Raw genomic sequence first — 56,488 nt, forward strand, 5'->3', positions numbered from 1 at the left:
ATGACGCCGCCAGAGCCCACGCGGATGCGTTTCGTTTGCCCGAGGATCCAGGCAATCAGCAGTTCCGGCGAGGGGCTGGCGAGCTGTGGTGTGTTGTGGTGTTCGGCAATCCAGAAGCGGTGATAGCCCAGATTTTCCGCCTGTTGCGCCAGCGCTAACGTCCGCGCCAGCGCATCGGCAGCCGTTTCATTTTCAGCGATGGGGCTTTTATCCAGAATGCTGATTCGCCATGACATGTTGCGTTCTCGTTTGACTTAACATGTCGACATTATTAAAGGCGTATTTCACCACTGAGAAACAATTAATTTACATTTGGTTTGCCGGAAATCAGAAAAGCATAGCCCTGCTAACGGTGTGATTTTAGCGTTGAAATGAGCGCGTGACCGCCTGCCGGAGCGTGCGGGTGAACCCGCAATCGACCCACACGACCATATCCACATCACGCCACTTCACCGGGCGCGTGCGGTTGTAGTTACCGTCGAGCACCCAGCCAGGCGTGGCGTCCAGGGTATTCGCCAGCGTTGCAAGTAATTCCTCATCGGGCGTTCCCTGCCAGTCGGGCCGCCAGTAAAGCCTGTCCATCTCAATGTAGGGAAGCGCCAGTTCCGCCGCGATGCGTCGGGCAAGCGTACTTTTTCCGCTCCCGCTGGTACCAACAATATTGATTTTCACCGTTCCGCCTGGACATGCTGAAGAAAACGGATTGCATCATAGCGTTTTAGTTTTGTTAATGAAACGCCAGGGAAGCGCAGCAGCCTGACACCCTCCCCCTCTGCAATTATTAAGATATTCTGATGATTAAAGCAGCACTTCAATAATTGTTTTGACTAAAAAACCACCACGATTCAGCGCGTTGTAAACCTTGTCTGCTCTGACCACACGATTTCCTTCGACCTGCATCACTTTCGGCACGGTTATATTTTGCGTCGCTTATCAATTGCAGGTAGGATGCCTCGCCATGTTTCGCCTTATCCATACGCAGAATGACTGGGAAGGCGGCATGTGTTTGCGCAGAAGCAATCGTTTGTATTGCGCTCTGCCAGGCAGGACTATCACGATAATGGTTCAGACAGGCAAACAGGTAACTCAATGAAAACAAGCAATAAAAGCGCAGCCGATCATCACGCTGCGAAACGTCGCTGGTTGAACTCCCACGAAGAGGGCTACCACAAAGCGATGGGCAACCGTCAGGTTCAAATGATCGCCATCGGCGGCGCTATCGGAACGGGTCTGTTTTTAGGTGCTGGCGCGCGTCTGCAGATGGCGGGCCCGGCTCTCGCCCTGGTCTATCTGGTGTGCGGGATCTTCTCTTTCTTCATTCTTCGCGCGCTGGGTGAACTGGTACTGCATCGCCCTTCCAGCGGAAGCTTTGTCTCTTACGCCCGAGAATTCCTCGGTGAAAAAGCCGCCTACGTGGCAGGCTGGATGTACTTCGTCAACTGGGCGATGACCGGTATCGTCGATATCACCGCCGTTGCGCTGTATATGCACTACTGGGGCGCGTTCGGTGATGTGCCGCAGTGGGTCTTTGCCCTTGGCGCGCTGGCAATCGTCGGCACCATGAACATGATCGGCGTGAAGTGGTTCGCCGAGATGGAGTTCTGGTTTGCGCTGGTCAAAGTGCTCGCCATTGTGATTTTCCTGGTGGTCGGTACCGTCTTCCTCGGCAGCGGCAAGCCGCTCGATGGCAATGCTACCGGCTTCCACCTGATAACCGATAACGGCGGTTTCTTCCCGCACGGTCTGCTGCCTGCGCTGGTTCTGGTGCAGGGCGTGGTCTTTGCCTTTGCCTCTATTGAGCTGGTCGGTACCGCTGCGGGCGAATGTAAAGACCCACAAACGATGGTGCCAAAAGCCATTAACAGCGTGATCTGGCGTATCGGTCTGTTCTACGTCGGCTCCGTGGTGCTGCTGGTTCTGTTGCTGCCGTGGAACGCCTATCAGGCCGGCCAGAGCCCGTTCGTCACCTTCTTCTCGAAGCTCGGCGTGCCTTACGTGGGCAGCATCATGAACATCGTGGTGCTGACGGCGGCGCTCTCCAGCCTGAACTCCGGTCTTTACTCTACCGGGCGTATCCTGCGCTCCATGTCGATGGGCGGTTCAGCGCCGAAGTTCATGTCGAAGATGAGCAAGCAGCACGTGCCTTACGCGGGCATTCTGGCCACGCTGGTGGTGTATGTCTTCGGCGTATTCCTGAACTATCTGGTGCCGTCTCAGGTCTTTGAGATCGTTCTGAACGTGGCCGCACTCGGCATTATCGCTTCCTGGGCCTTTATCGTGGTCTGCCAGATGCGTCTGCGTAAAGCCATTAAAGAAGGCAAAGCCGCAGATATCAGCTTCAAGCTGCCGGGCGCGCCGGTGACCTCCTGGCTCACCCTGCTCTTCCTGTTCAGCGTGCTGGTGCTGATGGCGTTCGACTACCCGAACGGCACCTATACCATCGCCACCATCCCGCTGCTGGCCGTGCTGCTGATCGCTGGCTGGTTCGGCGTGCGTAAGCGCGTTCACGAAATTCACAGCACCGCGCCGGTTCATCCAGACGATGAAAAACACGACGCGCCGCTGGTGGAAGAGACCTCGCGTTAAGCATCACACAGGCATTAAAAAGGGAAGGCATATGCCTTCCCTTTTTTTATATTACAGCGCGATACGAATCACATCGTCAGGCTGGGTCGCTTCCTGCTGGCGGGTAGATTTCTGCTTCACCGTCACGTAAAGCGTTTTGCCATCCGCAGAGAGCGCCAGGCTGTTCGGGTAGACCGGCGTATCGAACGTTTTCGTCACTTTGTAGGTCTTCGCGTCAATCACGCTCACCTTGCCGGCCTCACGGTGCGTCACGTAGGCTTCATTGCGAACCGGGTTAAACAGAACGGCCAGGGATTCAGGCGCGGCGATTTTCTCGATCACGCTGCCGTCTTTCAGGCTCACCGCCAGCACTTCCGGCTGTTTTGAATCGGTCAGGAACGCGCGCTGACCGGCGGAGTCCAGGCTCAGGTTCAGATAGAAGTGCTCTTTTCCGTCGTCCTGCACTTTTTTGCGGCTCAGGATTTTGTTGGTGGCGGTATCAATGGTGACCAGCTCACCGTCTGCATTGGTGGTGTACAGGCGTTTCGCCTTTGCATCCAGCGCCAGACCGGTACTGTATGTGCCAGTGTTGGCAATGGTCTCTTTCAGCTTCAGCGTTGCGCCATCCACGACCCAAATCACGCTCTCTTTGCCGACACCGGTGATGTAAATCGTGTTGCTCGCGTCATCCGCCACCAGCTGGCGCGGCTGCAGCGGCTTGACGGTTTCACTGCGCTGGCGGCTATCAAGCACCAGTCGCCCTTTCACGTCGCCCGTTTTTGCATCAATGGCCGTCACTGCGCCGTTGATCGTATTACCCAGCCACAGGGTTTGCGTCGCGCCGTCGAGGGTGGCGCCAAACGGTTTGAGATCGCTATGAATGGCCTGCGTCACCTCCAGCGTAGCAGGATCGAGGCGATAGATAACGCCACCCTTGTCGAGTTTACGGCTTTGCGACGTCGCAACCCACAGGGCGTTCTCCTGCTGGCTGACCGCCATTTCATAGGCACCTTTACCCACCGCTTTACGCAGCATCTCTTCGGCGGCATGCGCATGGAAGGTTCCGGCAAACAGTAAAGCGGCAGACAGCAGAGACGTACTCAGGCGTGGCGAGCACAGATGGCGTAAAGACATAACAATTCCTTTTTTGAAAATTGGGGGTACTGCTGACATCGCTTCCGGCTGGCAACGTCATGGCATTGCCGTTTTGATAATGAGAATAGTAATCATTAATAAGTTAAAAGTGGAGTTTTTCTTTTCCCTGGTGCCTTTCATTAACGCAATGTGCGGTTATAGTTTTCAAAACATTTACAAAACCTTTAACATGTATGGACATGTTCCATTTGGTTCGTTTATACATCACAACCGGTTTTACTCATGAAAATCATATCTGCCCGTAAGGCATCTCTCCCGCTGCTGCTGGTTCCCGTTGTTTTTGCGCCTCTAAGCGCGATGAGCGCAGAGGAACAGACCATGATCGTCAGCGCCACGCCGCAAACCGTATCAGAGCTTGATACTCCGGCGGCGGTCAGCGTCGTGAATGGCGAGGATATGCGCCACGCCGCGCCGCGCATTAATCTCTCCGAATCGCTTGGCAGCGTTCCGGGACTACAGATTCAGAACCGTCAGAACTATGCTCAGGATCTCCAGCTTTCGATGCGCGGGTTTGGTGCCCGCTCAACGTTTGGCGTGCGCGGCATTCGCATGTACGTCGATGGTATTCCAGCCACCATGCCGGACGGACAGGGCCAGACCTCCAACATCGATCTCACCAGCATTGACAGCGTTGAGGTTCTGCGCGGTCCCTTCTCCGCCCTGTATGGCAACGCCTCTGGCGGCGTGATTAACATCAATACACAAACCGGGCAGCAGCCGCCGACCATCGAGGCAAGCAGCTATTACGGCAGTTACGGGACATGGCGCTACGGCATGAAAGCCACCGGCGCAATGGGCGATGGCACCCATGCCGGGGACGTGGATTACACCGTATCCACCACCCGCTTCACCACTAAAGGCTACCGCGACCACAGCGGCGCGCGGAAGAATCTCGCTAATGCCAAACTGGGCGTACGCATTGACGATGCCAGCAAGCTGACGCTGATTTTTAACAGCGTGGACATGAAAGCAAACGATCCGGGCGGGCTGAGCTATCAGGAGTGGCAGAATAACCCGCGTCAGTCCCCGCGCGGCGATCAGTACAACACGCGCAAGACCATCAAGCAGACTCAGGCTGGGCTGCGCTATGACCGCCAGCTTAGCGCTCAGGACGATCTCAGCGTGATGATGTACGCCGGCGAGCGTGAAATGACCCAGTACCAGTCGATTCCCTACCAGCCGCAGCTGAGGCCTTCTCACTCCGGCGGCGTGATCGATATGCAGCGTCATTATCAGGGGGTTGATACCCGCTGGACGCACCGCGGCGAGCTGCTGGTGCCGGTCACCTTCACCACCGGTCTGAACTATGAAAACATGAGTGAAGATCGTCGCGGGTACGAGAACTTTGTGATGAACAACGGCGTGCCGGATTACGGCGTGAAGGGTGATAAACGCCGGAACGAACGTAACCTGATGTGGAACGTCGACCCTTACCTGCAGACCAGCTGGCAGCTGACGCAGAAACTGTCCGTGGATGCGGGCGTGCGTTATAGCTCGGTCTGGTTTGATTCTAACGACCATTACGTTACGCCGGGCAACGGCGACGACAGCGGTGACGCGAGCTATCACAAGTGGCTCCCGGCGGGCTCCGTGAAGTATGCGGTGACGGACGCGTGGAACCTCTACGCTGCCGCAGGGCGTGGGTTCGAAACGCCAACCATCAACGAGCTTTCGTATCGCGCCGATAACCAGGGCGGCCTGAATATCGGCCTGCAGCCTTCCACGAACAACACGTATGAGGTGGGCAGCAAAACCCGCATTGGCAATGGCCTGCTGACGGCAGCGCTGTTCCGCACCGATACGGATGACGAGATCGTGGTGGATACCAGCTCTGGTGGCCGCACAAGCTATAAAAATGCCGGAAAGACCCGCCGTCAGGGAGTCGAAGTGTCTCTCGATCAGCAGTTTGCTGAGAACTGGAAGCTGAAAATGGCGTGGACCTACCTTGATGCCACCTACCGGACCAACGTCTGCGGCGACGCGGACTGTAACGGCAACCGTATGCCGGGCATTGCCCGCAACATGGGCTATGCGTCGTTTGGTTGGCAGCCTGAAGAAGGCTGGTACGCGGGCTCGGACGTGCGCTACATGAGCGATATCATGGCCGACGACGAGAACACGGCGAAAGCGCCATCGTACACGGTGGTCGGGCTGAATACCGGGTATAAATTCAACTACGGCAACTGGGGGATGGACGTCTTTGGCCGCGTAGATAACCTGTTCGACAAAGAGTACGTTGGCTCGGTTATTGTCAACGAATCCAACGGGCGTTATTACGAGCCAGCGCCTGGCCGTAACTACGGTGTGGGTCTGTCGGTGTCTTATCGATTCGAGTAACAAATAAGTAAAGTTTATTTTATACCGAAAATAACGCTCCTGATGGCATAATGCCATCAGGAGTTATTCACCAGATAAATAATTAAACGCGGTATATAGTCGCTCTGTTAAATTATCTCTCAGTTAAAATATTGTCGCTGTAAAAGCGTATTCGCTTCATCAATCGATTTTTCTATCGCCTTCTGGCTGGCGTCAACATCCCGGCGTTCCAGGGCTGAAAGCAGTTCGTCATAGTGATACGTCGCTTCCTTAATGTCATTAAGCTCCTGGTGTAGATAGTTAATGCAAGGCCCGATGCGCACCCAAAGCTGTTCAATTAATGCATTCAGCGTGGGCATTTCCGCGTACTGATAAAGCGTAAAGCGGAAGATGCGATTTGCGTGCAATGCCTGCTGAACGTTCCCGTTGCGCATGGCCTCATGAAAGGCCTCCGACAAATTGCGCAACGTCTCCAGCTTGCTATCAGACATGTTCTGGCATGCTGCGGCGACTGCCATGGGCTCAAGCTGTTTTCTGATGGCGTTAATCTCGTTATAACGCTCCAGCGTCACCTCAGGGACCAGAAATGCCTGCGCTGGGGTGGCGTGTAGCGCGCCTGAGGAGACCAGGCGCAGCAGCGCTTCGCGGACCGGCGTAATACTGGTGCCTAATTTATCAGCAATCTCTTTCGTAATCAGTCGTGCTCCTGGTTTGAGAGAGCCTGTAATTAACGCTCCTTTCAAACTGTGTTCAACCTGCATGGTAAGGCTAACCCTTTGGGCTTTTTCTAAGTGATCCAAATCAAGCATGTGTAATTCCTGTAGCTAAAACTTAATGCTATTTTTAAACGCCAGTTTTAATAAAACGGCGCCGGTACGATATATCCTGTATCGTCATGCCTGGTGGTGGGAAGTACAAAAACAGCAAAAAAAGCAAACGTCATTTTTTTATCGTTTTCGGGCTCATCGGGGATGATGGCGCGAAAAGTCATGTCCAGTAATTAAAGACAATATATCGTATCTTCACAAATAAATATGGCGGGAAACCCCGCCATATTGCGCTTTATTTATTGTCACTCGCGACGCGAATCACGACTTTGCCGAAGTTTCGTCCTTCCAGCAGGCCAATCAGCGCTTCGGGGGCGTTTTCCAGCCCGTCCGTCACCTGTTCGCGATAGTGGATTTTTCCCTCCTGCACCCAGCGCCCCATCTCTTCCTGGAACTCATGGATGCGGTGTCCATAGTCCTGACCGATGATAAAGCCCTGCATCCGAATGCGTTTCTTGAGGAGGGTCGCCATCAGAAGCGGCAGGCGGTCCGGCCCGTCAGGCAAGCCCGTCGCGTTGTAGCCGCTCACCAGACCACACACCGGCACGCGCGCGGAGGTGTTCAGCAGGGGCAGCACGGCGTCAAACACTTTCCCGCCGACGTTTTCATAGTAGACATCAATGCCGTTCGGGCAGGCCTGCCTGAGCTGGTCGGCAAAATCCGCGGCGTGGTGATCCAGGCACAGGTCAAACCCGAGAACCTCAACGGCATGGCGGCATTTCTCTGCGCCACCGGCGACGCCGACCACCCGGCAACCTTTGATTTTGCCGATCTGCCCAACCGTCGCGCCAACCGGGCCGGTCGCCGCAGCCACCACCAGCGTTTCACCCGCTTTCGGTTGCCCGATATCCAGCAGCCCCATATAGGCGGTAAAGCCCGGCATACCCAGTACGCCCAGCGACCAGGAAGAATGAGACGGATTGTCGCCCAGCTTCACCAGGCCGCTGCCGTCCGAAAGTTCATACTCCTGCCAGCCGCTGTAGCCCAGCACCCATTCACCGGCTTTGAAGTCGGGATGGTTTGACTGCTCAACGCGGCTAACCGTTCCCCCCACCATCACCGCACCGAGCTCAACCGGCGGTGAATAAGATGGCGCGTCGCTCATGCGACCCCGCATATAAGGATCCAGCGACAGCCAGACGGTACGAAGCAAAAGCTGCCCCGCAACCGGTTCCGGAACAGGCTGCGTTTCCAGACGAAAATTTTCCGCGACCGGTGCGCCCTGTGGACGAGAGGCCAGCACCCAGCGGCGGTTATGCGAAACAGAGTGATTCATCAGGATCTCCTTCTGGTACAAATGTCATTACAGCCTGGCTCACGTTCAGCGTTATCGCATTAGCATTACGAGCCAGACTGGTTGAGGCGTACAACCAGATAGATGCAGGTTTCATTCGTCTCGTTGATGAACCGGCAGTCATTAGGCGGCCCCAGCTCAAGACAGTCTCCGGCGCGCATCTCGTGGCGCGTATCGCCCTCCTGAAACACCAGTTCACCGGACTGCAGCCAGATAAGCTGACGCGCCAGCGCGTAAGAAGAGGCCGGCATCGGAACATCGCTGCCCGCAGGCAGTTCAACCTGAACAAGGTCGATGGGCAGATCGGTACGGGGGGAAACATGGCGGCGGAGGTAATGCGTCTGCGGGTCGCGCCAGACGGGCTGGTTTGCCAGGCGCAGCAGCTTGCCCTCCTGCATTTCGGCCCGGGCAATCAGCGTTGACATGCTGATGCCAAACGCGCCCGACAGGCGGGCAAGCAAGGTGGCGGTCGGGCTACTGTCCCCGCGCTCGATTTTATGGATCATGGCGCGGGAGACGCCTGCCCGGTCCGCCAGCTCGCTCAGGGACCACCCGCGAGACTCGCGTTCAAGGCGAATTCTTGCGCTAATCCGTTGATTCATTGTGTCTGTTATGGTGTTCATGACGTCATACTATAGTGTATGAACGGCATTTCAATGGGCTTTTGATAACAAAAAAATATGGCTTATGCCGTAGCGATCGGGCGATACAGTTGTGTAATATCGTAGCGACAACGTAACACTATAGTGAACAACACACAGAGGCTTCATCATGATCGTTCGTCATGCCTGCAAAGAAGACTGCGCTGCGATAGGCGAGATTTACAACCACGCGGTGCTGCACACTGCCGCGATCTGGAACGATAAAACCGTCGATACCGATAACCGAATCGCCTGGTTTGAGGCGCGCACGCTTGCGGGCTACCCGGTTCTGGTCAGTGAGGAGGACGGCGTAATCACCGGCTACGCCTCTTTCGGCGACTGGCGCGCCTTTGACGGCTTCCGTCATACGGTTGAGCACTCGGTCTACGTCCACCCGGATCATCAGGGCAAGGGGATTGGCCGCACGCTGATGAAGGCGCTGATTAACGAGGCCCGCGCCATCGGTAAACACGTGATGGTGGCCGGGATTGAAGCGCAAAACCATGCCTCGATTCACCTCCACGAAACGCTCGGCTTTGTGACGACCGGACAAATGCCGCAGGTGGGAACCAAGTTTGGCCGCTGGCTGGACTTAACCTTTATGCAGCTGCAGCTGGACGAGCGCAGCGACCCGGACGCGATCCCATGAATCAGTCACTGACGCTGGCGTTTCTGGTGGCGGCGGGCATTGGTCTGGTGGTGCAAAACACCCTGATGGTGCGTATCACCCAGTCCTCCTCCACCATTCTTATCGCGATGCTGCTGAACTCCCTGGTCGGCATCGTGCTGTTTGTCAGCATTCTGCTGCTGAAACAGGGCGTCGCCGGGTTCAGCGAGCTCGCCGCAACGGTGCGCTGGTGGACGCTTATCCCGGGGCTGCTGGGGTCGTTTTTTGTGTTTGCCAGCATCAGCGGCTATCAGAACGTTGGCGCGGCGACGACCATCGCCGTACTGGTGGCAAGCCAGCTGATTGGCGGGCTGGTGCTTGACGTGCTGAGGAGCAATGGCATTCCGCTGCGCGCCCTGATCGGCCCGGTGTGCGGCGCGGTGATGCTGGTGGTCGGGGCCTGGCTGGTGGCGCGACGCCAGTTTTGATGGTTACAGTATGGTGCCGCCTTTCGTCAGCTGTTCCTCACGCGCGTCCATCTCCTCTTTATGCTGCTTACCGTGGTGAGAAATCGCGGTGCGCAGACGCTGCTGCTGAGTGTAGCGATCTTCACGGCTCAGCTCCGCATCATCGCTTAATTCGATCAGCAGTTCGTTCATGTGGGTAATCACGCTCTCTTCGATGGCGGCATCGACGCGGGCGATAACTTCGTTTAAATGTGACATTGTCACTCCTCGTTATGTGCCCGGTGGCGCTACGCTTACCGGGCCTACAGGTGCCAAATGTAGGCCCGGTAAGGCGGAGCCGCCACCCGGCTAAAAAGGCTTAGTTCAGCTTCGCTTTTGAGAAATCGCTGCCCATCAGGCTTACGCTGTACCCGGTCACGTTGCTGCGGGTCGCGTAGAACGTTTTCCCGTTTGCGAGCGCAATCCACGGCGCCTGCTGATAGAAAATCTCCTGCGCCTGGCCATAGAGCTTCGCGCGCTCGGCCGGGCTGCTGGTCAGCTTCGCTTTTTGCACCAGAGCATCATAACCCTTATCGCACCAGCGCGCGGCGTTTGACCCGGTTTTAATGCTGTTGCAGCCCAGCAGCACATCGGCGAAGTTGTCCGGGTCACCGTTATCGGACATCCAGCCGAACAGCGCGGAGTCGTGCTCGCCTTTGCGCATCCCGGAGAGGTATTCGCCCCACTCGTAAGAGACGATTTTGGCCTTCACGCCGACTTTCGCCCAGTCGCTCTGGATCATCTCCGCGATACGACGCGAGTTAGGGTTATACGGACGCTGAACCGGCATTGACCACAGCGTGACTTCTGCGCCCTTCTCCAGTCCGGCCTGCTTCAGCAGCGCTTTTGCTTTATCAGGATCGTAGCTGTAGTCCTGCAGATCTTTATTAAAGCCCAGCATATTTGGCGGGATCGGCGATTTTGCCACCGTACCGGAGCCCATAAAGACCGCATTAACGATAGCCTTCTTGTCGGTCGCGTAGTTCAGCGCTTGACGCACCAGCACGTTATCGAACGGCTTTTTCTCGGTGTTAAACGCCAGATAGCCGACGTTCAGCGCATCGACAGAGTGCAGCGTCAGGTCTTTGTTCTTTTTAATCACGTCAAACTGAACCGGAGACGGCGCAGGAATAATCTGACACTCGTTGGTCTGTAATTTCGCCAGGCGGGTTTCCACGTTTGGCGTGATCGAGAAGATAAGATGTTTGGTCGGCACCTCGCCATCCCAGTAGTTCGGATTAGCGACGTAGCGGATCAGCGAGTCCACCTTGTACTGCTGGAGCACATAGGGCCCGGTGCCGATCGGCCAGGTATCTACGTTCTCAGGCGTGCCTTTTTTCAGCATCACATCGGCGTATTCGGCGGAAAGGATCGACGCGAAATCCATTCCCCAGTCGGCCAGGAACGCGGCGTTGGGTTCACTCAGGGTGAACTGGACGTGATAATCGTCGACCTTTTTAACGTCCTGAATCAGCTTATCGAGCCCGACATCGTTGAAGTATTCGTAGTTGCCCTGGGACACATTATGGTACGGGTGTTTAGGGTCTTTCTGACGCATCACCGAGAAAATAACGTCATCGGCGTTAAAGTCGCGCGTCGGCTTGAAGTATTTGTTGCTGTTGAACTTCACCCCTTTGCGCAGGGTAAAGGTATAGGTCTTGCCGTCCGGTGAAATCGTCCAGGATTCCGCCAGTGACGGTACCGGGGTATTTTTCACCGGGTCGAAATTGATCAGGCGGTTGTACAGAACCTGAGAGCTGGCCACGAACGACGGGCCGGAGCTGGCGATTTGCGGGTTGAACGACTCTGGCGATGCCTCGGAGCAGTAAATAAGGGTGTCGTTGTTTGCCGCCCATGCGGCACCGGCTGGTAAAAGAGCGCTCAGCGCAAGGGCGAGCAGCGTTTTCCCTGTAGACATAGTTATAACCCTGACAGTTTTATTATATAGGTCAGTAATAACAGCACAGCCCTTATCACCTGGCAAATAACGAAACACTATCAGGTTATTCTAAAGCCGCGTTTTTTGCCGGTTTTGCCGCCAGTGCAAAAATAGGTGATTTGCCTTAAGTGACGTTATTCGTCAAGCACAACCGTCACGATCTATGCCGCAAGAAATCGGCGCTTTTAGCGTCTCTTCCTCCGTTTGTTTGCTTCCTCGTTTCGTTAAAGTAACGGTGTGAAGAAGTATATGGGATCAAATCGTGGCAAAAACTCTTTTACGCAGCGGTAATCTGGATGATTTTCAGGCCGTTGGCGGCGGCGGACAGGCCGTTTTTGAATCAGCGTTACAAATCCGGGAAGCGCTTCGATTGCGCAAACAGCAGGCCATAGTGGACTGTCTGGCTATTCCTCAGGTCAACGACAGCGGCGACCGCGTGGACTGGTATTCCCCCGTTGAGGGAAGCGTCACCAGCTGGAAGGCGGCCAGTGAAGACGATCGCTATCGCGCCCTGCGCTATCTGGAAAACACGCTTGCCAGCGTTGAGTCGTTAAGCAAGAAATGCCTCCAGTCGCCCAAAACCGCGCAGCAGCTTTTCGGCTCGCTGCTGTCGAAAGCGTTTCAGTTTCCCGGCGAGAATTTTGTTTTCCTGGTCGCAGGAAAGCCGATTATTTGCTTCTGGGGTTTTGTAAACCTGAACGAAAATGCGCGCGACGATGTCCTCGACTGCCTGCGTGAAGCGTTGATCCCCGAGCCTGCCCCCGTTGTGATTGAAGAGCCCGAGCCAGAACCCGCGCCCGAACCGGCCATCACCTTTGAAAAAGCAGACGAGCCGCTGATTGCGCCCGTCACCGCCGTGCGTATTACGCCGGAAGAACTGTATGAGCCGGAGCCCGCGCCGGTTGTTGCGCAACCCGCTCAGGAACCTGCGCCTGTTGCCGTCACGAAAAAACGTCGCATTCCCCTGTGGACCCTGCCGGTTGCCGCCGTGATTGTGGCAGCCGTTGCCGCGCCGCTGCTGTGGCCAAAACAGGCCCCTTCGGCAGAGCCCGCTCCGGCACCGGCTCCTGAGCCCGTGGCTATTGCACCGCAGCCGATCAAAGCGGTAGAGCCGCTGGCTATGAATCTCCCCCTGCATCAGGCTGAGGTCGTCGCCAGTAAAGAAAAAGAACCCGCTCCTGCGCCTGAAGCCGCACCAGTGGTAATTGTTCCGATCCCGAAAGATGCCATGGTGATGGAAGCCGGTCAGGTGAAAGCCGGGTCGACGCGCTTCCTGAACGGTACCTGGCGCGCGGTTCTCGACGTGAAAGATCCGGTCACCGGCAAGCCGCCATCAATGCGCTATCAAATCCAGAACAATAAAGGTTTTGCCCGCGTCGTGCACGGCGACAACATTGTCTGCCGCGCGGAGATTTTCTCCGGGCTACACAGCAATGGCGAGCTGATGATTAAAAGTCGCGGCAATGCTCGCTGCACCGACGGTTCCCGCTATCCGATGCCGGAAGTCGCCTGTAAAGCCGGGGCCAGCGATATCGCAGAATGTCGCGCTCGCTACGATGCCAACACCGTCGTCCCACTGACGTTCAAGAAAGCAGGTGCCTGATCCTATGCTGGTAAATCTTTGCGACTATAAACAAAGCGTCACGCTTATTGCCAACAGCGGCGTGCAGTTCCTGGATTTCGGCCTGACGCCGCAGGACACCGCCAGCAACGGGCGCTTCGTACGTAAAACCGCGAACGGCCCCCTTTTGCGACTCGATTTCGACCTGGTGAACGGGCGCTATACCCTGCCGGGGACGAACGGCGGTCAGCCTGAAGTGGTTAAACCGGAAACCACCATTCCGCTGCATCAGTCCCTTGCCGTGCTGGACGGCGTCTGGCTTCCCGTGCCCTTCCTGCGCTTCAACCCGCCGCGGACCTTTGTGGAAGGACCGGATAACTGGGCGCGCGTTCAGGTGCGCAAGCTCGAGAAGCCCGACACGGCAGGCAACTCGCACCGCGTCACCCTCGCGCTCGACAGCCAGATCGCGGAGCATGCCACTTCCGCCCTGTCGCCGGTTGAAAACGATATTCTGAATGGAACCCGCTTTGCGCTGGCGTGGCGCGATAGTGAGGTAGAAAGCTTCCTCGACCAGACATGGATTGACGGCTGGCTGCGTGAGGCATTTACCCAGTATGCCGACGGCGTGGAAAACCGCTCTGAACGCGACCTGCATCAGGCGATGCGCAGTTTTGAATATCAGGCCCACTGGCTCAATGTACTGACCATGCTCGGTGAACAGCTCACCGTGCCGGAAGTGAAATTTGTCACCCATACGCTCAGCACGCCTGCCATTCCTGTCGACCTGATCCTCGACGTGGGCAACACCCACACCTGCGGCGTCATTATCGAAGACCACGGTGATGCAAACGACGGGCTCCGGCAGACCGCCGAGCTGCAGGTTCGTTCGTTAAGCGAGCCGCAGTTCCTGAACGAGCCTCTCTTTACCAGCCGTCTTGAATTCTCCGAAGCGCGTTTTGGCAAACAGCACTTCTCGGTGGAAAGCGGTCGCGAAGATGCGTTTGTCTGGCCGTCGATTGTTCGCGTGGGCGATGAAGCCCGCAAGCTGGCGATGCAGCGCCTGGGAACCGAAGGTAACAGCGGCATCTCCAGCCCGCGCCGCTACCTGTGGGATGAAACGCCTGTCGTGCAGGACTGGCGCTTTAGCCAGATGAACGGCAAAACCCAGCGTGAACCGCTCGCCACGGCGTTTCCGCTGATGAACCTGATGAACGATGACGGTGAGCCGCTGTTTACGCTGCCGCAGGACGAGCGGCTGCCGGTCTTTTCGCCGCAGTACAGCCGCAGCACGCTGATGACGCACATGCTGTGCGAGCTGCTGGCGCAGGCGCTGGGCCAGATCAACAGCGTCGCCACCCGCCTGCGCCTGGGTTTCCCGGCCTCGCCGCGCCAGCTGCGCACCCTGATCCTGACCCTGCCCTCGGCCATGCCGAAGCAGGAGCGCGAGATTTTCCGTCGCCGCATGTTTGAAGCCATTGCCATCGTCTGGAAAGCGATGGGCTGGCACCCACAGGATGAAGATTTTGCCACCCGCAAGCAGCAGGAAAAAAGCGTGGTGCCGGTCCCTGAGATCCAGATGGAGTGGGATGAAGCCAGCTGCGGTCAGTTGGTCTGGCTGTATAACGAAGCGATTTCCCATTTTGGCGGCCAGACGGAAGCCTTTTTCGCCTCCCTCGCCCGCACGGATCGTGAACCTGAGCCAGGCGTGCAGCCGGGGCGCGCATTACGCGTCGCGTCTATCGACATCGGCGGTGGCACCACGGATATGGCAATAACCCACTACCAGCTTGATGACGGCTCCGGTAATAACGTCAAAATCACCCCGCAGCTGCTGTTCCGCGAAGGGTTCAAGGTGGCGGGCGACGATACCCTGCTGGACGTGATTCAGCGCTATGTCCTGCCCGCCCTGCAAACGCAGCTGCAGAAATCCGGCATTGCGGACGCCTCGCTGCTGATGGCGTCGCTGTTCGGCGACTCCGGGCGTATTGATACCCAGGCGGTACTGCGCCAGCAAACGGCGCTTCAGCTCTTTATGCCGCTTGGCCACGCCATTCTTTCCGCGTGGGAAGCCAGCGACATTGACGATCCGCTGGCGGGCCTGCATGCCACCTTTGGCGAACTCCTTGCGCAGAAACCAACCCGCAACGTGATGAACTATCTTCAGCAGGCAATCGATCATGCCCTGCCGGCGGGCTCAGAAGCCTTCGACCTGTTCGCCGTGCCGCTGCACGTGAACTTCCGCGAAATGCAGGATGCAATGCTGGCCGGTCAGTTTACGCTGACCTCGCCGCTCCACGCTGTGTGTGAAGCGATTTCCCATTACAGCTGCGATATTCTGCTCATCACCGGGCGCCCGGGCTGCCTGCCGGGCGTTCAGGCGCTGATTCGGCATCTGCAGCCGGTGCCGGTCAACCGCATCGTCTGGCTGGATAAATATCAGGTTCACGAGTGGTATCCCTTCAGCCAGCAGGGGCGCATAGGCAACCCGAAATCGACCGCCGCGGTGGGGGCCATGCTCTGCAGCCTGGCGCTCGATCTGCGTCTGCCGCGCTTTAACTTTAAGGCCGCGGACATTGGCGCGTATTCAACGGTGCGTTATCTCGGCGTGCTGGATAACACCGTCAACACCCTGCGCGAGGAGAACGTCTGGTATCAGGATATCGATCTCGATAAACCCGGCGCGAAGCTCGACGCGCGGCTGCACTTCCCGCTGCGCGGTAACGTCACCCTCGGTTTCCGCCAGCTGGCGAACGCGCGCTGGCCCGCCACGCCGCTTTATACGCTCAGCATCAACTCGGCTGAACTGGCAAAAGCGATTGCCGGCGACGGCGTGCTTAACGTGCGGCTTAAGCTCGGCGGCGGCAGCAAGCAGGAGGGCCCGGAGGCCTTCGAGCTCAGCGATGCCTGGCTGCAGGACGGCACGCCGGTTGCGCCTGACGCGTTAACCTTCAAACTGAATACCCTGGCCGATCGCCGACACAGCGGTAGCCACTACTGGATCGACAGCGGGAGCGTATACCTGAAATGACAGCGACCACGACCACCACTCAGGCCTTGATCGGGTGGATTAATGAGACGCGCCTGAACGCCCCTGTGCTGGATAACGATGCTGATGCCCTGCTTGCTCGCATCAACGCGGCGCAGGCGCGGGAGCAGGCCATTGAACGCGCCCTGACCCGCCGGAGCAGCATTGGGCTTTACGGCTATTCTCAGAGCGCCAAAGCGCACCTGCTGCTGTCGCTGTGCGGCAGCGGTAACGGGCGCCTGAACGTGATGCCGGGCCAGCGCACCTTTGACTATTTTTCGCATATTAACCCAGGGCATGCCCTGACCAACATGGCCGTGCGCTTCACCCGAGACACCCCGGAGGTAGCGGATGAGGCGTTTCCGCTGCGTCTGAGCCTGGTCACCGAGGCCGAACTGGTACAACTGTTTATTGCCCGCACGACGCTGCACCCGCAGATGCGTGCGGTGGATAAGGCGGTCATTGAGACGCGTCTGGAGAAATGGCGCGGCCTTCGCCAGCCGCAGAGCGTGCCCGGCATCACGGCGCAGGATGTGGGTGCGATTTCGCGTTTCTGGCAAAGCACGGTACCCGCCGCGAGACAGCAAATTGATGACGCCCTGTGGCATGAGTTTGCCCAGCTGGTGCCATCGCTCGATCTCAGCACCCGCGCCAGCGTCTGGTCGCTGCTGTGGGGCGAGCAGCAGGAGTTAACCCAGCAGTGGCTGAAGCTTGCCCACGTGCTGCATCAGACCAGCCATGCGAGCGAGCTGGCTGCGCCGCTGAGCCTGCTGGTGGACAGCTTTGGTCTGCCTGGTGAAGGGTTCCTGACGCACGGCACCTTAACCCAGCAGGAAACTCAGGAGACGCTGCTTCATCCGCTGAACAACGGTGAAATGCTCAACGCCATCAGCATCCCGGTCGACGTGCTTGCTTTCCTTACCCGCGAGCTGGTCTTGCCGGTTGAGAATGGCGCGCTGGATAACGTTGATATCATTGATATTCCGGTCTTTGAAGACGGCAGTGCCGATCCTTTAGTACAGGCTAAATGCCAGTGGCTGCTTGAACATTACCGCCAGCAGCTCCAGCCGGATGTGCTGGTTATCTGCAACGCGACAGCGCGGCACGAGCAGACGGCCCAAAAAGCAAAAGTGTTAATTAACTGGATTAAAGAGACCCAGCCTGCCGAGGAGTCTGCCCTGCCGGGGCTGGTGTGGGCGATCACACCGCATGACGCTCGTTTCACTACCCGACAGAATCTCGATGAAGCCGTACAGCATCTGCTGGGCAAGCCAGGCCTGCGCTGGGGAACTCTGCAGGCGCTGGACAGCCACAGCATGCAGCGCGTCATTGAGTGGTTGTCTCAGGCGACGCTCCCGGCACAGCGGCAGAAGCGCCTTGGCACGCTGAAAAACCTGCTGCGGCAGGAGATCGCGTCGCTGATGCAAAGCTATCTGGCGCCGCTGGTTGAGGAACCGGGTACACGACGTGCTCAGGCCGAAAATATGGTGCGCACGCTGCAAAGCAGTGCCGCCCGTCACGGGGAGCTGCTTGAGGGCCTGCTGCCGCCGCTGAAAGCCTTTGAAACGCTGCTCGCCGTTCAGCAGCCGCGCGAGGAGCAGGTGAACGGGCTGTTCACGGACACCATCGATCTGTTCGCCGATAACGCCCAGGAAAGCGCAGGACGATTCCAGACAAAAGACAAAGCGCGCCTGGCGCACAGAGTATGGATAAATCATCTGCGCCAGTGGAGCCGCAATGAAGCTACCGCCGCCCGTCTTGGTCTGGAGCCCGCGGTGCTGCAGCAAATTGCGGATGTGCTGGTGGTAACCAGCTACCGGCTTAATCTGCCGCAACAGCTTCAGCAAATTGTCGACGCGGATAAAAGCAGCGCGGCGCAGCTGCATGCGGTGATAGGGAATTTCGTTGGCTGGCTGGGTTACGACCAGACCCCGTCAGCAGAACGCCCCGCAAGCCGCATTCGCAAAGGTCAGGCAATCTTTGTTACGCCCGTCGTCAGCAGTGCCGCACCGCGCCTGACGCGTCTGGGGGAGCAGCCTGTTCATGCGGCCACCGCGTACGTTTATGACTGGCTGGTTGCCCTCTATAACCGGGCAATCGAAAACATTGATTATCAGCACCCGCATGATGTTCAGCCTGACGCACGTCGGGCACTGCGGGCTTTAATCCTGTAGAGGCCTATCTTGCCGGGTAGCGCTGCGCTTACCCGGCCTGTATTCAGCAACGATAATCACGCCGCCATACACTCCGCTAACGCCTGCGCCAGTGCCGACGGGTTTTCCCACGACATGGAGTGCCCCGCCGCAGGGATGATTTTGACCTCAACGCCCTTCAGCTTCAGATTATCCACATCGTCATCCGGCAGTGAGAGCTCACCAAAAATCAACGTCACCGGGCAAGGTAGCGACAGAAATTGCGCTTCCCAGTCCGGCTCAACACCGGCGACCAGGCTTGATGCGCCGCGCCAGACGGCATAGGGTGCATTGCTTTGCAGGCACCCGGCCCAGGCGGTGGTCTCTTTGCGGAGCATGGCATTATAGCCCTGCGCCACAAACTGGTGTTCAGTTTGCGCCGCAATAGAGCGGCTAAACATCCCCCCACCTGCGTGAAAATTGGGCTCCGACACCATCAGTCCCTTCACGCGCGGTGCCAGCAGCCCCGCCGTTTCTATAGCAATGCTGCCGCCCATGCTGTGACCGTATAACCAGAAGGCATCCAGCTGAAGATGGTCAATCAACTCCGCCACGACGCGCGCCTGTTCAGTCGTTTTATAGCTGTAATGTTCAGGCTTATCGCTGTAACCGCTGCCGGGTAAATCGATGAGAATAGCTCTGCGCCCGTCAAACTGAGGGTCTCGGACGACGCGAGGATATTCATAGGAAGAGGCGCAGCCCAATCCGTGGATAAAGACTACGGGATCGCCAGAACCGGGCAAATCATGCCAGCGCACGGTGCAACCCGCATGATGCGAGTAAAAACTGTTCATAAGCACTCCTTTTACGATGCACTGTGTATTTATACAGCCATCGTAACTGGAATGCTATGTTCATCTTTCGAAATTGGAAGGATGCTTCAGAAAAGAGAAATCAGCAGCGCAACGGGGAAACTCATCGGCCAGGTCGACCCGACCAGAAACGCGCTAAGCAGGCGGATGCGCTTGCGGTCTTTAGAAAGGAACCAGGTAATCAATGCACAGATGGAAGCCATCACTGCGTAAAAAACCAACATCTTTTGATACAACGTCATTCTGTATACCAGAGCCGAAAAAATAACCGCACGCAATATGCGTCATATGTTGATACAGATCAAGTTTTTTCATTACATAATAACCACTTAAATATTACGGCTAATAACAACTGAGTATTTTGTATTACAAACAGGGGGAGCCACCCATTATCTTCATTGATAACATGCAAGTGAAATGCACTTTTTGATAAATCTTCTCTTCCGCAAAGGCGTCTAATAAAGGCAGACATACATGGGAGGCAATATGCTACGCATTCCGCAAAGCTGTATTCATACCCGCTCTACCCCTTTCTGGAATAAAGAAACCGCCCCCGCCGGGATCTTTCAGCGTCATCTCGACACGGGTACCCGTCCGGGCGTTTATCCCCGCCTGTCCGTTATGCAGGGTGCCGTCCGCTACCTGGGTTATGCTGATGAACATGCCCCTGAGCCTGACAGCACACTGATTATCAGGGCCGGCCACTTCGGTGTTTTTCCCCCTGAGAAATGGCATCACATCGAGGTGATGAGCGACGACACGCTGTTCAATATTGAATTTTTCGTCGAACCAGAGGTGTTGAAGTCGCTTTAAGCGGCTTTTATTTACGAGGAAACCCTTATGCTACGTATCCCTGAGAATTTTGTTCATACCCGCTCCACGCCATTCTGGAACAAAGACACCGCGCCAAAAGCCCTTTTCACCCACCATAATACGAAAGCCAGCGTATATGGCCGTTTGTCGGTGATGCAGGGTGCGGTGCGCTATTTTGGTTTCCCGAACGCTGACGCGACCGAACCGGATCTGGAACTGGTGATTGAAGCCGGATCGTTTGGCATCTCGCCGCCAGAGAAATGGCACCGCATCGAGCTATTGACCGACGATACCTATTTCAATATCGACTTTTTTGCCGATCCTGCTGTTACGCTTCAGGGTGCAGGCATCGGCAAAGTAGTCAATACACATAAGGAGTAACCGCGTGGGTAAAGCAACGTACACAGTGACCGTGACCAACAACAGCAACGGCGTCTCGGTGGATTATGAAACAGAGGCCCCCATGGAGTTGCTCATCCCCGACGTCGCCGCAGACGTGGTCAAAGATCTGGTGAATACCGTCCGCGCTTACGACACGGAAAATGAGCACGAGGTGTGTGGCTGGTAAAGCAAACGCCCGGCGATGCAGACCGCCGGGCATGATTTCCTAATGTTTTATCATCACATGCCGGACAACCGTATAATCCTCAAGTCCGTACACCGACATATCCTTTCCATAGCCAGACAATTTCATGCCGCCGTGCGGCATTTCGCTCACCAGCATAAAGTGGGTATTGACCCAGGTGCAGCCGTACTGCAGACGAGCGCTCAGGCGATGGGCGCGTCCCACGTCTTTCGTCCAGACCGACGACGCCAGGCCGTACTGCGAATCGTTCGCCCAGGCCAGGACCTGCGCTTCATCGTTGAATTCGGTGACGCTCACCACCGGTCCAAACACTTCTCGCTGAACGATGGCATCGTCCTGTTTCGCCCCGGCCAGCAACGTTGGCTGGAAGTAGTAGCCCGCCCCCTCTTTTTTGCTCCCGCCCGTCACCACGCGGATATGGCCAAGGGCTTTCGCCTCGTCAACCGCCTGACAGACGCGTGAAAGATGGGCAGCCGAGCTGAGCGGACCGAGTTCAGTAGACTCATCCTCCGGGGCACCCATTTTGAGGCTGGCGACCGCGGCACCGAGCTTTTCCACCAGCCGGGCATAGATCCCCTTCTGGGCATAGATACGGCAGGCCGCCGTACAGTCCTGCCCGGCATTGTAGAAACCAAACGTCCGCACGCCTTCTACAACCGCATCCAGGTCGGCGTCATCGAACACGATAACCGGCGCTTTACCGCCCAGCTCCATGTGGGTGCGCTTAATGGAGGACGCCGTGTGGCCGATGATATGCTCCCCGGTGGCAATCGAACCGGTCAGCGACACCATGCGCACTTTTTCATGTCCGGTGAGCGGGTCGCCCACCGTTTTTCCACGGCCAAACAGCACGTTGAGAACGCCAGCCGGGAAGACATCTTTCGCCAGCTCCGCCAGCTTCAACGCCGTTAGCGGCGTGATTTCAGACGGCTTGATGACCACACAGTTACCGGCCGCCAGCGCAGGCGCCAGCTTCCATGCCGCCATCATCAGCGGGTAGTTCCACGGCGCGATAGAGGCAACCACGCCCACCGGGTCGCGGCGGATCATCGACGTGTGGCCGTCAAGATACTCACCCGCGGCCAGCCCGTTCAGGCAGCGGGCCGCCCCGGCGAAGAAACGGAAAACGTCGACCACGGCGGGAATTTCATCGCCCAGCGCACAGTGCAGCGGCTTGCCGCAGTTGAGGGATTCGAGCCGGGCAAACTCTTCGCCATGCGCTTCAATCGCATCCGCGAGTTTCAGCAGGCACTCGGCGCGCGTTTTCGGTGTCGTTTGTCCCCACTCAGTAAAAGCCCGGTCGGCGGCCTGAACCGCCGCGTCGACCTGTGCCGCTGACGCTTCAGCAATCTCCAGCAGCACCTCTCCGGTGGCCGGGTTATAGACAGGCTGTTTCTCTCCCTCTCCGGCAACCAGTTCACCCTTTATCAGCAGATGTGTTTGCATAGCATTGTCCTGTTCAAATCAATGTTATTTCCCGCCGCCGGCGATGTTCTCGCCGTCGCGGGTTAGCCACCAGGCTCCCAGAATGGGGATGGTTGTTACCAGCATCACCAGCAGTGCAACGACGTTGGTGACCGGCACGTCGCGCGGACGGCCTAGCTGATTGAGCAACCACAGCGGTAACGTGCGTTCGTGTCCCGCCGTAAAGGTTGTGACGATAATTTCGTCAAACGACAGGGCAAACGCCAGCATTCCCCCGGCCAGCAGCGCGGAGCCCAGGTTGGGCAGCACCACATAGCGGAAGGTTTGCCATCCGTCGGCCCCGAGATCCATCGACGCTTCCACCAGACTCCAGGAGGTGCGTCTGAACCGCGCAATCACGTTATTGAAGACCACCACCACGCAAAACGTGGCGTGCCCAACCACGATGGTGAAAAACCCCGGCTCAAGGTTGATTGTTTTGAACGCTGTCAGCAGCGCCAGGCCGGTGATGATCCCCGGCAACGCAATCGGCAGCAGCAGCAATAGCGAGATCGCGTTCTTGCCAAAAAACTCGCTTCGCCAGAGCGCCGCTGCAGCAAGCGTGCCAAGCACCAGGGCTATCGCGGTGGATAGCGCGGCAACCTGAAGTGACAACGTCACCGATTCGATGATATCGCCGCGCCCCGCCGCCGCAGTAAACCACTTCAGCGTCAGCCCCTGAGGCGGAAAGCTGTAGGCAGCATCTTCGGTATTAAAGGCATAGACCGCGATAATCAGCAGCGGGAAGTGCAGGAAGATGACGCCTCCCCACGCTGCCACTTTCAGGAACAGCGGTGCGCGTTCAGAGTGCATCGAATGCTCCCAGACGTTTCACGAACGCCAGATAAAGAGAAATCAGCACGATGGGAACCAGCGTGAACGCGGCGGCCATGGGCATATTGCCGATAGCGCCCTGCTGGGAGTAGACCATGTTACCAATGAAGTAGCCCGGCGGCCCGACCAGCTGCGGTACGATGAAATCCCCCAGCGTCAGGGAAAAGGTGAAGATCGAGCCCGCGGCAATACCCGGTATAGCCAGCGGCAGAACGACATAGCGGAAGGTCTGGCGCGGGCGCGCGCCGAGATCGGCTGAGGCCTGCAGCAGCGAAGCCGGCAGACGTTCCAGCGCCGCCTGAACGGGCAGGATCATAAACGGCAGCCAGATATAGACGAAGACCAGAAACCGCCCCAGCCCGGAGGTGGATAAAGTGTTGCCGCCTACCGCGGGTAGCGTAAGGATCGAGGTCAGGAGCGGCTCCAGTCCCAGGTGGTTGAGGAACCATTGTGCCACGCCGTCCTTCGCCAGCAGCAGCGTCCAGGCGTAGGCTTTGACGATGTAGCTCGCCCACATTGGCAGCATCACGGCGATATAGAAAAACGCTTTCCACTTGCCGCGGGTGTATCGCGCCATGTACCAGGCCATCGGGAACGCCAGAATTGCGCTGGCAATCGTCACCGCAATCGCCATCGTTAACGTGCGCAGGATGATGTCGTAGTTTGCCGGATTGAAGAGCGCCAGTATGTTCGCCAGGGTCAGATCCGGCGTGACCGTCATGGTGAAATCGTCAAAGGTGTAAAAACCCTGCCACAAAAGGGTCAGCAGCGATCCTAAATAGACAATGCCAAACCACATCAGCGGTGCAAGCAGAAGCAGGAACAGTCCGAGCGACGGTTTACGCCAGAACAGGGACGTAATGCGGCTTATGCGGCCGCGCGGGGCGGGAGGGTGCGCGACACTCATAGCCATTTCACCTCTCCTCCTGCAGGCGAATCATCGCCTCGCGCGACCACGACGCCGTGACGGCCTGCCCCGGCGCAATGCCGCTTAGCGGCGAGAAATCGCTGAGATTTGCCTGGCTCACCAGCAGTTTGGCACCGTCGGCGAGCCTGAGCTCAAGGCGCGTGGCAGCCCCCTGATACTGAACGGCCTGGACGACGCCCTGCACCTGAACCTCACCCCCCTCATTCAGGCGGATATGTTCCGGACGCAGGGAGTAGCTGCCCTCCATGCCGCAGACTTTATGCGCCAGGCCTGCATCGAAGACGTTCGAGGTGCCGACAAAACCGGCGACAAACGGCGTGCGCGGGCGCATGTAGAGATCGCGCGGGGTATCGACCTGCTCGATGCGCCCGTTATTGAACACCGCCACCCGGTCCGACATGGAGAGGGCTTCACCCTGATCGTGGGTGACGAAAATAAAGGTGATGCCGAGTTCCTGCTGAAGTTTCTTCAGCTCGAACTGCATCTGCTCCCGCAGCTTGAGATCGAGCGCGCCTAACGGCTCGTCGAGCAGCAGGACGCGTGGTTCATTCACCAGCGCCCGCGCGATGGCCACACGCTGGCGCTGGCCTCCGGAAAGCTGCGAAGGCTTGCGGGCGACGGCAAAGCTTAAGCCCACTTTTTCCAGCGCGTCGCGAGCCTGCGCGTGGCGTTTTTTCTTGTCGACGCCTTTCACCATCAGCCCGTAGGCGACGTTATCGAGGATCGACATATGCGGGAACAGCGCGTAATCCTGGAATACGGTGTTCACGTCCCGCTCCCACGGCGGCAGCGCGCTCGCCTCTTTGCCAAAGATAGATATCGTGCCGCCTGACAGCTGCTCAAAGCCGGCAATCAGACGCAGGCAGGTGGTTTTGCCGGAGCCCGAAGGCCCCAGCATGGAGAAGAATTCTCCGTCACGAACGGCAATGGTGACCCCATCCACCGCCCTCACGTCGCCGTACAGACGGGAAACGTCATTAAACTCTACCGCGTACGTCATGTTCTGCTCCCGGATGATTAACGGCCACCCATGATGGCGATGTAATCCTGCGTCCAGCGGCTGTAAGGCACATATTTTCCGCCTTCTGCGATGGGGGTTTTCCAGAACATGATTTTGTCAAAATAGTTATAGCCGTTGGTTTCACAGCCCTTGTCACCCAGCAGCGTGCTGGCCTTACACCCTTCAGGCACGACGGGCAGCGAGCCAAACCATGCCGCCAGATCGCCCTGCACTTTCGGCGTGAGCGACCAGTTCATCCACTTGTAGGCGCACATCGGGTGTTTTGCCTGCGCATGCAGCATGGTGGTATCCGCCCAGCCGGTCACCCCCTCTTTCGGGAAGACGGTGGCAACGGGCTGGTTCTCGCCCTTCAGGGCATTCGCCTGATACGGCCAGGCGCTGGAGGCCACGACGCCTTCATTTTTGAAGTCACTCATCTGGACGGTGGTGTCATGCCAGTAGCGGTGGATCAGGGCATGCTGGTCGCGAAGTACCTTGAGCACGGCGGCATACTGTTCTTCAGTGAGCTGATACGGGTCGCTAATACCCAGCTGCGGCTGAGTGGCTTTGACGAACAGCGCCGCATCGGCGATATAAATCGGACCGTCGTATGCCTGCACGCGTCCCTGATTGGTTTTGCCGTCCGGCAGATCCTGCTTCGTAAAGACCACGCTCCAGCTGTCCGGCGGCGTCGGGAAGGTTTTGGTGTTGTACATCAAAAGATTGGGCCCCCACTGATACGGCGTGCCGTAGACCTTGCCGCCCACGTTAAACCACTCGCCCTTCACGATGCGCGGGTCAAGGGTTTTCCAGTTGGGGATCAGTTCCGGGTTAATCGGCTGAACGCGTTTTCCCATAATCAGGCGGAGCGAGGCATCACCTGACGCGGTGACAAGGTCGTAACCTCCCTTCGCCATCAGGCTGACCATTTCATCGGACGTGGCCGCCGTTTTAACGTTGACCGCACAGCCGGTCTCTTTTTCAAACTGGGTAACCCAGTCATAATTTTTATCCGTCTGTCCGCGTTCGATGTACCCCGGCCAGGCGATAATATCCAGTCGGCCTTCCCCGCCGCCAATGGCCTTTGGTGGTTCTGCGGCTTGCGCGGTCATGATAGTCATGCCGAGCGCGCACAGGCTGCTGCGGGCAAATTTTTTGCTCATAAGAGTTACTCCTGTCGCAATGAAATTTAGCGGCAGCCGTGCCGTAAAAATATCTCCCTTATTAAACGTAGACCGCGCAAATGCGCCGCACCGTTCGGCTTAAGGAAATTTCATCAAGGTGTGACCGAGGACGCATTCCCCGTTAACTGGATTATAGACAAGGAGTTAGCCGCGAAAGCCGGTATGCAGATTTCATATGATACGGCACCGCAAAATATTTGCCGTGCCGTCGTCAGGATAAGAAATGATTATTTAAATAAAGGGGAAAAGTTATTCCATCATTGTGCTAATTAATTTACCTAACTGAATGACCGCCTGCTCTTCCCGCTCGCCCCACGCCCAGGACGTATTAAACCGGAAGAACGGCGTCCACGCGTCAGAGGTGGAAAACATTTTTCCCGGCGCAATGCTGATGTGGTGCGTTAAGGCCTTTTCGCTCAGCAGCCCCGCGTCCAGCCGCGCAGGTAGCTCCAGCCATAAAAAGTAGCCGCTGTCGTTGTGGTGGATTTTGACGCCGGCGGGCATATGGCGCAGAAGTGACTGCCAGGCCTGTTGTTTTCGCTCGGCGAGCGTGCGTCGCAGGCGGCGCAGATGGGCGTCGTAGCGCTTGGTCGCCAGGTAGTCCACCAGCGCCAGCTGCATGGGAGAACTGGTTGATAAGGTGCTCATCAGCTGCAGCTGCTGAATGCGGCGCGCGTGTTTTCCTGCCGCCACCCAGCCGATGCGAAACCCCGCCACCAGGCATTTTGAAAAGGAAGAGCAGTGAAGCGTCATATCTACCCGGTCCCAGGCTTTGGCCGGAAGCGGTTTTTCGCGACCAAAATAGAGCTCGCTGTAGACATCGTCCTCGATCAAGGTGACGTTGTGCTCCGTCAGGAGCGCGACCAGACGCGCTTTTTTTTCCGCACTCAGCGTGAAGCCAAGCGGGTTTTGGCCGTTGGTCATGAGCCAGCAGGCTTTTACGGGGTAGTCGTTCAGCGCCTGCTCCAGCGCATTCAGATCGATCCCCTCCCGGACGTCTGTGGCGACCGACAGCGCTTTTAGCTTCAGACGCTCCAGCGCCTGCAGCGCGCCGTAAAAACACGGGTTTTCAACAATCACCCAGTCTCCTGGCTCCGACACCGCCTGCAAACTCAGGTTGAGGGCCTCAAGGGCGCCTGCGGTAATGACGATCTCGTCCGGCGAGATGTTCATCCCCTGCTGCGCATAACGGCGCGCAATGGCGTGACGAAGTTCAGCGTTACCGGGCGGCAGGTTCTCAATCACACTCATTGCGGTAGCGGTTTTACTGACGTTTGCCAGCGAGCGGTTGAGCTGCTGAAGCGGGAAAAGCCGGGGGTCGGGAAACGCGGAGGCGAAAGGAACAACGGACGGATCGCGGCTGGCCTGTAAGACCTCGAAAATGTAGGTGTTGATATCTACCGCTTCGTCACGCATTACCTGGGCAGGCGGCGCAGGCTGTTGTGCGGTCGGGCGCGAGGCAACGTAATAGCCCGACTGCGGCCTGGCGACAATGCGCCCCTGACTTTCCAGCATCTGATACGCGTGGCCAACGGTCATAAAGCTCATGCCGCTGCTTGCCACCTGCTCTCGCAGGGAAGGCAGCTTATCGCCCGGCAGCCAAACGCCAAGCTCAATCTGCGAGATAATTTGTTGCGCCAGACGCTGGTATTTTTTCATCAGATTCTCCTTATTGCCGACAGTGTATATCAGCAGGAGAAAAAGAGAAGATTTTGCTAACTGTTATAGTTTAAGTAAAAATTACTTACGGTACTCGGTAACGTGGCTATGCGCCTGACGCGCAGCGGCCAGGTGATCGAGCGTGATCATTGACGATTTGCAAAAGATGCATTTCGCACCGAGCGGGTTTTTCTCAGATACATCAAAGACTGAGGTACGGTACTGCGAGCCATGACAGCATGGGCAGCGGAAATGGATATAAGAAGTCATAGGATTCTCCTGTGAACGTAAAAACGTAAATTACTCATGAGCCGATCAGGCAATAATGGTTTTAAACAAAACTAATCGGAATGTAGACAAAGACCCAAGAGAGGCTGCGGAGAGGCACAACGTGATGAGAACTGCTTTATGAAACTACGTCAGATATTTTTTTGGACTCAAAACCAGAAGACCATTAACGCACGGCGATGACGACAAAGCAAGCGGTTTAATGCCAAAATTCATAAAAATAGTGTTTTTATTCAGAAACGCTTAATACGGCACAAAATATTAGCGGGACCAATCTCGAGAAAAACATTTATAAATCAATGAAATATAAATATTTTGCATGGCATTTTTTGTCTAATCACCATAACACATTGGGAGTATTAACATTCATTCGGTATACGAACTGTGAAAGAAAAACGGAGTTTAAGATGGCCATTCCAGCATACCTGTGGCTAAAAGACGACGGTGGAGTAGATATCAAAGGCGCTGTCGATGTACAAGATCGTGAGGGCAGTATCGAGGTGTTGGGATTTAGTCATGGTCTGCATCTACCAACAATATCGTGACACGTCCACGAGGCGGTTTTGGTACTCACTGGCATGACGCAATTAAAGGGTTAGAAAGCGGATCAAACCGTGACTTTTGGTTTGCTCTTTACCGCCACGATACTCACATTGACGATAGAACTTTTATCAATAATGTTGAGCGTGGTTCTTTCCGGTTACACCCGGCGGGACAATCTGGGATTAGCAATGGATGTATTACGTTGCCAAATCACTCCCATTACAGAATTCTGATGCATGGTCTACTGGCGTCCGGCACGTTTAAAGTTACTGCTGGGTTAGATGCACCTGGAACAATACAGGTATATTAATGAATGCAAAAAAGCATACCCTTACCTGGGTTGTTGAAACATTGATGCTGTTTGTTTTTTACTCACTTGTATGTTACTTCATGCCTGATGTATTACTTTATCATCTCTTCACCAGACATTTTGGCTTTATGACTGAACTTGAATGGAGTGAAAGCTATACACTGTTGCTTTTCATCTTCTCATTTTTGCTCAATGCCATGTTGATTTACCTCTGGGCATTACGAAAATGAACCTCCCTTGGGCAGAAATATTGCCGCCCAGCAATATAAAGCAAAGGCAGGCAAGAAAACTGTTATAGATAAATAACCCAGGTCTGTCTCTGCAACCCAGCGCTGGCGCGGCTTAGAATGGCATCGACATAATTACATCGCGGAGTTTTGCATGTTTGGTTTAGATGCTTTTCACCTTGCGCGGATACAGTTTGCCTTTACCGTATCCTTTCACATTATTTTCCCGGCCATCACTATCGGCCTGGCCAGCTATCTGGCCGTGCTCGAAGGGCTGTGGCTTAAAACGAAAAATCCAGTCTGGCGCTCGCTGTACCATTTCTGGTCGAAGATTTTTGCCGTCAATTTTGGCATGGGCGTGGTCTCCGGTCTGGTGATGGCCTACCAGTTTGGCACCAACTGGAGCGGCTTTTCGCAATTTGCGGGCAGCATTACCGGCCCGCTGCTGACCTATGAAGTGCTTACCGCCTTCTTCCTCGAAGCCGGGTTCCTCGGCGTGATGCTGTTCGGCTGGAATAAAGTGGGGCCAGGGCTGCACTTCTTCTCCACCTGCATGGTGGCGCTGGGCACCATTATCTCAACCTTCTGGATCCTCTCCTCGAACAGCTGGATGCAGACCCCGCAAGGCTACGAGATCGTCAACGGACAGGTGGTACCGGTGGACTGGTTCGCCGTGGTATTTAACCCCTCCTTCCCCTACCGCCTGCTGCATATGTCGATTGCGGCATTCCTGAGTAGCGCCCTGTTTGTCGGTGCATCCGCAGCATGGCATCTGCTGCGCGGGAATAATACCCCTGCCATTCGGGCGATGTTTTCGATGGCGCTGTGGATGACGCTGATTGTTGCACCCATCCAGGCGCTGGTTGGCGATATGCACGGGTTGAACACCTTAAAGCATCAGCCCGCCAAGATTGCCGCTATTGAAGGCCATTGGGAAAATCCGCCGGGCGAGCCTACCTCACTGCTGCTGTTTGGCTGGCCTGACATGGAGCAGGAGCGCACCCGCTTTGGAGTGGCGATCCCGGCGCTGGGTAGCCTCATCCTGACGCACAGCCTGGATAAACAGGTCCCTGCGCTAAAAGAGTTTCCAAAAGAAGACCGTCCTAATTCCACCATCGTCTTCTGGTCGTTCCGCATTATGGCGGGCTTAGGGATGCTGATGCTGCTACTTGGGGTAGTGGCGCTCTGGCTGCGTTATAAAAAGCGAGTTTATTCTTCGCGTCCGTTCCTGTGGTTTGCCCTGCTGATGGGGCCATCCGGGCTGATTGCCATTCTGGCCGGATGGGTCACCACCGAAGTCGGCCGCCAGCCGTGGGTGGTCTACGGACTCCAGCGAACGAAGGATGCGGTTTCAGCCCATGGTGACCTGCATATGAGCGTGAGCCTGCTGGCCTTCTTCGTCGTCTATACCTCGGTATTCGGCGTGGGCTACAGCTATATGGTGCGCCTCATCCGAAAAGGCCCGCAGCCGCATGAATCGTTCGCCACCGAGTCCGATGGACGCCCGGCGCGCCCGCTTTCTGCCGTCACAGCTGAACATAAGGAGCAGCCATAATGGGTATCGATCTTTCCATTATCTGGTTTGTCATCATCGTCTTTGCCACGCTGATGTATATCGTCATGGACGGGTTTGATCTGGGAATCGGTATTCTGTTCCCGGCAACACAAAACGCCGACGATCGCGACGTGATGGTCAACAGCGTCGCACCGGTCTGGGACGGCAATGAGACCTGGTTGGTGCTGGGTGGTGCCGCCCTGTTCGGTGCATTCCCACTGGCCTATGCGGTGATTGTTGATGCTCTGACCATTCCGCTGACGTTAATGCTGATCGGACTTATATTCCGCGGCGTGGCGTTTGAATTTCGCTTTAAAGCCACGCCGGCCCACCGTCCTTTCTGGGATAAGGCGTTTATTGGCGGTTCCGTTCTGGCGACCTTTACCCAGGGCGTGACGGTAGGTGCCGTCATTAACGGCTTTAGCGTCACGGGCAGAACGTATACCGGCGGACCGTTTGACTGGTTTACCGCGTTTAACCTGTTCTGCGGCGCGGGTCTGGTGGTGGCCTACGCGCTGTTAGGCTCAACCTGGCTGGTGATGAAAAGCGAAAATGCGCTGCAGCAGCGGATGCGTGAGGTGTCGAAAACGCTGTTAATCGTGCTGCTGGCGTTTATCGCAGCGATCAGCCTCTGGACGCCGCTGGCGCACACGGCCATCGCGGCGCGCTGGTTTACGCTGCCGAATCTGTTTTATCTGCTGCCAGTCCCTGCCCTGGTCGTCATGTTTAGCTTCTATCAGTGGCGCTGCCTGAGTAATCCTGACAGCCATGCTCGGCCGTTTATTCTGACGCTGGGGCTAATATTTCTCGGCTTTAGCGGGCTTGGGATCAGCATCTGGCCGCATATCATACCGCCGTCGATCACCCTGTGGCAGGCCGCCGCGCCGACGCAAAGCCAGGGCTTTATGTTGGTGGGCGCGCTGTTGATCATTCCCGTTATTCTGGTCTACACCTTCTGGAGCTACTACGTATTTCGCGGCAAAGTTCAGCCTGGGGAGGGTTATCACTGATGCAACAACCTGTCTGGAAAAGATTGCTGTGGCTGGCCATTATTTGGGGCGGCAGCGTACTTGCGCTGGCAGCAGTCAGCATGCTCTTTCGCATGCTGATGACGGCTGCCGGGTTTAAATCGCATTAAACTTCATTCCGGGCAGCCCTGTGCTGCCCGGCACCACCCCGCACTTTCAGATAAACCCCATTAACGCACCGCAGAGTATCGTTACACTGGTAAAAGATTCACAGAATTTATTATTTGAGAAGAAAAATGAAAAAGCTCATCGCGTTAAGTGTTATCAGCCTTGTCCTCAGCGGCTGCGTTAATCCGGGCAAAGCATCCGTTCAGCCGGATCAGCTGAAGAGCCACCGTTTTGTTCTGGAAAACGTGGACGGCAAATCCGTGAAGGGCATGACAACGCAGCCTGAGATCGTTTTTAACGCGCTTCCCGACATTAGTCTCATTGATAACATTAGCGTTTCGGGCCAGATGTGTAACCGCTTCAACGGGCAGGGAAAGCTGTCCGAAGGCGAGCTAAAAGTGAAAACGCTGGCGATGACCCGCAAACTTTGTACCGAACCACAGCTTAACGAGCTGGATCAGGCCATTGGCGACATGCTGCGCAAAGGGGCGCAGGTCGACCTGACTGAAGACCAGCTGACGCTGGCGACGGCCGATAAGACGCTGATGTTTAAGCGAGCAGAATAATCAGTAGCTACCGCAGCTTCCAACGGCAAGCGACTGTTCACTACAGCGTTTGCCGTTTGGCAAGGCGCACATCCCAATAGCCGAACCATCAAGCTGGCGGGCAACAGACAGCGAGCCGCCAATCATGGCGCAGTTGGCCTGGCCTGAACTGGACATTGCCGCTTTCATTCCCGGCGCCACGTGGGCCGCCGTGGCCTGCTGCACAGGTTCACTGCTACATGCCGACAACAACAACGCGGCACACCCTACCCAAAATGCTGAACGCATGCTCTCTTCCCCGTAATTAGTGCGAAACCTAAGCATAATAGGCATCACATCCCGTGTCGTCGAGAGCGGAAGTGCGTATTTATGCGCCGCTGAAACAATTTCTCGCAATTTTTTCGCCCTAAGTTTGATCTAACCATTGATGGTGGGAATACCGAGGACACAAAAGCGAAAATCGTAAAACCCCCTGTTTGCTAGACTACACAGATAATATTCAGGGTTTGTCGCCTTATGACAGCCCCCTATTTTTTGCGCAATGTAAGGGTGTCGTCCTATGCAAACTATTGACGGTAATGGTGCAGTTGCCTCAGTCGCGTTTCGCACCAGTGAAGTTATCGCCATCTATCCGATCACGCCAAGTTCAACTATGGCCGAGCAGGCGGATGCCTGGGCGGGAAACGGGTTAAAAAACGTCTGGGGCGATGTCCCGAGAGTGGTTGAAATGCAGTCTGAAGCGGGTGCGATTGCTACGGTCCACGGAGCGCTGCAGACTGGCTCGCTTTCCACCTCGTTCACCTCCTCTCAGGGATTGTTGTTAATGATCCCAACGCTGTACAAACTCGCGGGACAACTGACCCCCTTCGTCCTGCACGTCGCGGCGCGTACGGTGGCCACCCACGCACTCTCAATTTTTGGCGATCACTCGGACGTGATGGCCGTGCGCCAGACCGGGTGCGCGATGCTGTGTGCCAGCAGCGTTCAGGAAGCACAGGACTTTGCCTTAATTTCGCATATCGCCACGCTCAAAAGTCGCGTACCGTTTATTCACTTCTTTGATGGTTTCCGCACCTCTCACGAAATCAACAAAATCGTCCCGCTGGCTGACGAGACTATCCTGGATCTGCTGCCACAGGCAGAAATTGACGCGCATCGCGCCCGCGCCCTTAACCCGGAACATCCGGTAATTCGCGGGACATCGGCAAACCCGGATACTTATTTCCAGTCACGCGAGGCCACAAACCCGTGGTACAACGCGGTTTATGACCACGTCGAGCAGGCAATGAATGACTTTGCTGCCGCAACCGGACGCGAGTACAAGCCGTTCGAATACTACGGCCATCCGCAGGCCGAGCGCGTGATTGTGCTGATGGGATCTGCTATCGGCACCTGTGAAGAGGTGGTCGACGAGCTGCTGACCCGCGGCGAAAAGGTCGGCGTGCTTAAAGTGCGTCTTTACCGCCCGTTCTCGGCTAAACATCTGCTCTCTGCCCTGCCGGAAAGCGCGCGTACCGTGGCGGTGCTCGATCGAACCAAAGAGCCGGGCGCACACGCGGAACCGCTGTATCTTGACGTGATGACCGCTCTCGCTGAAGCCTTTAATAACGGCGAACGTGAAACGCTACCGCGCGTTATCGGCGGTCGCTATGGCCTGTCTTCCAAAGAGTTTGGCCCGGACTGCGTGCTGGCCGTGTTTAACGAGCTAAGGGAAGCGAAACCCAAGCCGCGTTTCACGGTCGGCATTTATGATGACGTAACGAATCTTTCCCTGCCTTTACCGGAAAATACCCTGCCTGCAACAGCCAAACTTGAAGCGCTGTTCTACGGCCTGGGCAGCGACGGCAGCGTCTCGGCCACCAAAAACAACATCAAGATCATCGGCAATTCAACCCCGTGGTACGCGCAGGGTTACTTCGTCTACGACTCCAAGAAAGCCGGCGGTCTGACCGTTTCTCACCTGCGCGTCAGCGAGCAGCCCATCCGCTCGGCCTACCTTATTTCTCAGGCCGACTTTGTTGGCTGCCATCAGCTGCAGTTTATCGACAAGTACCAGATGGCTGAGCGCCTGAAGCCCGGCGGTATTTTCCTCCTCAATACGCCATACAATGCGGATGAGGTCTGGGCGCGCCTGCCGCAGGAAGTACAGACGGTGCTGAAGCAGAAAAAAGCCCGATTCTATGTGGTTAACGCGGCGAAAATCGCCCGCGAATGTGGCCTGGCCGCGCGTATTAATACCGTCATGCAAATGGCCTTCTTCCATCTGACCAATATCCTGCCGGGCGACAGCGCGCTGGTGGAACTTCAGGGCGCCATCGCCAAAAGCTACAGCAGCAAGGGGCAGGAGCTGGTAGAGCGAAACTGGCAGGCGCTGGCGCTGGCGCGCGAGTCGCTGTTCGAGGTGCCGCTGCAGCCGGTCAATGACGCCAGCCCGAATCGCCCTCCGGTGGTATCGGATGCCGCACCTGATTTCGTGAAGACCGTCACGGCCGCCATGCTGGCCGGGCTGGGTGACGCCCTGCCCGTCTCTGCGCTGCCGCCGGACGGAACCTGGCCGATGGGCACCACCCGCTGGGAAAAACGCAACATCGCCGAAGCGATCCCCATCTGGAAAGAAGAACTCTGTACCCAGTGTAACCACTGCGTCGCGGCCTGCCCGCACTCGGCCATTCGCGCCAAAGTGGTGTCACCGGAAGCAATGGAAGATGCCCCGGCCAGCCTGCACTCTCTGGATGTAAAATCCCGCGACATGCGCGGCCAGAAATACGTTCTGCAGGTCGCACCGGAAGACTGCACCGGGTGTAACCTGTGCGTTGAGGTCTGCCCGGCGAAGGACAGGCAGAACCCGGACATCAAAGCCATCAATATGATGTCGCGCCTTGAACACGTTGAAGAAGAAAAAGTGAATTATGACTTCTTCCTGAACCTGCCGGAAATCGATCGCAGCAAGCTGGAACGCATTGATATTCGTACCTCGCAGCTGATCACGCCGCTGTTCGAGTACTCCGGCGCATGCTCCGGCTGCGGTGAAACGCCGTACATTAAGCTGCTTACCCAGCTGTACGGTGACAGGATGCTGATTGCCAACGCCACCGGCTGCTCGTCTATCTATGGCGGTAACCTGCCCTCCACGCCGTACACCACCGATGCGAATGGGCGCGGTCCGGCATGGGCAAACTCGTTATTCGAGGATAACGCCGAATTTGGCCTGGGCTTCCGACTCACCGTTGACCAGCACCGCGCACGTGTGATGCGCCTGCTTGAACAATTTGCCGATAAGATCCCGGCTGAACTTAACGCGGCGCTACACGCAGAAGCCACGCCAGAGGTTCGTCGCGAGCAGGTAGCTGCACTTCGCAGCGCACTCAAGGGAATTGACGGCGCTGAACAGCTTCTGACCGACGCTGACGCCCTGGTCGAAAAATCGATCTGGCTGATTGGCGGTGACGGCTGGGCTTACGACATCGGCTTTGGCGGGCTGGATCATGTGTTAAGCCTGACCGAAAACGTCAACATTCTGGTTCTGGATACACAATGTTATTCCAATACCGGTGGGCAGGCATCGAAAGCCACGCCGCTGGGCGCCGTCACGAAATTTGGTGAACACGGTAAACGCAAGGCACGTAAGGATCTCGGCGTGAGCATGATGATGTACGGCCACGTTTACGTCGCGCAAATCTCGCTGGGGGCGCAGCTTAACCAGACGGTGAAAGCCATTCAGGAGGCTGAAGCGTATCCAGGGCCGTCGCTGATCATTGCCTACAGCCCGTGCGAAGAGCATGGCTACGACCTGGCCCTCAGCCACGATCAGATGCGTCAGCTGACGGCCACCGGCTTCTGGCCGCTCTACCGGTTCGATCCGCGCCGTGCGGACGAGGGCAAATTACCGCTGGCGCTGGATTCACGTCCGCCGTCAGATGCCCTGGCAGAGACGCTGATGCAGGAACAGCGCTTCCGCCGTCTGAATGCGCAACAGCCTGAGGTGGCAGAACAGCTCTGGAAAGACGCCGCCGAAGATCTGCAAAAACGGTATGACTTCCTGGCACAAATGGCGGGTAAAGCCGAAAAATCAACCAGCGACTAACTCCACTGCCCGGCTTGTCCGGGCATTTTTTTGCCATAAAAAAAGCCCGATGTCTTCACATCGGGCTAATCCAGATAATTAATGAATCTCTCTTTAGTTTCCCAAATGACATTCACGATAATTATTGATAAATAATCTTAAAGGCATATAACGGCGCAGAGATTACCTGATTCAACCGCTGATTAATAATTTTTATTTAATATGAATCATTTTCAATCATTCACCACAACAATGATCATTTCCGCGGATTTATTCCTTTGAGATTTAACTCAATTAGTAACAATTATATTTTATTACTCTTTCGCAGGAGTGATTTAGCATGAGACAACTTTCTTATCCGGGAAGTTCAACAGGTAATCAAATAAAAACAACTGCAAAGGAATATCACGATGCAAAGAAAAGTACTGGCTCTGATGATTCCAGCTCTGTTAATGGCTGGCGCCGCGCATGCGGCAGAAATTTATAATAAAGACGGCAACAAATTAGATCTGTACGGAAAAGTAGATGGTCTGCACTATTTCTCCGATGATGCCTCAAAAGACGGCGATCAAACCTACATGCGTCTGGGTTTTAAAGGTGAAACGCAGATTAACGACATGATGACCGGCTACGCGCAGTGGGAATATAACATTCAGGCGAATAACACCGAAGGATCTGATAATCAGTCCTGGACGCGTCTGGCCTTCGCGGGTGTCAAAGTGGGTGACTACGGTTCCTTCGATTATGGTCGTAACTATGGCGTGCTGTACGACGTGGAAGGCTGGACCGATATGCTGCCTGAGTTCGGCGGCGACTCTTACACCTATGCGGATAACTTTATGACCGGCCGCGCCAACGGCGTGGCAACCTACCGCAACACTGACTTCTATGGTCTGGTGCAGGGTCTGAACTTCGCGCTGCAGTATCAGGGCAGCAACGAAGGCAGCAATTGCGATGAGACGGGTTGCTCTCAGGAAGGGACTAACAACCGGACAGATAACAACATCCGCAATCAAAATGGCGACGGCTTCGGTATTTCAACCACCTATGATTTCGGCATGGGGTTCAGTGCCGGTGCCGCTTACGCTTCATCTGACCGTACAAATGACCAGGTAAGCGCAGGTACTGGCGCTGCGTCTCAATATGCGGGGGGTGATAAAGCGGATGCCTGGACTGCAGGCCTCAAATATGACGCAAATAATATCTACCTGGCGGCGATGTATTCTGAAACCCGTAATATGACGCCGTACGGTTCAGGTGATAGCAAATCAGGCGGCGGTATTGCCAACAAAACTCAGAACTTCGAAGTGACCGCACAGTACCAGTTCGATTTCGGTCTGCGTCCGGCCATTTCTTACCTGCAGTCTAAAGGGAAAGACCTGGGCAACGGTCAGGGCGATCAGGACCTGGTTAAATATGCGGACGTAGGCGCGACCTACTATTTCAACAAGAACATGTCCACCTACGTTGATTATAAAATCAACCTGCTGGATGAAGATGACAGCTTCTACAAAAACAACGGTATCAGCACCGACGATGTCGTTGCATTAGGCCTGGTTTACCAGTTCTGATGGTCAGAGCCCGCAGCGTCATGCGGGCTCTCCTTTTTTTGATGTTTGTCTCACAACAGCGCTTTATCGCGATATTGTTGAGGATAAGTTGAAAGAAAGCGGGTTAGACTGCGCCGATATCCCCCTCTTCATTAAGGATAACTGCGTTGTTTGGTCGTATATCCGTTACCATTCTGACACTTTTAGCATGCTTGTGGATGGCGTTAATCTTTGATTTTCGAGATATTGTCGGGCATCTCGGCACGCTGCTAAACCATCTGGATCACCATTAACAGTGAATCCCAGAAAAAAGCCACCAGCAGTGCCGGTGGCGGTCATACGCATTTCGAGCGTTATTTTTTCACGGGTTGAGGTTTTTTATCCCCTGATTCCGGGGCCTCACGCGGATCGTCTTTTTCTACACAGAGCATAATTTCTCCTGTTTTAGAAACCCACTTCCCACTATAGCCAGGCTGATAAAAAAAAGGCCAGGCGGTAATTAATCTTGATTGGTCTCTTTTTTGCGAAACGAGAGATAGCCAAAAACGCCGCTTTCGCCGTCGCTCGGATGGTTTACGCCATCCATCACCGTCACTTCTGGGAAATCAAACGGCGACACATTTTTAAAACAGGCCACATTGACGCCGTATTCATTTGGGTTAGAGCGACGCTGATGGAACGTGTAAATCCCGCAGACCGAGCAGAAGAAATGCCGCGCCGTCCCCGTGTTGAACCGGTACTCCGTCAGCTTATCCTCACCTCTGGTCACGGTGATACCCGACAGCGGTGCAGAGACCACAACCGCGCCCCGCATACGGCAAAAAGAGCAGCTGCAGCGCCGCGCGGTATTCAAGCCGTCAGTCAGTTCGACGGTAAAAGCCACCGCACCACAGTGGCACTGTGCATGACGAATGTCAGCCATTGGCTATACCCCTTTTCTTACCAGTTCGGCAGCTTTGAGAAAAACCTCATCTTCTACACCATCGCCTTTCTGCCTGCCCAGCCTGACAAGTTCGTTGACAATGCTGTCACGATCGATCGTTTTTTGCGATGAAACCAGCCCTATAACGGCGGCCCCAATCGCCAGCCCCACTAATCCTGTTTGTTCGTCTTTGTTCTTCATACTCATGCTCCTGATACAACAAACAAGCGTAGCAGGATTTTTCAGACCGTTTTCAGGCGTTTTACTATTTCGCCTGGATCGCTGTTATTCCGACACGCTGGCCGTATGAGAGCTCTAAGGTATTACCGTCAGGATCGGCAAAAAATACATAATAACCGACGGGGTCACCCAGATCTTCCGGCGCTTTCCTCAACACCCCTTCTTTAGCGGCCATCGCAGTTTTTCTGTCAATTTCTTCGCGCGTGGCGCAGGCAATCCCAAGGTGGCCAAAATGCCCCAGCGGCGTATCGGTCACGGTGTCCGCCTGCACCAGAACCAGCGCAAAAGGACGCGTATGGTCAGTTAGCCACGCCACTTTACGGGCAGTTGGAAGATCGGGCTCACGCGAATGGATGACGTCCATCCCGGCATATCGGCGATAGAAAACAAGGCTCTTCTCCAGATCCCTGACCATAAACGCAACATGAGTGAATCCTACATCAATGTCTTTCATTTTAAGATGTTACTCCTGTATCAACATGTCGTAGCCATCTTAAAAGTTCAAGTTAACTTGAGGTCAACGGTGAATTTGTGCGGTCCTGATGATGTTCAAAAAAGAATAAAGGGACAGAAATGATAAAGCGCCGCCGTGGCTAAAATATTCACGACGATGCTCAGCAAAAACCAGGTTTTGAAGGGTTGCTTCTGCGTTTTATGGCGAAAGAGCTGTTGGCCCAATATGGCGCCTGGCCACCCTCCCACAGTACCAAACGTCAGTAAAGTGACTTCCGGTATCCTGCGCATCGCTTTTCGTGCCGCCGTTTTGTCGACACCATAAATCGCTATCGTCAGCATATTAATCAGCAGAAACCACATGGCAAAAGGATACGAGGAAAAAAAGGTGCCAATCGCAGCGAAGATCAGCAGAACAAAACAAAAGCGATTCAATGTCATAGGGTCAGTCACGGAATATGTAAGCGTATGTCGGGAAAGCATTATACGCTATCTTACGCATGTATCCGGTCAGGTGCTATCAGCCCGCTTTTGCATGCGGGCCTCAAAATGAATGACCTCTTCGACGCACCGAATTGCATTTTGTGAAGCTTCGCATACGCGCCGTCATGAGCAAGCAGTACCTTATGGCTTCCGCGTTCAACGATAACGCCAGTTTGTTTTGGTCCCCCCTCTCCCGGATAGCGAACAGAAAGCCGACTACGCTTTATTAGCTGTTGCGCAGAGTGTAAAACGTGCTGGCATTCGCCGCCGGAATCCGTACCATACGCGGCATACTTTTGCCTGCTGGCTATTATCTGCCGGCGCTAACCCGTCTTTCGCCGCTACTGGCTCCGAAGGTAGTAATAAATGCAAGAAAATCAACCAAATACAAAGAAAAAGCAATACAACCTGAATAAGCTACGCTGATTTTGCCAGCTCATTGATATCATTTTTTTTATCAATACATTCAATTAGTTATAGCATAGCATCTTCCCCCTAAAGCTACCCATAACTACATTTTTAGTGCCCTTTTTTTGCCCCTATTCCGCAGTTTTGCCCCCAAATTTGCCCCTAACTTTACCCAATGCGCACATCTTTTTCTCCCTGCCCTATACTTTTAGTCTGACATCTGGCTGGAGGTTTCTATGTGTGGGCGTTTTGCACAAGCTCAAACGCGTGAAGAATACCTGGCTTACCTGGCCGATGAAGCCGATCGCGACATCGCATACGACCCTGAGCCTATTGGACGTTACAACGTGGCGCCAGGTACCAAAGTTCTGTTGCTGAGCGAACGTGACGAGCAGCTGCATCTCGATCCGGTCCTGTGGTCTTACGCGCCCGGGTGGTGGGATAAAGCACCATTGATAAACGCGCGTGTCGAGACAGCGGCCACCAGCAGGATGTTCAAACCTCTCTGGCAGCATGGCCGGGCAATCTGCTTTGCTGATGGATGGTTCGAGTGGAAGAAGGAAGGCGACAAGAAGCAGCCATATTTTATTCACCGGGCAGACGGTCAGCCGATATTTATGGCCGCGATCGGCAGCATACCGTTTGAGCGAGGCGATGAAGCAGAAGGTTTTCTGATAGTAACGTCTGCCGCTGACAAAGGCCTAGTGGATATTCACGACCGCCGGCCCCTGGTCCTATCGCCAGAAGCGGCCCGGGAATGGATGCGCCAGGATGTTGGAGGAAAAGAAGCGGAAGAGATTGTATCTGACGGCTCTGTACCAGCTGAGATGTTTGTCTGGCATGCTGTGACCCGTGAAGTAAGAAATGTAAAAAATCAGGGGAGAAAATTGATAGAACAAATAGATATATAATCTGATGTACTTTTGATGTGTACTTTATATTTGGTTTAATATTATCTCCCTTTAAGAAAGAAATATATTTGCAGCCATCGGACCACTAAGCCCATTTATACGATAAAATTCAACACGAACGCCAAGTTTTAACGTTTGGCTTTCATTATTACTAAATGCGAAAATATGTAAAAAAACATCTTTCCTGCCATCTGATGGGATAATCAATCCCTTTCCGCTCTTGAAGTCAAAACTTTTGACAATTCCTGTCATTCTACGAGGCAAATATTTTCCTAATGGCAATCCAGATTTGACTATACAGGATTGGTTAATAATAGCCAAACCTATTTTATTGGACTTCCGGAAGGCTAAAATAAAATTTGCTTAATCTTTCAGCACGTGCCTTAATGGTTTGGCTGATTCATTGCGATGTTGAATCTAACTTTTCCAAAAGCCGTTCTCATAACTAGGTGGTATCTCTGATATCCCTCCTTTTGAGTCCATACATATACCAGCATACGTTTCTTATCATGAGCTTGCTTGTCAGTTTGAAATGTTCAAACGGAGTTTGTATGTCATCTAAAATCATAGGTCTTGTTAAGTGGTTTAACGAAGATAAGGGGTTTGGCTTTATCTCCCCACTTGATGGAAGTAAAGATGTTCTTGTTCACACTTCTTCCCTGCGGGGAGAAACATTTAATACCCTTTTTGAAGGACAAAAAGTCAAATTCGCTATCATAGCTGGAACTAAAGGTCCAATCGCTGCCAATGTAACACTTTGCGATAGATAATTTTAGATGGTTTACTCAAGCCAGCATGACTTTATCAGTGAAAGGTGATGTTCGGTTACTCACATCATTACAACAGGCCAGCATATTTACTTACCATCAAGTTTGCTGACCGATGTGATGAAATGCAGGACTGCTGCATGAACAGTCTCAAAGCAGAAGCTAACTGCTTATAAAATACTAAAGTGCGTAAGAGGTTAGGCAACCTCCAAAAGCATCACTTCTTATTTTTTAATAATTTTTTTTAGAAGCGCTGGGAAGATTTGAACAAAGCGCTACAGTATGGGCACACCAGCTGAGCCCCCTTTTGTACACGATTGTAACTATGTTCAGAATCTTTTGAGCAGATTGGACAAGGGCATTTTACTAAATAATTTCGGCGGAATTGAGAGTTTTTACGTGCAGACATAGACTTCTCCAGTTCAAATGGACCGCTACAGTACACGTAAAGGCAGCATAATGCTTGTTTTAATTTCGAGAGAGGTGACATAACGTGAATAAGCCAAACCCTTTCGAACAACCACGAATCTCAAAAAGCCATCAAATACAGTGGGATATATGAAAAAAGTAATCATTTTCTTTAATGGTAAACCAAGTAAAGTTATCACTGTACTTAAAGGCGTGACGTCAATACGCGAAGAATATCCTAATGGAGAAGAGGTAAACCTTCAGATCATGTCAGCCGGTTTTCCCTCTTTAACAGGTGACCATGAAGTTGTCTATGTTGCATCAGATCGAGAACTTACTTCTCAGGAAATACTAGATGCAGCCCAGAAGTATCTTTAAGATACCCAGACACACAGGCAAGACCAGTGTAAAAAATCACAATTATAATAGTAATTATTTATTATTAACGCCTGCTAATTGCAGGCTTTTTTTTCATAATACACACAACCATTTATTTTCTTGCAAATCAAACAGAGGAGTTAAACTTCCAGTACACTCATTCCTCGATTTACAAGGTCAAGCAGTTTCTTAATGGGAGTCCGAAAAAGATGGAGCAGAGAAATTAAAAAAATGACTCTATCAAATGCTTCATAGGATTATATGTTTAGACTCATCCCCAACGACGACTTTACTAATGATCAGCCCGGAAGACAAAACATCAACTATTGCTTCAAGACTCAAAAGTAAAAGATGATTAACACTTTTAAAATTATCATCACTTAACATAATTTGAACATGGACGCGGCAAAAAGTATGTAAAACTTCAATAAATACCGTATCATTTATTGAATGTAGCTGTTACATTGGATTTGATGATGAATCCTCCTCAGCGGCAGGGCTAATTAACCTGATGAATTATGTATTAAGCGGCTCATCATGTATTTCTGAAGCAGCGAGTCAAGAGTGGTTAGTTCAATGACTCACCGGGAGGCACCCGGCATCATATCCGTAAACCCCTGTGTACTTGCAGGGGCTTATTTACATCATAAATCTCTGAACGGGCCGATTAGAGAATCACCTTATTTTTAAGAGATCTGAATATCTTGTAGTATAACGCGGAGATAACATTTCCCGTTTCATCTGCCAGTGCTGCTGTATACCCTGCCCGGCAAAGTAAAGCGTTCCTTTACCGTCTTTCGCGTTCAGATGATCCAGCACCTCCATCAACCTTTCGCTACCTGCCCTCGGGGCGTTCTCGTCAAACAAGTTGAGCTGTGCTACCCCTTGGCTGAAAAAATCCCCAAGCATGATTCCTGCCTTCTGATACCGGTGACCTTCCTTCCAGATTTTGTCCAGGCACTTTACCGCGGCGTTGATGATGTCGCGGGAATCTTGGGTTGGGGTGAAAAGCTTCATGGACGCGCTGTTACCGTAATACGGCTCATTAAGCGCAAAGGGAGAGGTTTTCACGAAGGCCGAGATAAACCGGCAATACTGATGCTCACCGCGTAGCTTTTCAGCGCCTCTGGCGGCATAGGAGCAAATGGCCTGCCTCATTTGTTCGTATTCAGTGACGCGTTCACCGAAAGACCGGCTGCAGACGATTTCCTGCTTTGTAGGCGCAAATTCCTCCAGATCGAGACAGGGCTCGCCGCGCAGCTCCCGGACAGTTCGCTCAAGGACGACATTAAAGTGCTTTCGAATAATCCACGTACTCTGCTCAGAGAGGTCCAGAGCCGTTTTAATGCCCATAGCGTTCAGCTTCTTGCTGATGCGCCTGCCGACTCCCCAGACGTCCTCCACCGGAACCAGAGCAAGCAGTCGGCGCTGGCGATCGATATTGGATAGGTCCACTACCCCGCCCGTTTGCCGCTGCCATTTTTTGGCGGCATGGTTTGCCAGCTTCGCCAGTGTCTTTGTCTGGGCAATGCCAATACCCACCGTCAGGTGCGTACGCTTCAGAACTGTAGCGCGGATCTCTTTCCCGAAGTCTGTCAGGTCACGACAATTTCGAACACCAGTCAGGTCACAAAAAGCTTCATCGATACTGTAAATTTCGACTTGGGGACTCATTTCCTCCAGCGTCGTCATTACCCGGTTCGACATATCAGCATACAGCTCATAGTTGCTGCTGAAGCAGACAACGCCAGCGCGCCGGAATAGCTCCTTTTGCTTAAAGAACGGCTCTCCCATAGTAATTCCAGCGGCTTTGGCCTCGGCGCTGCGCGCGATTACGCAGCCATCATTATTTGAGAGAACGACAACCGGCCGCCCTCTCAGGTCCGGCCTGAATACAGTCTCGCATGATGCGTAGAACGAATTCACATCACAGAGCGCAAACATGTTCAGCTCGCCGATTTAACGATAAAAGTCACGACGCCGAAGACGTTCAGGGTGTCCTCGCTGCCAACAACTATAGGACTGTAGGCGCTATTCATAGGGTTGAGCTGAACGGTCGGGCGTAACTGCAAACGCTTAACAGTGAACTCCCCTTCCACCGCGGCGATGACAATGTCACCATGCTCAGCAGTCCTGGAGCTGTCCACCACCAGCAGATCACCGTCGCTGATCCCTGCTTCGATCATAGAATCACCTGCGGCTTTGACGAAATAAGTTGAACTCGGATGAGCGACAAGTAACTCATTGAGATCGATGCGCTGTTCAACGTAATCAGCTGCGGGGCTTGGGAAACCACACTGTACTAAGTCACTGAAAAGCGGAAGAGCGATAATTTCTCGCAGTTCTGTTGGCCTGATGAATTCCATTGCATACACCTCAAATACTGTTTTTATATACAGTAGTTTTATTTGTAAGTGTCCGCAAGATACAGGCCCTATCGTCACTGCTTAAAGCTTCGCCGTTTCGTTTCTAAGTTTATCTCTCGTTTCGAATTATCTCTTTTGTAAATTTTTCAATAATGGCGCAGATGTAAGCAGATCTGAGGGAGACAAAGCCCGTTAAATGCCAGAACGGGCTGCGGCTGAAAGCTAAGTCTTCATGATTCCGCTATTTTTGCTTAAGCTCCTGGAGCTCTTTCTGTGTTGCCTCCAGCTGTTTAATGACGTAGTTCAGTGCCAACACGGTATCAAGCATGATGACGTTGCTATCCAGCGCTAACGTATCGTCAGCATCAACCCTGTTGCCTTCACCATCAAATTTCGGTGCTGCAGGGACCAACGTTACGTACTCACTGTCGATCTTCATGACATCCTGAGCGATAACACCTCGGCGAACTCTCTCCAAAGGGTCATCGTTGTATACGTAAGTTGCTGGCAGGAATTTCTTGATATTCTCGTATGACTGATAACCATCATCGTATTTCACACTATGTTTCAGTTCGATATCACAGTTTGGTTGTTTAGAGAAAATATAATTGCCCCCAAAACCACCACTGCCTGAAACTGAAATATCCGCGGTAACGGTATTAAACGAGAAAATACGCGTTCCTGCAGATCCGCTATCACCAATGGTTACAAGTTCAATAGATGGCCAGTTGCTTTTCCCCTGGGAAATAGATCCAAGAGCGGTAACGGCGTGATACCCCCCTGAGCAATAGGTATGCCACCTGCCAAATGGTACAAATCCACTATCGTTTGGAGTTGATAGGTTTGGGCGTGCAAACGATGTGTTCGTGCTGTAGCCGTTAACAATATCTTGGTAACCGCCACCGTATCCTTCCCCAGGGCCAATATGGGTTTTTGACTGAAACGCTCCGTATGGGTACCAGCGGAAATCAGCATTGGTACTTACACCATCATAGATGTTCATTTGTACACGGGCTAAATCGGGTCCTGACCCACGTACAGCGCCAAGCCTCCATGTGCCAGAATAGTAGTTACCAGAAAGCCAGTTAACATAATTTTCAGCCGGACCGTCTTCATGGGGAGCTTGCAGCTCTTGCCTGGGAAGATATCGACTGGGAAAAAGGTACGGCTCATATACAGCGCAATCTTAATGCGTTGGGCATGTTCGGCCCACCAAAAACCGAAGCAGGTGACCGAGTTATCACGCTATTAGAGCCAGCACTAGAGGCCTTGAAGGCACAGCGTACGCTGACTTCGTTACAGCCCAAAACCGAGATTGTGTTTCATCACCGTGAGTATGGTGCGATGGAATATCAAAATCTGCGATTTGTTTTCATGCCCAGGATGCGCAAGGGCATACAGAAGGCCTACTACTCTTTATCGAGTATCGGCTCCAGATTTAACGCAGCTGTAAAACGTGCTGGTATTCGCCGCCGGAATCCGTACCATACGCGGCATACTTTTGCCTGCTGGCTTTTATCTGCCGGCGCTAACCCGTCTTTCATAGCCAGCCAGATGGGGCATGAAAACGCGCAAATGGTTTATGAAGTCTACGGTGCGTGGATTGAAGAGATGAATGGCGAACAGGTGCTGATGCTTAACGATAAGCTGGCACGCTGAATAATTTTTGCCCCTATTATGCCCCTACTGGCTCCGAAGGTAGTAATAAATGCAAGAAAATCAATCAAATACAAAGAAAGAGCAATACAACCTGAATAAACTGCAAAAGCGCCTGCGCCGTAACGTGGGCGAAGCCATTGCAGACTTCAACATGATTGAAGAAGGCGACCGCATCATGGTTTGCCTGTCAGGGGGTAAAGACAGCTACACCATGCTGGAGATCCTGCGTAATCTTCAGCAAAGCGCGCCGGTGAATTTTTCCCTGGTGGCGGTCAACCTTGACCAGAAACAGCCGGGTTTCCCGGAGCACATTCTGCCGGAATATCTGGAGCAGTTGGGCGTTGAGTATAAAATCGTCGAAGAAAACACCTACGGCATCGTGAAAGAGAAGATTCCGGAAGGGAAAACCACTTGCTCGCTTTGCTCCCGTCTGCGCCGCGGCATTCTCTATCGTACCGCAACGGAACTGGGCGCGACCAAAATTGCGCTGGGCCATCACCGCGACGATATCCTGCAAACGCTGTTCCTGAACATGTTCTACGGCGGCAAGATGAAAGGCATGCCGCCTAAGCTGATGAGCGATGACGGCAAGCATATTGTGATCCGCCCGCTTGCCTACTGCCGGGAAAAAGACATTGAGCGTTTTTCTCAGGCGAAAGGGTTCCCGATCATTCCATGCAATTTGTGCGGCTCACAGCCGAACCTGCAGCGTCAGGTGATCGGCGACATGCTGCGCGACTGGGACAAACGTTATCCGGGCCGTATTGAGACCATGTTCAGCGCGATGCAGAACGTGGTTCCTTCCCACCTCGCTGACGTAGAGCTGTTCGACTTCAAAGGTATCAACCACGGCTCGGAGGTGGTGAATGGTGGCGATTTGGCGTTTGACCGGGAAGAGATCCCAATGCAGCCTGCGGGCTGGCAGCCGGAAGACGAGGACAATCAGTTCGAAGAGTTGCGTCTGAACGTGCTTGAAGTGAAATAAGCGATGGGCGTCTCAGAAAGACCTTCTGAGACGCTTTATGCCTTATTTCAGCAGATGTACGCGGCAGGTTTTGCCTTTAATCTTGCCGTTTTGCAGCTGCTTCCACGCCTTATGCGCAACCGCCTGGCGAACCGCCACGTACACGTGTGCCGGATGAACCGCAATTTTCCCGATATCCGCCCCTTCCAGCCCCACATCTCCGGTCAGTGCGCCCAGCACATCCCCCGGTCGCATCTTGGCCTTTTTGCCGCCATCAATGCACAGCGTCGCCATTTCGGCCTCCAGCGGCACGAGTTTGATGCTGCCCGGCGCGTTCACCCAGTTCAGCTTGATCTGCAACATTTCAGCAAGAATATTGGCACGCTGCGCCTCTTCCGGTGCGCAGAAGCTGATGGCCAGGCCGCTGTTTCCGGCGCGCGCGGTACGACCAATACGATGGACGTGCACTTCCGGGTCCCAGGCCAGTTCATAGTTCACCACCAGTTCAAGGGATTTGATGTCCAGACCGCGGGCGGCCACGTCGGTCGCCACCAGCACGCGCGCGCTGCCGTTAGCAAAGCGCACCAGCGTCCGATCGCGATCGCGCTGTTCCAGGTCGCCGTGCAGCGACAGCGCGCTCTGCCCCACCGCATTCAGGGCATCACAAACCGCCTGGCAGTCTTTTTTGGTATTACAGAACACCACGCATGACGCAGGCTGGTGCTGGCTCAGCAGTTTCTGCAGGAGCGGGATTTTTCCCTGCTGCGAGGTTTCAAAGAACTGCTGTTCGATGGCCGGCAGAGCATCGACGCTGTCGATCTCAATGGTGAGCGGATTATTCTGCACGCGACCACTGATCGCGGCGATGGCTTCAGGCCAGGTCGCAGAGAACAGCAGCGTCTGCCTCCCGGCCGGCGCGAAGCGGATCACTTCATCAATGGCATCGCTGAAGCCCATATCCAGCATCCTGTCCGCCTCGTCCATCACCAGCGTGCTTAAGGCATCGAGCGAAACGGTGCCTTTTTGCAGGTGATCAAGCAGGCGGCCGGGCGTCGCGACAATAATGTGCGGCGCGTGCTGGAGCGAATCGCGCTGTGCGCCAAACGGCTGCCCACCGCAGAGGGTTAAGATCTTGGTATTGGGCAGGAAACGCGCCAGGCGACGCAGTTCACCCGCGACCTGGTCTGCCAGCTCGCGGGTCGGGCACAGGACCAGTGACTGGGTCTGAAACAGCGACGCGTCAATATGCTGCAGCAGACCAAGACCGAAAGCGGCCGTTTTCCCACTGCCCGTTTTCGCCTGCACACGCACATCCCGGCCTTCAAGGATAGCGGGCAGCGCGGCCGCCTGAACAGGCGTCATCGTGAGGTATCCCAACTCGTTGAGGTTGTCGAGTTGGGCGGCAGGCAGAACATTCAGGGTAGAAAAAGCGGTCACAATAATCTCTCGTGGTCATCTTTACGGTCAGATGGCGCGTATCCTCGCAGATCTCGGGGTTCGATGCGACAATTTAATCGGTTCTTCGTCCGGCGGCGGGTCTGGCATCGGCTGCGGACGCGGAATGGGATCGGGCATCGGCACGGGATCGGTGGGGACAGGATCGGACTGACGCGCGTGTTGCAGTAGCAGAGCGAGTAAAATGCTCATCTTTCCCTCCAGGATTTGCTGTCGTCCCTTTTAGGGTAGACGCTGAGAAACAGGAGGCAAAAAAAAGCCGACTATAAAGTCGGCGTCGTACGAATCAATTGTGCTATGCAGTAATTCAAAAAAGGAAGTAAGACAATATGGAGCGCAACGCCCATCGCTTGACGTTGCATTCACCTGCGGGAGTAATATTGCACCTTACGGGGGTGATGTTTATTGACTTTGCTCAATTAAAAGAGCGTTTTAATCCTCGAAAAAGGTGAAAAAATCGTAAATTTACAGCCATTTACTACGATGCAACCACCATGCAACACCACCAATCAAAACAACTAACATGACGCAAAACGCGGTAAAGCCGTACCGATATTCGCCGCCGGGTATACCACCCAGATTGACGCCAAAAAGCCCTGTCAGAAATGTGCTGGGTAAAAAGACCATCGCCATCAGGGACATCGTGTAGGTTCTTCTCGCCAGCGACTCCTGCATCACCTGTGCGATTTCATCCGCCATCACCGCCGTTCGGGCGATACAGGAATCGATCTCATCCAGCCCGCGGCCCAGCCTGTCAGCAATGTCCTGCATCCGGCGGCGCTGATCGTCATTCATCCAGTTGAGTCTTTCACTGGCCAGACGGGCATACACATCCCGTTGTGGCGTCATATACCGACGCATCACGATCAGCTGCTTGCGCAATAGCGCCAGAAAGCCGCGCGGCGGGATCTGCTGATCGAGCAGATTATCTTCCAGGTCGATGATTTTATCGTGCAGCTCTTCAATAAATTCGCTCGCATGATCGGTCAGGGCGTCACAGACGTCCACCAGCCAGCTGCCGCAGTCAACCGGTCCGGTCCCCTCTTTGAGGTCGTTCACAATGTCATCCAGCGCCAGAACCTTACGCTGACGTGTGGAAACAATTAGCCCATCGTCCATATAGACGCGCATTGCAACCAGCTGATCGGGACGTTCATCCGTGCTGCCGTTTATACAGCGCAGGGTGATAAGCGTCCCGTCACCCATCCTGCTTACGCGAGGCCGCAGGCTTTCCCCCGCCAGCGCATCACGTACGTTGTTAGGCAGCAGCGGAGTCGAGGCCAGCCAGTCAGCGCTGTCCGGGTGGGTATAGTTCAGATGTAGCCAGCAGGGATGCTCTTTATCAATGACATCATCATCTTCCAGCGGTCGGGCACCGCCGCGACCGTCCAGCACCCACGCAAAAACTGCGTCAGGAACGTTAAGTTCGGATCCTTTAATGCTCTCCACAGCGCCTCCCCTGTTTGGCTCTTTCGATGTCAGTCTAGCTTCCATCAGGGGTTAAGCAACAACTATGTTTCGCATCGCGCTGAAATCGCTCAGGAATTGTACACGCTATATTTTGGGAATAAAAAAGCCTGTCATGCCAGGCTTCGGGAAGCTGTCAATGAGAGTGCTCGGGGAGCTGATGGTACGAAACAGGGCTGGCTACTGGTGACGAGGGGTGCCCCTGGTCCAGCCTGAAATTTCGGGTCCGCGTCTGCAGTTCGATCACCTGATTACGCAGCACATCAGAGGAACCGTTGAGCTCCTCCGCCATCGCCACGTTGCTTTGCGTGACCCGCTCCAGTTCGGACAGCGCCAGCGTGATCTGGGAAATGCCCTTCTCCTGCTCTGCGGTTGAGGTAGAAATTTCGTCCATTAACCGGCTGACGTTGCCGGAGCCGGTCACGATGTCACGCATATTCTTCTCCGCTTCCGACACAACGCTGGCACCCTGGGTGACATTACTACTGGTAACGTCAATCAGCGTTTTGATGTTTTTCGCCGCCTCGGCGCTGCGGTGAGCCAGGTTTCGGACTTCCTCTGCGACCACGGAGAACCCTTTCCCGTGATCGCCCGCCCGCGCGGCCTCGACGGCCGCATTAAGCGCCAGAATATTCGTCTGGAATGCAATCCCGTCGATCAGGGAGATAATTTCCGTCATCTGCTGCGCGCACTCGGTAATGGATTGCATATTGCTGGCAACCTGTTCCATCAGATCTCCGCCCTTACGCGCCTGCAGCGTCGCGGCATTCGCCTGCTCGCTCGCCAGCCGGGTATTATCGGCATTGTTTCGGGTACTTGCCGCCATCTGCTCCATGCTTGCCGCAGTTTGCACCAGAGACGCAGACTGTTGCTCTGTTTTCACCGAGAGCTGAGCACTGCGGGAAGAGAGTTGATCCGACAAGGCCATGGCGTTTTGTGATGATGCCCTGATCTCACGCACCAGCGTAGCGATGTTGCTGGAAAGAGTATTAATCCCGGGAATTAATCGCCCCGCGCAGTTATTGCCAAACTCGGGGATAGAGACGCCTAAGTTGCCTGCGGTCACTTCTTCAATACTTTTTTTCACAGTATTGATCGGCGTCACAAGAAACTTCGTCATATAACTCCAGAGCAAAAATAATCCAACGAAATTGACCAGATTAATCGAAACGAAAAGAGGAAGATTGCTGGAAAATAGAACAACGATACCTGCATTCACTAAAAACAGGCACAGCAGGAACCAGGCAATGAAGGTCCTGACACTAATATTTCTTAGCATGATTTTACCCACAACTTATATTTTGGTCGGCATTTAGATTTATAGCATTCACTTTTGCGTTTGTCCTCACATAATACGCTGGTTTCTCGTTTCGCCGTTACCCACCCTGTATTTAACTTAAGTCAGATAAAAAAGGGGTTTTAGTAGAAATGTCATGCCCCATATGCTGTATTGCTGGTCCAAAGCCCCCTGAAGCGATACCATTATCTGCGGTACAACGGTCCATATGCACACATATTTAAGACGCTTTGCTACAATCTATCGGCTATGTTTAGCAGTACTTAATGTATTAACATAAAGAATATATTTTATATTTCGGGTAAGTTTGACCTTTTATATAAGTGGCTATTTTCCACGATAAATAACTAATATGGTTTGAATGCGCATGTTCGTTGCCAGATAAAGACGTGCCGGCCGGCAAAATCGGTAACCCTCTCAGGCGTGGGATTGCATAATGCTCAATATATCGTGGGACCCTGTGTTGATCGCTGTCTCTTATCTGGTGGCGTTTATCGCCTCCTTTGTGGCCCTGGACAGCGCCGGGAAAATTCCCCTTTCCAGCCGTAAAGCGGCTCTGTTCTGGCGCATTGCCGGCGGGATCACGCTGGGCATCGGGATCTGGTCAATGCACTTCATCGGTATGCTGTCGATGCAAATGCCGATGATGATGAGCTATGACCTATGGCTAACCCTTGCGTCTCTCGGCGTGGCGATCGTTGCCTCCACGATAGCAATAAATATTGCCGTTACGGGCAAACACCTCTCTCCCTTTCGGCTGTTCTTCGCCACGGTTATCCTCAGCGCTGGCGTGGTCGCTATGCACTATATCGGCATGGCCGCGTTGATGCTGGAAGGAAGCATCCTCTGGGATCGGCGCATTGTGGGTGTGTCCGTGATGATTGCCGTGGTCGCCTCCGGCGTGGCGCTGTGGCTGGCTTTTCGCCTTAGAGATAAGCACAAAGGGGTCTTTGTGACTCGCATTCTCGCCGCGTTAGTCATGGGCGCTGCCATTTGCGCGATGCACTTTACGGGCATGAGCGCCGCGCATTTCCATGAGATGGCGCATACGCTCCCCGGCGGGGTCAGCGAGCTGGGGTTATCCATCTGGGTTTCCGTCACCACGCTCTCCCTGCTCGGCATGATGTTAATTATTTCGCTTATCGATTCGCACTGGCGGACCAGCCGTCTGACGGACAATCTGCGCCAACTCAACCGTCAGCTTGAGCTACAGGTTCGCTTTGACGCTCCCACCGGCCTTGCAAACCGCCAGCAGATGGATATCCGAATGCAGAATTGTCTGCACAGCGCCTTGCTAAGTAACAAACAATTTGCCGTGATTTTTCTGAATGTCGATCGCTTCAGACGCGTGAATGATACCTGGGGCCACAGCGTCGGTGATGAGTTATTAATTACCATTGCCCAGCGCATCACCTCCCTACTTACCCGTGAGATGACGCTGGCCAGGCTGGGTGGGGATGCCTTTATCCTGCTGGTTCCCGAATGCGACGAAGAAAAGCTCACTACCCTGCTCACGACGCTGCTCGCGGATATGCGCCGTCCGCTATCCCTTTGCGGACATACGCTGAGTACCACCCTCAGTGCGGGTGTAAGCCTTTATCCTCAGGATGGCGAAACGCTGCATGAACTGAAGTTTAAGGCGGATGCCGCCTTACACCACGTTAAGCAAGAAGGTCGTAACGGCTGGGCGTTTTACCGCCCTGAGATGTCAACGGCGGTTCCGGCGCAGCCGGGTTTTCTGCAGGAACTTTATCAGGCGCTGGAAAGCGATCGGTTTGAACTGTGGTATCAGCCAACCTGGCATGCTAAAGATAAGACGATCCACGGTTTTGAGGCTCTTCTGCGCTGGCGGCATCCGGAGCAAGGCGTTTTGCTGCCAGGTCTGTTTTTACCCACTCTGGAACAAACGGGTTTGATTATTCCGGTTGGCAACTGGGCTATTGAAGCCGCGTGTCGGCAGCTTCATTTCTGGACTGAACAAGGTTTCAGCCAGTGGACGTTATCACTCAATTTATCACCTATTCAGTTCGAACAGCCGGATATCTTTCACATCGTATCGTCCATGCTGGATAAATATAAACTGTCGCCCTCAAGGCTGATCCTGGAGGTCACGGAGAGTACCGCGCTAAAAAATCTCGACCGCAGCATCGAGCTGCTCAACGCCTTTAACCATGTGGGGATCACCGTCTCTATTGATGATTTTGGCACGGGTTATTCCAACCTGCTGATGCTGAGCGTTCTTCCGGCAAAAGAGCTTAAAATCGACAAGAGCTTTGTGTCCTCTATGCTGGGAAATGAAAAAAGCCGCAAGCTGGTGGAAACCATTATTAATATTGCCCGCACCATGGAGATGACTGTCGTTGCCGAGGGGATTGAAACGGACGAACAGCAGGCAATACTGACCAGCCTCGGCTGTGACTATCTCCAGGGCTACCTTTTCTCCCGCCCCTTGCCCGCTGAACAGGTTCCGTGGCTGCTGCTACAAAAAAACTCAGACAAACAAATTATACCCATAAGTAAAATTCAAACGGACCCCGAATTTATTTCACAAAAAAATCATGCCTGACGGGATTGAGTAGAGTATGTTTCAAGGGAGTACATGCGGGTCAGTTCTGCCATGATTGCCAGGCGTATCGTGCCGATGAACAGGAAAATACTATGTCGCAAAATAGTTTTGATGCGCTTAATGCAATTAAAACGCCCGTGTGGCTCATTTCTCCTGTTTCGGAACAGATTATTTTTGCAAATGTGGCCGCAATACAGCTAACGGGTAATAAAACGCTGAATGACCTGCGTAAAGGGTCCTGTTCTGCAAGTGCGCAAACCGTACTGTCAATGTATGTTCCTGAACTGAAGAACGATCACGATATTGTCGAGATCTGGACAGTTAGCCGGGGCGGGCAGGACGTACCGATAAGCTGTCGCCTCTCCCTCACCCACGTCACGCCGGATGGTGATGTTATCGTTTTCGAAGGAATCTCTTCGCACGCCCCCTCAGGCCTGAAAGCCAGCCGTTCCGCAACCTATCAACGCAAAAAACAGGGGTTTTACGCCCGCTTTTTCCTGACCAACAGCGCACCAATGTTGCTAATCGATCCTGCCCGTGACGGGCAAATTGTCGATGCAAACCTGGCCGCGCTCAGCTTTTACGGTTATTCACATGATGAGATGTGCCGGAAGCACACCTGGGAAATTAACACGCTTGGCAGAGGCGTCATGCCCATCATGACGGAGATTGCTGCGCTGCCCGGCGGACATAAGCCGCTTAATTTTATTCACCGCCTTGCCGATGGCACCACCCGCCACGTCCAGACCTACGCGGGGCCCATTGAAATCTACGGTGACAAACTGATGCTGTGCATAATCCATGATATCACTGAGCAAAAGAGGCTTGAGCAGGAGCTGGAAAATGCTGCATTACGTGACTCGATGACGGGGTTACTCAACCGACGTCAGTTTTATAACGTTATCGACCAAACCAACCTGAGCCACCTCTCCGCCCAGCAGCAATTTAGCCTGCTGCTGGTGGATACCGATCATTTTAAAAATATCAATGACCTCTTTGGTCACCTGAAGGGTGATGAGGTGCTCATCGCCCTCTCCCGAACGCTGGAAGCCTGCAGCAGACAAGATGACCTGGTGTTCCGCTGGGGCGGTGAAGAGTTTGTCATCCTGTTGCCGCGTACGTCTCTCGAAACGGCGCTGAAGATTGCCGAATCCGTCCGTGCGGCGGTCACCCATATTACCCTCCCAGGCTTACCACGCTTTACCGTCAGTATTGGCGTGGCTCGGCATGACCCGGAAGAGAGTATTGACGCGCTGTTTAAACGTGTCGACGATGCGCTCTATCGCGCCAAAAACGATGGGCGTAATAAAGTCCTTGCGGCATGAAACTGGAGTATCGTGAAAAGCCCCGCTACAATGCCCAGCTTAAGTAAATTAACGACGGGTGGGTTGTGGCAACAATGGGAAAGACAGAAATAATACTCACCTTAATTATTTTATTGCTTATTATATTTGGCTTATGGTTTATTTTCAGCGGTGAGATTTGGTTTTTCGTTGAATATCTGGAAAACAGTCTCTACCCCACTTTTGACGCACTGTAGTGCACGTTTAATTTATTGTTTCACCTACCGAATTTGTCAGGTATCTGCATTGCCCTCAGCCACGTAAGATACGCGGCGT

55 protein-coding genes and 5 pseudogenes (1 of these 60 only partly in view) are annotated in these 56,488 nt (G+C 54.2%); 27 read left to right on the forward strand and 33 right to left on the reverse strand.

Features of this window, described 5'->3' with window-relative positions:
• Positions 1–236: the 5' portion of an MsnO8 family LLM class oxidoreductase gene (locus IM314_RS02370; RefSeq protein ID WP_193358192.1), read on the reverse strand. It extends 766 nt beyond the left edge of the window; the window shows 236 of its 1,002 coding nt (coding positions 1–236); its start codon is at positions 234–236; its stop codon lies off the left edge, out of view.
• 127 nt (positions 237–363) lie between these two features.
• Positions 364–672 (reverse strand): annotated as a pseudogene (locus IM314_RS02375) (AAA family ATPase); the annotation flags it as partial.
• 417 nt (positions 673–1,089) lie between these two features.
• On the opposite strand from IM314_RS02375, the gene ansP reads away from it, so the two are divergent.
• Entirely contained in the window at positions 1,090–2,586 is a 1,497-nt protein-coding gene (gene ansP, locus IM314_RS02380; protein WP_028013287.1) for an L-asparagine permease, read from the forward strand.
• A gap of 51 nt (positions 2,587–2,637) precedes the next feature.
• Here ansP and IM314_RS02385 read toward each other — a convergent pair whose 3' ends face one another.
• Positions 2,638–3,699, reverse strand: a complete 1,062-nt coding sequence (locus IM314_RS02385) for a YncE family protein (protein ID WP_193358191.1) — start codon at positions 3,697–3,699, stop codon at positions 2,638–2,640.
• Between the two features lie 243 nt (positions 3,700–3,942).
• Here IM314_RS02385 and pqqU point away from each other — a divergent pair, with 243 nt between their 5' ends.
• Positions 3,943–6,057, forward strand: a complete 2,115-nt coding sequence (pqqU, locus tag IM314_RS02390; RefSeq protein ID WP_193358190.1) for a TonB-dependent receptor PqqU — start codon at positions 3,943–3,945, stop codon at positions 6,055–6,057.
• A gap of 119 nt (positions 6,058–6,176) precedes the next feature.
• On the opposite strand, the gene IM314_RS02395 is transcribed toward pqqU, so the two are convergent.
• From IM314_RS02395 to IM314_RS02405, 3 genes are all read right to left on the reverse strand, one after another.
• Entirely contained in the window at positions 6,177–6,845 is a 669-nt protein-coding gene (locus IM314_RS02395; RefSeq protein WP_045630489.1) for a GntR family transcriptional regulator, read from the reverse strand.
• A 253-nt stretch (positions 6,846–7,098) separates the two neighbouring features.
• Entirely contained in the window at positions 7,099–8,139 is a 1,041-nt protein-coding gene (locus IM314_RS02400) for an NADP-dependent oxidoreductase (RefSeq protein WP_193358189.1), read from the reverse strand.
• Between the two features lie 65 nt (positions 8,140–8,204).
• Positions 8,205–8,780 carry a helix-turn-helix domain-containing protein gene (locus tag IM314_RS02405; protein WP_021240241.1) on the reverse strand — a complete coding sequence of 192 codons (576 nt, stop codon included), beginning with the start codon at positions 8,778–8,780 and terminating at the stop codon, positions 8,205–8,207.
• 148 nt (positions 8,781–8,928) lie between these two features.
• Between IM314_RS02405 and IM314_RS02410 the strand changes: the two genes are divergently transcribed.
• Together IM314_RS02410 and IM314_RS02415 are read left to right on the forward strand one after the other, a co-directional pair.
• Complete coding sequence (locus tag IM314_RS02410; protein WP_028018868.1) at positions 8,929–9,447, forward strand: GNAT family N-acetyltransferase; 519 nt, start codon at positions 8,929–8,931, stop codon at positions 9,445–9,447.
• A complete protein-coding gene (locus IM314_RS02415) occupies positions 9,444–9,893 on the forward strand; it encodes a DMT family transporter (RefSeq protein WP_047365031.1) in 450 nt (149 codons plus the stop codon). Before IM314_RS02410 ends, IM314_RS02415 begins: the two co-directional genes overlap by 4 nt.
• A 3-nt stretch (positions 9,894–9,896) precedes the next feature.
• Here the strand turns inward: IM314_RS02415 and IM314_RS02420 are convergent, their stop codons facing one another.
• Both IM314_RS02420 and IM314_RS02425 read right to left on the reverse strand, forming a co-directional pair.
• Positions 9,897–10,130 (reverse strand): YdcY family protein, encoded by a 234-nt coding sequence (locus IM314_RS02420; RefSeq protein ID WP_008501298.1) that lies wholly within the window; start codon positions 10,128–10,130, stop codon positions 9,897–9,899.
• 100 nt (positions 10,131–10,230) lie between these two features.
• Entirely contained in the window at positions 10,231–11,829 is a 1,599-nt protein-coding gene (locus IM314_RS02425; protein WP_163332265.1) for an ABC transporter substrate-binding protein, read from the reverse strand.
• A 283-nt stretch (positions 11,830–12,112) separates the two neighbouring features.
• Between IM314_RS02425 and IM314_RS02430 the strand changes: the two genes are divergently transcribed.
• The 3 genes from IM314_RS02430 to IM314_RS02440 are packed head-to-tail and all read left to right on the forward strand — an operon-like array spanning position 12,113 to position 18,610.
• The gene (locus IM314_RS02430) at positions 12,113–13,453 is read left to right on the forward strand and encodes an SrfA family protein (RefSeq protein WP_063154232.1); all 1,341 of its coding nucleotides are present in this window, start codon (positions 12,113–12,115) and stop codon (positions 13,451–13,453) included.
• 4 nt (positions 13,454–13,457) lie between these two features.
• On the forward strand, positions 13,458–16,439 hold the full coding sequence (locus IM314_RS02435) for a virulence factor SrfB (protein WP_193358188.1): 2,982 nt from the start codon (positions 13,458–13,460) through the stop codon (positions 16,437–16,439).
• Positions 16,436–18,610, forward strand: coding sequence for a virulence factor SrfC family protein (locus IM314_RS02440; protein WP_193358187.1), 2,175 nt, complete (start codon positions 16,436–16,438; stop codon positions 18,608–18,610). Before IM314_RS02435 ends, IM314_RS02440 begins: the two co-directional genes overlap by 4 nt.
• A gap of 56 nt (positions 18,611–18,666) precedes the next feature.
• On the opposite strand, the gene IM314_RS02445 is transcribed toward IM314_RS02440, so the two are convergent.
• Positions 18,667–19,422, reverse strand: coding sequence for an alpha/beta fold hydrolase (locus IM314_RS02445; RefSeq protein WP_041909774.1), 756 nt, complete (start codon positions 19,420–19,422; stop codon positions 18,667–18,669).
• 86 nt (positions 19,423–19,508) lie between these two features.
• The gene (locus IM314_RS02450) at positions 19,509–19,682 is read right to left on the reverse strand and encodes a GhoT/OrtT family toxin (RefSeq protein WP_014883956.1); all 174 of its coding nucleotides are present in this window, start codon (positions 19,680–19,682) and stop codon (positions 19,509–19,511) included.
• Positions 19,683–19,926: 244 nt separating this feature from the next.
• On the opposite strand from IM314_RS02450, the gene IM314_RS02455 reads away from it, so the two are divergent.
• From IM314_RS02455 to IM314_RS02465, 3 genes are read left to right on the forward strand one after another with little or no spacing between them, the layout of a single operon-like run.
• Positions 19,927–20,253, forward strand: coding sequence for a DUF1971 domain-containing protein (locus tag IM314_RS02455; RefSeq protein WP_041912006.1), 327 nt, complete (start codon positions 19,927–19,929; stop codon positions 20,251–20,253).
• A gap of 27 nt (positions 20,254–20,280) precedes the next feature.
• Complete coding sequence (locus IM314_RS02460) at positions 20,281–20,634, forward strand: DUF1971 domain-containing protein (protein ID WP_059354363.1); 354 nt, start codon at positions 20,281–20,283, stop codon at positions 20,632–20,634.
• Between the two features lie 4 nt (positions 20,635–20,638).
• A complete protein-coding gene (locus IM314_RS02465) occupies positions 20,639–20,821 on the forward strand; it encodes a DUF1869 domain-containing protein (protein ID WP_003856955.1) in 183 nt (60 codons plus the stop codon).
• 39 nt (positions 20,822–20,860) lie between these two features.
• Here the strand turns inward: IM314_RS02465 and patD are convergent, their stop codons facing one another.
• The 7 genes from patD to IM314_RS02500 all read right to left on the reverse strand — a co-directional run bounded on the left by patD (position 20,861) and on the right by IM314_RS02500 (position 28,178).
• Positions 20,861–22,285: an aminobutyraldehyde dehydrogenase gene (gene patD, locus IM314_RS02470; RefSeq protein ID WP_193358186.1), complete on the reverse strand. Its 1,425-nt coding sequence runs from the start codon at positions 22,283–22,285 to the stop codon at positions 20,861–20,863.
• A gap of 24 nt (positions 22,286–22,309) precedes the next feature.
• Positions 22,310–23,116, reverse strand: coding sequence for an ABC transporter permease (locus IM314_RS02475; RefSeq protein WP_041909768.1), 807 nt, complete (start codon positions 23,114–23,116; stop codon positions 22,310–22,312).
• Positions 23,106–24,050: an ABC transporter permease gene (locus tag IM314_RS02480; protein ID WP_193358185.1), complete on the reverse strand. Its 945-nt coding sequence runs from the start codon at positions 24,048–24,050 to the stop codon at positions 23,106–23,108. Before IM314_RS02480 ends, IM314_RS02475 begins: the two co-directional genes overlap by 11 nt.
• 1 nt (position 24,051) lies before the next feature.
• The gene (locus tag IM314_RS02485) at positions 24,052–25,065 is read right to left on the reverse strand and encodes an ABC transporter ATP-binding protein (RefSeq protein WP_028013306.1); all 1,014 of its coding nucleotides are present in this window, start codon (positions 25,063–25,065) and stop codon (positions 24,052–24,054) included.
• Positions 25,066–25,082: 17 nt separating this feature from the next.
• Positions 25,083–26,228, reverse strand: coding sequence for a putative ABC transporter substrate-binding protein YdcS (ydcS, locus tag IM314_RS02490; RefSeq protein ID WP_047365016.1), 1,146 nt, complete (start codon positions 26,226–26,228; stop codon positions 25,083–25,085).
• A gap of 270 nt (positions 26,229–26,498) precedes the next feature.
• Complete coding sequence (locus IM314_RS02495; protein ID WP_047365015.1) at positions 26,499–27,908, reverse strand: PLP-dependent aminotransferase family protein; 1,410 nt, start codon at positions 27,906–27,908, stop codon at positions 26,499–26,501.
• Between the two features lie 81 nt (positions 27,909–27,989).
• Positions 27,990–28,178 (reverse strand): hypothetical protein, encoded by a 189-nt coding sequence (locus IM314_RS02500; RefSeq protein ID WP_041909758.1) that lies wholly within the window; start codon positions 28,176–28,178, stop codon positions 27,990–27,992.
• Between the two features lie 425 nt (positions 28,179–28,603).
• Here IM314_RS02500 and IM314_RS02505 point away from each other — a divergent pair.
• The 6 genes and pseudogenes from IM314_RS02505 to hslJ form a co-directional block, all read left to right on the forward strand.
• Positions 28,604–28,732 (forward strand): annotated as a pseudogene (locus IM314_RS02505) (type VI secretion system tube protein Hcp); the annotation flags it as partial.
• Positions 28,733–28,737: 5 nt separating this feature from the next.
• Positions 28,738–29,049 carry a tlde1 domain-containing protein gene (locus IM314_RS02510; RefSeq protein ID WP_309487347.1) on the forward strand — a complete coding sequence of 104 codons (312 nt, stop codon included), beginning with the start codon at positions 28,738–28,740 and terminating at the stop codon, positions 29,047–29,049.
• Between the two features lie 381 nt (positions 29,050–29,430).
• The gene (locus tag IM314_RS02515) at positions 29,431–30,831 is read left to right on the forward strand and encodes a cytochrome ubiquinol oxidase subunit I (RefSeq protein WP_193358184.1); all 1,401 of its coding nucleotides are present in this window, start codon (positions 29,431–29,433) and stop codon (positions 30,829–30,831) included.
• Positions 30,831–31,841, forward strand: coding sequence for a cytochrome d ubiquinol oxidase subunit II (cydB, locus tag IM314_RS02520; RefSeq protein ID WP_041909739.1), 1,011 nt, complete (start codon positions 30,831–30,833; stop codon positions 31,839–31,841). The genes IM314_RS02515 and cydB overlap by 1 nt, the downstream gene beginning before the upstream one ends.
• Positions 31,841–31,969, forward strand: a complete 129-nt coding sequence (locus IM314_RS02525) for a DUF2474 domain-containing protein (RefSeq protein ID WP_008501283.1) — start codon at positions 31,841–31,843, stop codon at positions 31,967–31,969. The genes cydB and IM314_RS02525 overlap by 1 nt, the downstream gene beginning before the upstream one ends.
• 126 nt (positions 31,970–32,095) lie before the next feature.
• On the forward strand, positions 32,096–32,533 hold the full coding sequence (gene hslJ, locus IM314_RS02530) for a heat shock protein HslJ (RefSeq protein ID WP_041909737.1): 438 nt from the start codon (positions 32,096–32,098) through the stop codon (positions 32,531–32,533).
• Here the strand turns inward: hslJ and IM314_RS02535 are convergent, their stop codons facing one another.
• Entirely contained in the window at positions 32,534–32,800 is a 267-nt protein-coding gene (locus tag IM314_RS02535) for a DUF333 domain-containing protein (RefSeq protein WP_028013313.1), read from the reverse strand.
• A gap of 271 nt (positions 32,801–33,071) precedes the next feature.
• Here IM314_RS02535 and nifJ point away from each other — a divergent pair, with 271 nt between their 5' ends.
• Together nifJ and ompC are read left to right on the forward strand one after the other, a co-directional pair.
• Positions 33,072–36,596 carry a pyruvate:ferredoxin (flavodoxin) oxidoreductase gene (gene nifJ, locus IM314_RS02540; RefSeq protein ID WP_193358183.1) on the forward strand — a complete coding sequence of 1,175 codons (3,525 nt, stop codon included), beginning with the start codon at positions 33,072–33,074 and terminating at the stop codon, positions 36,594–36,596.
• A 389-nt stretch (positions 36,597–36,985) separates the two neighbouring features.
• Positions 36,986–38,146, forward strand: coding sequence for a porin OmpC (ompC, locus tag IM314_RS02545; RefSeq protein ID WP_060571760.1), 1,161 nt, complete (start codon positions 36,986–36,988; stop codon positions 38,144–38,146).
• Between the two features lie 332 nt (positions 38,147–38,478).
• On the opposite strand, the gene IM314_RS21900 is transcribed toward ompC, so the two are convergent.
• The 6 genes and pseudogenes from IM314_RS21900 to IM314_RS21905 all read right to left on the reverse strand — a co-directional run.
• Positions 38,479–38,556 (reverse strand): hypothetical protein, encoded by a 78-nt coding sequence (locus IM314_RS21900; protein ID WP_223239581.1) that lies wholly within the window; start codon positions 38,554–38,556, stop codon positions 38,479–38,481.
• A 68-nt stretch (positions 38,557–38,624) separates the two neighbouring features.
• Positions 38,625–39,047, reverse strand: coding sequence for a GFA family protein (locus tag IM314_RS02550; protein ID WP_041909734.1), 423 nt, complete (start codon positions 39,045–39,047; stop codon positions 38,625–38,627).
• A gap of 3 nt (positions 39,048–39,050) precedes the next feature.
• Complete coding sequence (locus IM314_RS02555; protein ID WP_028013317.1) at positions 39,051–39,248, reverse strand: hypothetical protein; 198 nt, start codon at positions 39,246–39,248, stop codon at positions 39,051–39,053.
• A 64-nt stretch (positions 39,249–39,312) separates the two neighbouring features.
• Complete coding sequence (locus IM314_RS02560; protein WP_041909731.1) at positions 39,313–39,741, reverse strand: VOC family protein; 429 nt, start codon at positions 39,739–39,741, stop codon at positions 39,313–39,315.
• Positions 39,742–39,836: 95 nt separating this feature from the next.
• Positions 39,837–40,181, reverse strand: a complete 345-nt coding sequence (locus IM314_RS02565; RefSeq protein ID WP_047365475.1) for a DUF1294 domain-containing protein — start codon at positions 40,179–40,181, stop codon at positions 39,837–39,839.
• Positions 40,182–40,309: 128 nt separating this feature from the next.
• Positions 40,310–40,399, reverse strand: a pseudogene (locus IM314_RS21905) (ABC transporter); the annotation flags it as partial.
• A 65-nt stretch (positions 40,400–40,464) separates the two neighbouring features.
• Between IM314_RS21905 and IM314_RS22100 the strand changes: the two are divergent.
• Positions 40,465–40,569 (forward strand): annotated as a pseudogene (locus IM314_RS22100) (site-specific integrase); the annotation flags it as partial.
• A gap of 298 nt (positions 40,570–40,867) precedes the next feature.
• On the forward strand, positions 40,868–41,542 hold the full coding sequence (locus IM314_RS02570) for an SOS response-associated peptidase (RefSeq protein WP_047365002.1): 675 nt from the start codon (positions 40,868–40,870) through the stop codon (positions 41,540–41,542).
• Positions 41,543–41,593: 51 nt separating this feature from the next.
• Here the strand turns inward: IM314_RS02570 and IM314_RS02575 are convergent, their stop codons facing one another.
• Positions 41,594–41,806 (reverse strand): cold shock domain-containing protein, encoded by a 213-nt coding sequence (locus IM314_RS02575; RefSeq protein ID WP_072059952.1) that lies wholly within the window; start codon positions 41,804–41,806, stop codon positions 41,594–41,596.
• A gap of 287 nt (positions 41,807–42,093) precedes the next feature.
• On the opposite strand from IM314_RS02575, the gene IM314_RS02580 reads away from it, so the two are divergent.
• Positions 42,094–42,312, forward strand: coding sequence for a cold shock domain-containing protein (locus IM314_RS02580; RefSeq protein ID WP_028013321.1), 219 nt, complete (start codon positions 42,094–42,096; stop codon positions 42,310–42,312).
• Between the two features lie 241 nt (positions 42,313–42,553).
• Here IM314_RS02580 and IM314_RS21915 read toward each other — a convergent pair whose 3' ends face one another.
• Positions 42,554–42,799 (reverse strand): YnfU family zinc-binding protein, encoded by a 246-nt coding sequence (locus tag IM314_RS21915; protein WP_309257186.1) that lies wholly within the window; start codon positions 42,797–42,799, stop codon positions 42,554–42,556.
• A gap of 68 nt (positions 42,800–42,867) precedes the next feature.
• On the opposite strand from IM314_RS21915, the gene IM314_RS02585 reads away from it, so the two are divergent.
• Entirely contained in the window at positions 42,868–43,095 is a 228-nt protein-coding gene (locus IM314_RS02585) for a hypothetical protein (RefSeq protein WP_071993718.1), read from the forward strand.
• Positions 43,096–43,770: 675 nt separating this feature from the next.
• On the opposite strand, the gene IM314_RS02590 is transcribed toward IM314_RS02585, so the two are convergent.
• From IM314_RS02590 to IM314_RS02600, 3 genes are all read right to left on the reverse strand, one after another.
• Entirely contained in the window at positions 43,771–45,039 is a 1,269-nt protein-coding gene (locus tag IM314_RS02590) for a Y-family DNA polymerase (protein ID WP_041909725.1), read from the reverse strand.
• 2 nt (positions 45,040–45,041) lie between these two features.
• Positions 45,042–45,461, reverse strand: a complete 420-nt coding sequence (locus IM314_RS02595) for a translesion error-prone DNA polymerase V autoproteolytic subunit (RefSeq protein WP_041909723.1) — start codon at positions 45,459–45,461, stop codon at positions 45,042–45,044.
• Between the two features lie 241 nt (positions 45,462–45,702).
• On the reverse strand, positions 45,703–46,464 hold the full coding sequence (locus tag IM314_RS02600; protein ID WP_131701751.1) for a tail fiber domain-containing protein: 762 nt from the start codon (positions 46,462–46,464) through the stop codon (positions 45,703–45,705).
• A gap of 110 nt (positions 46,465–46,574) precedes the next feature.
• On the opposite strand from IM314_RS02600, the pseudogene IM314_RS02605 reads away from it, so the two are divergent.
• Positions 46,575–47,120 (forward strand): annotated as a pseudogene (locus IM314_RS02605) (site-specific integrase); the annotation flags it as partial.
• 49 nt (positions 47,121–47,169) lie between these two features.
• Positions 47,170–48,105 (forward strand): tRNA 2-thiocytidine(32) synthetase TtcA, encoded by a 936-nt coding sequence (gene ttcA / locus IM314_RS02610; protein WP_028013348.1) that lies wholly within the window; start codon positions 47,170–47,172, stop codon positions 48,103–48,105.
• 42 nt (positions 48,106–48,147) lie between these two features.
• On the opposite strand, the gene dbpA is transcribed toward ttcA, so the two are convergent.
• From dbpA to IM314_RS02625, 4 genes are all read right to left on the reverse strand, one after another.
• Positions 48,148–49,521 (reverse strand): ATP-dependent RNA helicase DbpA, encoded by a 1,374-nt coding sequence (dbpA, locus tag IM314_RS02615; protein WP_047365000.1) that lies wholly within the window; start codon positions 49,519–49,521, stop codon positions 48,148–48,150.
• Positions 49,522–49,548: 27 nt separating this feature from the next.
• Entirely contained in the window at positions 49,549–49,713 is a 165-nt protein-coding gene (locus tag IM314_RS21920) for a hypothetical protein (RefSeq protein WP_305143948.1), read from the reverse strand.
• Between the two features lie 291 nt (positions 49,714–50,004).
• Positions 50,005–50,988, reverse strand: a complete 984-nt coding sequence (gene zntB / locus IM314_RS02620) for a zinc transporter ZntB (RefSeq protein ID WP_028013350.1) — start codon at positions 50,986–50,988, stop codon at positions 50,005–50,007.
• Between the two features lie 154 nt (positions 50,989–51,142).
• Entirely contained in the window at positions 51,143–52,285 is a 1,143-nt protein-coding gene (locus IM314_RS02625; RefSeq protein ID WP_060571758.1) for a methyl-accepting chemotaxis protein, read from the reverse strand.
• A 454-nt stretch (positions 52,286–52,739) separates the two neighbouring features.
• On the opposite strand from IM314_RS02625, the gene IM314_RS02630 reads away from it, so the two are divergent.
• The 3 genes from IM314_RS02630 (at position 52,740) to IM314_RS02640 (ending at position 56,409) form a co-directional block, all read left to right on the forward strand.
• A complete protein-coding gene (locus tag IM314_RS02630) occupies positions 52,740–54,869 on the forward strand; it encodes a bifunctional diguanylate cyclase/phosphodiesterase (RefSeq protein ID WP_193358182.1) in 2,130 nt (709 codons plus the stop codon).
• 92 nt (positions 54,870–54,961) lie between these two features.
• On the forward strand, positions 54,962–56,194 hold the full coding sequence (locus IM314_RS02635) for a sensor domain-containing diguanylate cyclase (RefSeq protein WP_188245583.1): 1,233 nt from the start codon (positions 54,962–54,964) through the stop codon (positions 56,192–56,194).
• A gap of 74 nt (positions 56,195–56,268) precedes the next feature.
• On the forward strand, positions 56,269–56,409 hold the full coding sequence (locus tag IM314_RS02640; RefSeq protein ID WP_032644880.1) for an Ecr family regulatory small membrane protein: 141 nt from the start codon (positions 56,269–56,271) through the stop codon (positions 56,407–56,409).
• Positions 56,410–56,488 lie beyond the last annotated feature (79 nt).

This window comes from Enterobacter cloacae complex sp. P42RS (genome assembly GCF_014930595.1).
GTDB classification, from domain to species: Bacteria; Pseudomonadota; Gammaproteobacteria; order Enterobacterales; family Enterobacteriaceae; genus Enterobacter; species Enterobacter bugandensis.

Coding starts and splice junctions, on each gene's coding strand:
- IM314_RS02415 (WP_047365031.1), top strand. CDS start 9,444: ATGAATCAGTCACTGACGCTGGCGTTTCTGGTGGCGGCGGGCATTGGT.
- IM314_RS02425 (WP_163332265.1), bottom strand. CDS start 11,829: ATGTCTACAGGGAAAACGCTGCTCGCCCTTGCGCTGAGCGCTCTTTTA.
- IM314_RS02555 (WP_028013317.1), bottom strand. CDS start 39,248: ATGAAGAACAAAGACGAACAAACAGGATTAGTGGGGCTGGCGATTGGG.
- IM314_RS02570 (WP_047365002.1), top strand. CDS start 40,868: ATGTGTGGGCGTTTTGCACAAGCTCAAACGCGTGAAGAATACCTGGCT.
- IM314_RS02625 (WP_060571758.1), bottom strand. CDS start 52,285: ATGCTAAGAAATATTAGTGTCAGGACCTTCATTGCCTGGTTCCTGCTG.
- IM314_RS02495 (WP_047365015.1), bottom strand. CDS start 27,908: ATGAAAAAATACCAGCGTCTGGCGCAACAAATTATCTCGCAGATTGAG.
- IM314_RS02405 (WP_021240241.1), bottom strand. CDS start 8,780: ATGAACACCATAACAGACACAATGAATCAACGGATTAGCGCAAGAATT.
- IM314_RS02600 (WP_131701751.1), bottom strand. CDS start 46,464: ATGAACATCTATGATGGTGTAAGTACCAATGCTGATTTCCGCTGGTAC.
- IM314_RS02630 (WP_193358182.1), top strand. CDS start 52,740: ATGCTCAATATATCGTGGGACCCTGTGTTGATCGCTGTCTCTTATCTG.
- IM314_RS02585 (WP_071993718.1), top strand. CDS start 42,868: ATGAAAAAAGTAATCATTTTCTTTAATGGTAAACCAAGTAAAGTTATC.
- IM314_RS02550 (WP_041909734.1), bottom strand. CDS start 39,047: ATGGCTGACATTCGTCATGCACAGTGCCACTGTGGTGCGGTGGCTTTT.
- IM314_RS02420 (WP_008501298.1), bottom strand. CDS start 10,130: ATGTCACATTTAAACGAAGTTATCGCCCGCGTCGATGCCGCCATCGAA.
- IM314_RS02590 (WP_041909725.1), bottom strand. CDS start 45,039: ATGTTTGCGCTCTGTGATGTGAATTCGTTCTACGCATCATGCGAGACT.
- IM314_RS02450 (WP_014883956.1), bottom strand. CDS start 19,682: ATGACGTTGTATCAAAAGATGTTGGTTTTTTACGCAGTGATGGCTTCC.
- IM314_RS02395 (WP_045630489.1), bottom strand. CDS start 6,845: ATGCTTGATTTGGATCACTTAGAAAAAGCCCAAAGGGTTAGCCTTACC.
- IM314_RS02385 (WP_193358191.1), bottom strand. CDS start 3,699: ATGTCTTTACGCCATCTGTGCTCGCCACGCCTGAGTACGTCTCTGCTG.
- IM314_RS02640 (WP_032644880.1), top strand. CDS start 56,269: ATGGGAAAGACAGAAATAATACTCACCTTAATTATTTTATTGCTTATT.
- IM314_RS02560 (WP_041909731.1), bottom strand. CDS start 39,741: ATGAAAGACATTGATGTAGGATTCACTCATGTTGCGTTTATGGTCAGG.
- IM314_RS02480 (WP_193358185.1), bottom strand. CDS start 24,050: ATGGCTATGAGTGTCGCGCACCCTCCCGCCCCGCGCGGCCGCATAAGC.
- IM314_RS02445 (WP_041909774.1), bottom strand. CDS start 19,422: ATGAACAGTTTTTACTCGCATCATGCGGGTTGCACCGTGCGCTGGCAT.
- IM314_RS02400 (WP_193358189.1), bottom strand. CDS start 8,139: ATGAATCACTCTGTTTCGCATAACCGCCGCTGGGTGCTGGCCTCTCGT.
- IM314_RS02535 (WP_028013313.1), bottom strand. CDS start 32,800: ATGCGTTCAGCATTTTGGGTAGGGTGTGCCGCGTTGTTGTTGTCGGCA.
- IM314_RS02525 (WP_008501283.1), top strand. CDS start 31,841: ATGCAACAACCTGTCTGGAAAAGATTGCTGTGGCTGGCCATTATTTGG.
- hslJ (WP_041909737.1), top strand. CDS start 32,096: ATGAAAAAGCTCATCGCGTTAAGTGTTATCAGCCTTGTCCTCAGCGGC.
- cydB (WP_041909739.1), top strand. CDS start 30,831: ATGGGTATCGATCTTTCCATTATCTGGTTTGTCATCATCGTCTTTGCC.
- ansP (WP_028013287.1), top strand. CDS start 1,090: ATGAAAACAAGCAATAAAAGCGCAGCCGATCATCACGCTGCGAAACGT.
- IM314_RS02440 (WP_193358187.1), top strand. CDS start 16,436: ATGACAGCGACCACGACCACCACTCAGGCCTTGATCGGGTGGATTAAT.
- IM314_RS02410 (WP_028018868.1), top strand. CDS start 8,929: ATGATCGTTCGTCATGCCTGCAAAGAAGACTGCGCTGCGATAGGCGAG.
- IM314_RS21900 (WP_223239581.1), bottom strand. CDS start 38,556: ATGCTCTGTGTAGAAAAAGACGATCCGCGTGAGGCCCCGGAATCAGGG.
- IM314_RS02460 (WP_059354363.1), top strand. CDS start 20,281: ATGCTACGTATCCCTGAGAATTTTGTTCATACCCGCTCCACGCCATTC.
- IM314_RS02515 (WP_193358184.1), top strand. CDS start 29,431: ATGTTTGGTTTAGATGCTTTTCACCTTGCGCGGATACAGTTTGCCTTT.
- IM314_RS21915 (WP_309257186.1), bottom strand. CDS start 42,799: ATGTCACCTCTCTCGAAATTAAAACAAGCATTATGCTGCCTTTACGTG.
- IM314_RS02635 (WP_188245583.1), top strand. CDS start 54,962: ATGTCGCAAAATAGTTTTGATGCGCTTAATGCAATTAAAACGCCCGTG.
- pqqU (WP_193358190.1), top strand. CDS start 3,943: ATGAAAATCATATCTGCCCGTAAGGCATCTCTCCCGCTGCTGCTGGTT.
- ttcA (WP_028013348.1), top strand. CDS start 47,170: ATGCAAGAAAATCAATCAAATACAAAGAAAGAGCAATACAACCTGAAT.
- IM314_RS02565 (WP_047365475.1), bottom strand. CDS start 40,181: ATGACATTGAATCGCTTTTGTTTTGTTCTGCTGATCTTCGCTGCGATT.
- ompC (WP_060571760.1), top strand. CDS start 36,986: ATGCAAAGAAAAGTACTGGCTCTGATGATTCCAGCTCTGTTAATGGCT.
- IM314_RS02580 (WP_028013321.1), top strand. CDS start 42,094: ATGTCATCTAAAATCATAGGTCTTGTTAAGTGGTTTAACGAAGATAAG.
- IM314_RS02455 (WP_041912006.1), top strand. CDS start 19,927: ATGCTACGCATTCCGCAAAGCTGTATTCATACCCGCTCTACCCCTTTC.
- IM314_RS02435 (WP_193358188.1), top strand. CDS start 13,458: ATGCTGGTAAATCTTTGCGACTATAAACAAAGCGTCACGCTTATTGCC.
- IM314_RS02475 (WP_041909768.1), bottom strand. CDS start 23,116: ATGCACTCTGAACGCGCACCGCTGTTCCTGAAAGTGGCAGCGTGGGGA.
- patD (WP_193358186.1), bottom strand. CDS start 22,285: ATGCAAACACATCTGCTGATAAAGGGTGAACTGGTTGCCGGAGAGGGA.
- IM314_RS02485 (WP_028013306.1), bottom strand. CDS start 25,065: ATGACGTACGCGGTAGAGTTTAATGACGTTTCCCGTCTGTACGGCGAC.
- ydcS (WP_047365016.1), bottom strand. CDS start 26,228: ATGAGCAAAAAATTTGCCCGCAGCAGCCTGTGCGCGCTCGGCATGACT.
- IM314_RS02500 (WP_041909758.1), bottom strand. CDS start 28,178: ATGACTTCTTATATCCATTTCCGCTGCCCATGCTGTCATGGCTCGCAG.
- nifJ (WP_193358183.1), top strand. CDS start 33,072: ATGCAAACTATTGACGGTAATGGTGCAGTTGCCTCAGTCGCGTTTCGC.
- IM314_RS02595 (WP_041909723.1), bottom strand. CDS start 45,461: ATGGAATTCATCAGGCCAACAGAACTGCGAGAAATTATCGCTCTTCCG.